General features: G+C 75.3%; 51 protein-coding genes and 1 pseudogene. 48 read left to right on the top strand and 4 right to left on the bottom strand.

Annotation, left to right across the window (positions count from 1 at the left end):
* Positions 1-37 precede the first annotated feature (37 nt).
* The 8 genes from KJP73_RS05530 to KJP73_RS05495 all read left to right on the top strand — a co-directional run bounded on the left by KJP73_RS05530 (position 38) and on the right by KJP73_RS05495 (position 10221).
* A complete protein-coding gene (locus KJP73_RS05530) occupies positions 38-1666 on the top strand; it encodes an ABC transporter permease subunit (protein ID WP_213281793.1) in 1629 nt (542 codons plus the stop codon).
* Positions 1666-2586 carry a sugar ABC transporter permease gene (locus tag KJP73_RS05525; protein ID WP_213281792.1) on the top strand — a complete coding sequence of 307 codons (921 nt, stop codon included), beginning with the start codon at positions 1666-1668 and terminating at the stop codon, positions 2584-2586. The genes KJP73_RS05530 and KJP73_RS05525 overlap by 1 nt, the downstream gene beginning before the upstream one ends.
* Positions 2587-2642: 56 nt before the next feature.
* Positions 2643-4490: a glycoside hydrolase family 13 protein gene (locus KJP73_RS05520; protein ID WP_213281804.1), complete on the top strand. Its 1848-nt coding sequence runs from the start codon at positions 2643-2645 to the stop codon at positions 4488-4490.
* 29 nt (positions 4491-4519) lie between these two features.
* Entirely contained in the window at positions 4520-5800 is a 1281-nt protein-coding gene (locus KJP73_RS05515; RefSeq protein WP_213281803.1) for a deoxyguanosinetriphosphate triphosphohydrolase, read from the top strand.
* Positions 5801-5901: 101 nt separating this feature from the next.
* On the top strand, positions 5902-6471 hold the full coding sequence (locus KJP73_RS05510) for a SigE family RNA polymerase sigma factor (RefSeq protein ID WP_283770217.1): 570 nt from the start codon (positions 5902-5904) through the stop codon (positions 6469-6471).
* Positions 6468-7406 carry a hypothetical protein gene (locus tag KJP73_RS05505; protein ID WP_213281791.1) on the top strand — a complete coding sequence of 313 codons (939 nt, stop codon included), beginning with the start codon at positions 6468-6470 and terminating at the stop codon, positions 7404-7406. Before KJP73_RS05510 ends, KJP73_RS05505 begins: the two co-directional genes overlap by 4 nt.
* Positions 7407-7466: 60 nt before the next feature.
* Complete coding sequence (dnaG, locus tag KJP73_RS05500) at positions 7467-9665, top strand: DNA primase (protein ID WP_213281790.1); 2199 nt, start codon at positions 7467-7469, stop codon at positions 9663-9665.
* A gap of 49 nt (positions 9666-9714) precedes the next feature.
* A complete protein-coding gene (locus KJP73_RS05495) occupies positions 9715-10221 on the top strand; it encodes a phosphoribosyltransferase (RefSeq protein ID WP_213281789.1) in 507 nt (168 codons plus the stop codon).
* Positions 10222-10230: 9 nt separating this feature from the next.
* Here the strand turns inward: KJP73_RS05495 and KJP73_RS05490 are convergent, their stop codons facing one another.
* From KJP73_RS05490 to KJP73_RS05480, 3 genes are all read right to left on the bottom strand, one after another.
* Positions 10231-10884, bottom strand: a complete 654-nt coding sequence (locus tag KJP73_RS05490) for a response regulator transcription factor (protein WP_213281788.1) — start codon at positions 10882-10884, stop codon at positions 10231-10233.
* A complete protein-coding gene (locus KJP73_RS05485) occupies positions 10881-12911 on the bottom strand; it encodes a sensor histidine kinase (RefSeq protein WP_213281787.1) in 2031 nt (676 codons plus the stop codon). The genes KJP73_RS05490 and KJP73_RS05485 overlap by 4 nt, the downstream gene beginning before the upstream one ends.
* Before the next feature lie 62 nt (positions 12912-12973).
* Positions 12974-13753 carry a hypothetical protein gene (locus KJP73_RS05480; RefSeq protein WP_249669124.1) on the bottom strand — a complete coding sequence of 260 codons (780 nt, stop codon included), beginning with the start codon at positions 13751-13753 and terminating at the stop codon, positions 12974-12976.
* Between the two features lie 168 nt (positions 13754-13921).
* Between KJP73_RS05480 and KJP73_RS05475 the strand changes: the two genes are divergently transcribed.
* The 32 genes from KJP73_RS05475 to whiG all read left to right on the top strand — a co-directional run bounded on the left by KJP73_RS05475 (position 13922) and on the right by whiG (position 49451).
* Entirely contained in the window at positions 13922-14392 is a 471-nt protein-coding gene (locus KJP73_RS05475) for a hypothetical protein (RefSeq protein WP_213281786.1), read from the top strand.
* Positions 14393-14697: 305 nt separating this feature from the next.
* On the top strand, positions 14698-18012 hold the full coding sequence (gene ileS / locus KJP73_RS05470; RefSeq protein WP_213281785.1) for an isoleucine--tRNA ligase: 3315 nt from the start codon (positions 14698-14700) through the stop codon (positions 18010-18012).
* Positions 18009-19412 (top strand): bifunctional folylpolyglutamate synthase/dihydrofolate synthase, encoded by a 1404-nt coding sequence (locus KJP73_RS05465; RefSeq protein WP_213281784.1) that lies wholly within the window; start codon positions 18009-18011, stop codon positions 19410-19412. Before ileS ends, KJP73_RS05465 begins: the two co-directional genes overlap by 4 nt.
* Positions 19413-19562: 150 nt before the next feature.
* Positions 19563-20558: a dihydroxyacetone kinase subunit DhaK gene (dhaK, locus tag KJP73_RS05460; RefSeq protein ID WP_213281783.1), complete on the top strand. Its 996-nt coding sequence runs from the start codon at positions 19563-19565 to the stop codon at positions 20556-20558.
* A 60-nt stretch (positions 20559-20618) separates the two neighbouring features.
* Complete coding sequence (gene dhaL, locus KJP73_RS05455) at positions 20619-21269, top strand: dihydroxyacetone kinase subunit DhaL (protein WP_213281782.1); 651 nt, start codon at positions 20619-20621, stop codon at positions 21267-21269.
* Positions 21266-21985 carry a dihydroxyacetone kinase phosphoryl donor subunit DhaM gene (gene dhaM, locus KJP73_RS05450; RefSeq protein WP_213281781.1) on the top strand — a complete coding sequence of 240 codons (720 nt, stop codon included), beginning with the start codon at positions 21266-21268 and terminating at the stop codon, positions 21983-21985. Before dhaL ends, dhaM begins: the two co-directional genes overlap by 4 nt.
* A gap of 73 nt (positions 21986-22058) precedes the next feature.
* On the top strand, positions 22059-22688 hold the full coding sequence (locus KJP73_RS05445; RefSeq protein WP_249669123.1) for a TetR/AcrR family transcriptional regulator: 630 nt from the start codon (positions 22059-22061) through the stop codon (positions 22686-22688).
* A gap of 131 nt (positions 22689-22819) precedes the next feature.
* Positions 22820-24493, top strand: coding sequence for an MDR family MFS transporter (locus tag KJP73_RS05440; RefSeq protein ID WP_213281779.1), 1674 nt, complete (start codon positions 22820-22822; stop codon positions 24491-24493).
* Between the two features lie 15 nt (positions 24494-24508).
* Positions 24509-24970, top strand: coding sequence for a DUF4233 domain-containing protein (locus KJP73_RS05435; RefSeq protein ID WP_213281801.1), 462 nt, complete (start codon positions 24509-24511; stop codon positions 24968-24970).
* 11 nt (positions 24971-24981) lie between these two features.
* A complete protein-coding gene (gene ndk / locus KJP73_RS05430) occupies positions 24982-25413 on the top strand; it encodes a nucleoside-diphosphate kinase (protein ID WP_213281778.1) in 432 nt (143 codons plus the stop codon).
* 48 nt (positions 25414-25461) lie between these two features.
* Complete coding sequence (gene smc, locus KJP73_RS05425) at positions 25462-29058, top strand: chromosome segregation protein SMC (protein ID WP_213281777.1); 3597 nt, start codon at positions 25462-25464, stop codon at positions 29056-29058.
* A gap of 97 nt (positions 29059-29155) precedes the next feature.
* On the top strand, positions 29156-29653 hold the full coding sequence (locus tag KJP73_RS05420) for a hypothetical protein (RefSeq protein ID WP_213281776.1): 498 nt from the start codon (positions 29156-29158) through the stop codon (positions 29651-29653).
* A gap of 12 nt (positions 29654-29665) precedes the next feature.
* The gene (ftsY, locus tag KJP73_RS05415; RefSeq protein ID WP_249669122.1) at positions 29666-30847 is read left to right on the top strand and encodes a signal recognition particle-docking protein FtsY; all 1182 of its coding nucleotides are present in this window, start codon (positions 29666-29668) and stop codon (positions 30845-30847) included.
* Between the two features lie 159 nt (positions 30848-31006).
* Positions 31007-32314: an ammonium transporter gene (locus KJP73_RS05410; protein WP_213281775.1), complete on the top strand. Its 1308-nt coding sequence runs from the start codon at positions 31007-31009 to the stop codon at positions 32312-32314.
* On the top strand, positions 32311-32652 hold the full coding sequence (locus tag KJP73_RS05405; RefSeq protein ID WP_213281774.1) for a P-II family nitrogen regulator: 342 nt from the start codon (positions 32311-32313) through the stop codon (positions 32650-32652). The genes KJP73_RS05410 and KJP73_RS05405 overlap by 4 nt, the downstream gene beginning before the upstream one ends.
* A 20-nt stretch (positions 32653-32672) precedes the next feature.
* On the top strand, positions 32673-34439 hold the full coding sequence (locus tag KJP73_RS05400) for a [protein-PII] uridylyltransferase (protein ID WP_213281773.1): 1767 nt from the start codon (positions 32673-32675) through the stop codon (positions 34437-34439).
* A gap of 27 nt (positions 34440-34466) precedes the next feature.
* Positions 34467-36077 (top strand): signal recognition particle protein, encoded by a 1611-nt coding sequence (ffh, locus tag KJP73_RS05395; RefSeq protein ID WP_213281772.1) that lies wholly within the window; start codon positions 34467-34469, stop codon positions 36075-36077.
* A gap of 7 nt (positions 36078-36084) precedes the next feature.
* Positions 36085-37176 (top strand): amidohydrolase family protein, encoded by a 1092-nt coding sequence (locus KJP73_RS05390; protein WP_213281771.1) that lies wholly within the window; start codon positions 36085-36087, stop codon positions 37174-37176.
* A 46-nt stretch (positions 37177-37222) separates the two neighbouring features.
* The gene (locus KJP73_RS05385; RefSeq protein WP_213281770.1) at positions 37223-38893 is read left to right on the top strand and encodes a DUF222 domain-containing protein; all 1671 of its coding nucleotides are present in this window, start codon (positions 37223-37225) and stop codon (positions 38891-38893) included.
* Between the two features lie 165 nt (positions 38894-39058).
* Positions 39059-39487, top strand: a complete 429-nt coding sequence (gene rpsP, locus KJP73_RS05380) for a 30S ribosomal protein S16 (RefSeq protein WP_213281769.1) — start codon at positions 39059-39061, stop codon at positions 39485-39487.
* Positions 39487-39726 carry an RNA-binding protein gene (locus KJP73_RS05375; RefSeq protein ID WP_213281768.1) on the top strand — a complete coding sequence of 80 codons (240 nt, stop codon included), beginning with the start codon at positions 39487-39489 and terminating at the stop codon, positions 39724-39726. Before rpsP ends, KJP73_RS05375 begins: the two co-directional genes overlap by 1 nt.
* Positions 39727-39878: 152 nt before the next feature.
* Positions 39879-40457 (top strand): ribosome maturation factor RimM, encoded by a 579-nt coding sequence (gene rimM, locus KJP73_RS05370; RefSeq protein WP_213281767.1) that lies wholly within the window; start codon positions 39879-39881, stop codon positions 40455-40457.
* Between the two features lies 1 nt (position 40458).
* Positions 40459-41241 (top strand): tRNA (guanosine(37)-N1)-methyltransferase TrmD, encoded by a 783-nt coding sequence (gene trmD / locus KJP73_RS05365; RefSeq protein ID WP_213281766.1) that lies wholly within the window; start codon positions 40459-40461, stop codon positions 41239-41241.
* A gap of 215 nt (positions 41242-41456) precedes the next feature.
* Positions 41457-41825 (top strand): 50S ribosomal protein L19, encoded by a 369-nt coding sequence (rplS, locus tag KJP73_RS05360; protein ID WP_213281765.1) that lies wholly within the window; start codon positions 41457-41459, stop codon positions 41823-41825.
* Positions 41826-41952: 127 nt separating this feature from the next.
* Positions 41953-42690: a signal peptidase I gene (lepB, locus tag KJP73_RS05355; RefSeq protein ID WP_249669121.1), complete on the top strand. Its 738-nt coding sequence runs from the start codon at positions 41953-41955 to the stop codon at positions 42688-42690.
* Entirely contained in the window at positions 42687-43466 is a 780-nt protein-coding gene (locus tag KJP73_RS05350) for a ribonuclease HII (protein WP_213281763.1), read from the top strand. The genes lepB and KJP73_RS05350 overlap by 4 nt, the downstream gene beginning before the upstream one ends.
* A 30-nt stretch (positions 43467-43496) precedes the next feature.
* On the top strand, positions 43497-43820 hold the full coding sequence (locus tag KJP73_RS05345; protein ID WP_213281762.1) for a DUF2469 domain-containing protein: 324 nt from the start codon (positions 43497-43499) through the stop codon (positions 43818-43820).
* Between the two features lie 113 nt (positions 43821-43933).
* The gene (locus KJP73_RS05340) at positions 43934-44335 is read left to right on the top strand and encodes a YraN family protein (protein ID WP_213281761.1); all 402 of its coding nucleotides are present in this window, start codon (positions 43934-43936) and stop codon (positions 44333-44335) included.
* Positions 44335-45864, top strand: a complete 1530-nt coding sequence (locus tag KJP73_RS05335) for a YifB family Mg chelatase-like AAA ATPase (protein WP_213281760.1) — start codon at positions 44335-44337, stop codon at positions 45862-45864. Before KJP73_RS05340 ends, KJP73_RS05335 begins: the two co-directional genes overlap by 1 nt.
* Entirely contained in the window at positions 45864-47249 is a 1386-nt protein-coding gene (gene dprA, locus KJP73_RS05330; protein ID WP_213281759.1) for a DNA-processing protein DprA, read from the top strand. The genes KJP73_RS05335 and dprA overlap by 1 nt, the downstream gene beginning before the upstream one ends.
* 274 nt (positions 47250-47523) lie before the next feature.
* Entirely contained in the window at positions 47524-48420 is an 897-nt protein-coding gene (locus KJP73_RS05325) for a tyrosine recombinase XerC (protein ID WP_213281799.1), read from the top strand.
* 20 nt (positions 48421-48440) lie between these two features.
* A complete protein-coding gene (whiG, locus tag KJP73_RS05320) occupies positions 48441-49451 on the top strand; it encodes an RNA polymerase sigma factor WhiG (RefSeq protein ID WP_213281758.1) in 1011 nt (336 codons plus the stop codon).
* 57 nt (positions 49452-49508) lie between these two features.
* Here the strand turns inward: whiG and KJP73_RS05315 are convergent.
* Positions 49509-49994: pseudogene (locus KJP73_RS05315) on the bottom strand (M23 family metallopeptidase); the annotation flags it as partial.
* 432 nt (positions 49995-50426) lie between these two features.
* On the opposite strand from KJP73_RS05315, the gene rpsB reads away from it, so the two are divergent.
* The 8 genes from rpsB to dxr all read left to right on the top strand — a co-directional run bounded on the left by rpsB (position 50427) and on the right by dxr (position 57530).
* Positions 50427-51413 (top strand): 30S ribosomal protein S2, encoded by a 987-nt coding sequence (gene rpsB / locus KJP73_RS05310; RefSeq protein WP_213281757.1) that lies wholly within the window; start codon positions 50427-50429, stop codon positions 51411-51413.
* A 46-nt stretch (positions 51414-51459) separates the two neighbouring features.
* Positions 51460-52299 carry a translation elongation factor Ts gene (gene tsf / locus KJP73_RS05305; RefSeq protein ID WP_213281756.1) on the top strand — a complete coding sequence of 280 codons (840 nt, stop codon included), beginning with the start codon at positions 51460-51462 and terminating at the stop codon, positions 52297-52299.
* Positions 52300-52394: 95 nt separating this feature from the next.
* Positions 52395-53117, top strand: a complete 723-nt coding sequence (pyrH, locus tag KJP73_RS05300) for a UMP kinase (RefSeq protein ID WP_249669119.1) — start codon at positions 52395-52397, stop codon at positions 53115-53117.
* Positions 53118-53187: 70 nt separating this feature from the next.
* Positions 53188-53745 carry a ribosome recycling factor gene (gene frr / locus KJP73_RS05295; RefSeq protein ID WP_213281755.1) on the top strand — a complete coding sequence of 186 codons (558 nt, stop codon included), beginning with the start codon at positions 53188-53190 and terminating at the stop codon, positions 53743-53745.
* On the top strand, positions 53745-54599 hold the full coding sequence (locus KJP73_RS05290; protein ID WP_213281754.1) for a phosphatidate cytidylyltransferase: 855 nt from the start codon (positions 53745-53747) through the stop codon (positions 54597-54599). The genes frr and KJP73_RS05290 overlap by 1 nt, the downstream gene beginning before the upstream one ends.
* A gap of 33 nt (positions 54600-54632) precedes the next feature.
* On the top strand, positions 54633-55763 hold the full coding sequence (rlmN, locus tag KJP73_RS05285) for a 23S rRNA (adenine(2503)-C(2))-methyltransferase RlmN (RefSeq protein ID WP_213281753.1): 1131 nt from the start codon (positions 54633-54635) through the stop codon (positions 55761-55763).
* Positions 55760-56320, top strand: coding sequence for a DivIVA domain-containing protein (locus KJP73_RS05280; protein ID WP_249669118.1), 561 nt, complete (start codon positions 55760-55762; stop codon positions 56318-56320). The genes rlmN and KJP73_RS05280 overlap by 4 nt, the downstream gene beginning before the upstream one ends.
* A gap of 25 nt (positions 56321-56345) precedes the next feature.
* Positions 56346-57530 carry a 1-deoxy-D-xylulose-5-phosphate reductoisomerase gene (gene dxr / locus KJP73_RS05275; RefSeq protein ID WP_213281752.1) on the top strand — a complete coding sequence of 395 codons (1185 nt, stop codon included), beginning with the start codon at positions 56346-56348 and terminating at the stop codon, positions 57528-57530.
* The last annotated feature ends 141 nt before the right edge of the window (positions 57531-57671 follow it).

The following is a 57671-nucleotide window of genomic DNA, read 5'->3' as shown; positions in this document are numbered from 1 at the left end:
GCCCGTCTCCCCGCACCACCGTCACCGGAGGCCCTCGATGCCCACGTCCTCGTCCCCGCGCGCGGCCACGCCCGTGCCCGTCCCGCCGTCGGACCCGCCGCCGCGCCGCACCCGTGACAGCTCGCACGCGCGCGACTTCCGGCCCGGCTTCCTGGTGAAGCTCGCGGTCGTCGCCGTGGTCGACGCCCTCGGCGTGCTCGGCGTGCTCGCCGCGTGGGCGCAGGAGTCCTGGGGCATCCTCGCCGCGATGGTGGCGCTGCTCGTCGCCGCGAACGTCGTGTACTTCACGCGCCGCGCCCTGCCGCTGAAGTACATCCTGCCCGGGCTCGCGTTCCTGCTGGTGTTCCAGGTCTACGTGATCGCGTACACCGGCTACGTCGCGTTCACGAACTACGGGGACGGGCACAACTCCACCAAGCAGCACGCCGTCGAGGCGCTGCTCGTGCAGAACGAGCGCCGCGTCGAGGGCACCGAGACCTACCCGCTGACCGTGCTGACGAACGGGACCGACCTCGGGTTCGCGATCGTCGACGAGGACGGCGACGTGCGGGCCGGGTCCGCGGAGCAGCCGCTGGAGGACGCCGACGACGCGTCGGTCGAGGACGGCCGCGCGACCGCCGTGCCCGGCTGGGACGTGCTCGACCGCACCGGCGTCCTCGAGCGCCAGGACGAGGTGACCGCCCTGCGGGTGCCGCTGTCCGACGACCCCGAGGACGGCTCGATCCGCACCCAGGACGCGCGAACCGGCTTCGTCGCCGAGTCGACCCTGGAGTACGACGAGGCCGCCGACACGATGACGGACACGACGACCGGCACCGTGTACACGCCGAACGACGCGGGGCAGTTCGAGGCCGAGGACGGCTCGACCCTCCCCGTCGGCTGGCGGGTCGCCGTGGGGTTCGAGAACTTCACCACCGCGTTCGCCGACAGCCGGTACGCGCAGCCGTTCCTGTCGATCCTGCTGTGGACGTTCGCGTTCGCGGTCCTGTCCGTCGGCAGCACGTTCCTGCTCGGCATGCTGCTGGCCATCGTGTTCAACGACACCCGGCTGCGCGGCCGCAAGGTCTACCGGACGCTGCTGATCCTCCCGTACGCGGTCCCCGGGTTCCTCGCGGCGCTGCTGTGGTCCGGCCTGCTGAACCGCAAGTTCGGCTTCGTGAACTCGGTGCTGCTCGGCGGCGCGGCGATCCCGTGGCTCACCGACCCGTGGCTCGCCAAGCTGTCGGTGCTCGGCGTGAACCTCTGGCTCGGGTTCCCCTACATGTTCCTCATCTGCGTCGGCGCCCTGCAGTCCCTGCCGGGCGACGTGCTGGAGGCCGCGAAGATCGACGGGGCGGGGAAGTGGCGCACGTGGCGCTCCGTGGTGCTGCCGCTGCTGCTGGTATCGACCACGCCGCTGCTCATCTCGAGCTTCGCCTTCAACTTCAACAACTTCACGCTGATCTACATGCTGACCGGCGGCGGTCCCCGGTTCGCCGACGCCTCCGTGCCGCTCGGCCACACGGACATCCTCATCTCGATGGTGTACTCCGTGGCCGGCATCGACGGGAACGCCCCGCGCAACTACGGGCTCGCGAGCGCCCTGTCCATCGTCATCTTCGTGATCGTCGGGACCATCTCGGCGCTCGCGTTCCGTCGCACCCGCCGGCTCGAGGAGCTCTCCTGATGTCCGCCACCTCGCTGGGCACCGAGCCCGGGACCCGCCCCGTCGCCGCCCCCGCCCCGGTCCGCACCCGGATGCCCGCCGGCCGCTGGCTGCGCGAGCTCGGCTGGCGGCACCTCGTCGGCGTGGTCGGCGTCGTGTACGCGGCGTTCCCGCTGGTCTACCTGCTGTCGGCGTCGCTGTCCGAGCGCGGCACGCTCACCGGCTCCAACGACCTGTTCGCCGAGGTCAGCGGCGCCAACTACACCGCCCTGTCCGACACCATGTTCTGGACCTGGGCCGGCAACTCGCTGGTCATCGCGGTGGTCACGGCGACCGGCACGGTGCTCATGGGCGCGGCCGCCGCGTACGCGTTCTCCCGGTTCCGGTTCACGGGCCGCCGCGCCGGGCTCACCGCCCTGCTGATCATCCAGATGTTCCCGCAGATGCTCGCGTTCGTGGCGATCTTCCTGCTGGCGATCAGCCTGGGCGAGGTCGTCCCGGCGCTCGGTCTGAACAGCCGGCTCGCGCTGATCTGCGTGTACCTCGGCGGGGCGCTCGGCGTGAACACGTTCCTCATGTACGGGTTCTTCAACACCGTGCCGAAGGAGCTGGACGAGGCCGCGAAGCTCGACGGCGCGACGCACGCGCAGATCTACTGGACGATCATCCTGCGGCTGGTGGCGCCGATCCTCGCGGTCGTCGCGCTGCTGTCGTTCATCAGCACGTTCGGCGAGTTCATCATCGCCCGGGTGATGCTGCAGTCGGAGTCGAACTGGACCATCGCGGTCGGCCTGTACGGCTGGGTCTCGTCCCAGCTCGACGCCAACTGGGGGCTGTTCGCCGCCGGGGCCGTCATCTCGGCGCTCCCGGTGCTCGCGCTGTTCCTGTTCCTGCAGAAGTACATCGTCGGCGGGCTGACCGCCGGCTCGGTGAAGGGCTGAGGGTGACGGGCACCCCTGCGAGCGGCGGGCGGCACGCCGACCGGAGCCCCCGGCGCGTGACGCCCGGGGCGCACCACGACGGCTCCGCGCTGCACGTCCCCGCGGGGACGCCGGCGCTGGGCGACGTCGTGCCGGTGCGGGTCCGCGTCCCGGCCGGCGGCCCTGCGCCCGAGGTGTGGCTGCGGGTGGTCGAGGACGGCGAGCCGCGGGTCCACCCGGCCCGCGCCGACGGGGGCGACGAGCACGAGCGCTGGTTCACCGCCGACGTCCCGGTGACCAACCCCGTCACCTCCTACCGGTTCCTGCTGGCGGGCGCCGACGGCGAGCAGGTCTGGCTGAACGGCAGCGGCGTGCACGCGCGGGACGTGCCCGACGCGGCCGACTTCCGGCTGAGCGTGCACGCCCCCGGGCCGGACTGGGCGCGGGACGCCGTCGTGTACCAGGTGTTCCCGGACCGGTTCGCGCGCTCGACCGGGCGGCACGAGGGCCCGCCGGACGGCCCGCTGCCCGACTGGGCGCTGCCGGCGGCGTGGTCCGACGAGCCGATCGGGGGCGGCCCCGGGACCGGCACGCAGCTGTACGGCGGCGACCTCGGCGGCATCGAGGCGCGGCTGGACCACCTGCAGCGGCTCGGCGTCGACACGCTGTACCTGACGCCGTTCTTCCCGGGCCGGTCGAACCACCGGTACGACGCGAGCACGTTCGACCACGTCGACCCGCTGCTCGGCGGCGACGAGGCGATGGCGTCGCTGTCCCGGGCGCTGCACGGCCGGGGGATGCGCCTGGTCGGGGACCTCACGACCAACCACACCGGGGACGCCCACGACTGGTTCCGCCGCGCCGTGGCGGACCCGGACGCGCCGGAGCGGTCCTTCTACTACTGGACGGACGAGGAGCCCGGGTACGTCGGGTGGCTCGGGCACGCCTCGCTGCCCAAGCTCAACCACCACGCGCCGGTGCTCGCGGAGCGGCTGATCGAGGGCCCGGGGTCGGTCGCCGGCCGGTACCTCGACGAGCCGTTCGGCATGGACGGCTGGCGGATCGACGTCGCGAACATGACGGGGCGGCAGGGCGCGGACGACCTCACGCACGACGTCGCGCGGCGGCTGCGGCGCGCCGTGGTCGAGCGGCGCCCGGACGCGGTGCTGATCGCCGAGCACTTCCACGACGCCGCGGCGGACCTGCTCGCCGGCGGCTGGCACGGGACCATGAACTACTCCGCGTTCACGCGGCCGGTGTGGACGTGGCTCGCCGACCCGTCCGCCGACGTCCGGTACGTGGAGCTGCCGGTCCGGGTGCCGCGGCGGACGGGCGCTGCCGCCGTGGCCGCCATGCGCGAGTTCGGTGCCGCGGTGCCGTGGTCCGTGACGACCCACCAGTGGAACCTGCTCGGCTCGCACGACACCGCCCGCATCCGGACGCTCACCGGCTCGGCCGACCTGGTCGAGGTCGGCGCCGGCCTGCTGCTGACCTACCCCGGGACGCCCGTCGTGTTCGCGGGGGACGAGGGCGGCGCGGTCGGGACCAACGGCGAGCACGCGCGCGTGCCGATGCCGTGGGACGCGGTCGACGCGGGCGGCGGCCCGGGCTGGCACGCGCGGACGTTCGAGGTCTACCGGGCGCTGATCGCCCTGCGCCGGTCGAGCCGCGCGCTGCGCGAGGGCGGCCTGCGCTGGCTGCTCGCCGAGGACGACGCGGTCGCGTACCTGCGCGAGACGCCGGACGAGCGCGTGCTCGTGCTCGCCGCCCGGGCGCCCTGGCGCGGCGCCGTCCTGCCCGGGCACCTGCTCGCGCCCGGTGCGCGGCCCGAGAACCTGTACGGCGGGGCGGCGCTCCCGGTCGGGCCCGCGGGGCTGGAGCTGCCGGGCGACGGGCCGGGCGTGCAGGTCTGGCGCCTGGCCTGACGGCGGGCGTGCGGGGCCGCGCCGATAGGCTGGGACGCGTGACCAGTGAGCTCCCCGACGGCTACGTCGACGCCGACCGGGACCGCTGGGTGACCGAGGCGCCCAAGTCGCGCGCCCGCACCCCGTTCGAGCGCGACCGCGCGCGCCTCGTGCACTCCTCGGCCCTGCGGCGCCTCGGCGCGAAGACCCAGGTGCTCGGCCCGTCGTCCGACGACTTCGTCCGCACCCGGCTCACGCACACCCTCGAGGTGGCGCAGGTGGGGCGCGAGATCGGCAAGACGCTCGGCTGCGACCCCGACGTCGTCGACACCGCCTGCCTCGCGCACGACCTGGGCCACCCGCCGTTCGGGCACAACGGGGAGCGGGCGCTGGCGCACCTGTCCCGGGACATCGGGGGGTTCGAGGGCAACGCCCAGACGCTCCGGCTGCTGACCCGCCTGGAGCCGAAGGTCGTCGGCCCGGACGGCACCGCCGTGGGCCTCAACCTGACGCGGGCGTCGCTGGACGCCTCGGTCAAGTACCCCTGGGGCGCCGGCGAGGGCCCCCTGTCGGCCACGGGAAGGCCGACCCACAAGTTCGGCGTCTACGTCGACGACCTCCCCGTGTTCACCTGGCTGCGGGACGGCGCGCCCGCCGGGCACAAGTGCCTGGAGGCGCAGGTCATGGACCTCGCCGACGACATCTCCTACTCGGTGCACGACGTCGAGGACGCGGTCGTCGGCGGGCGGTTCGACCTCACCGTGCTCACGGTGCCGGACGAGCGCGCCCGCGTCGTCGAGTCGATCCACACCTGGTACGGCGACGCGATCGACGCCGCGGGCCTCGAGGCGGCCATGGACCGGCTGGTCGCGGCGGACCTGTGGCGGCCCGGGTTCGACGGCTCCCGCGGCGCGCTCGCCACCCTGAAGGACACCACCAGCCAGCTCATCGGCCGGTTCGCCCGTGCCGCCCAGGTCGCCACCCGGGAGGTGTACGGGCCCGGGCCGCTGACCCGGTACGGGGCCGACCTCATCGTCCCGGACACCACGACCGCCGAGATCCTCGTGCTCAAGGGCCTCGCCGTCACGTACGTGATGGCCCCGCGCGAGCTGGAGCCGCTGTACCAGCGGCAGCGGGAGATCCTGGCCGACCTCGTGCACGTGCTCAGCGACCGCGCGCCCCTGGCGCTCGAGCCGCCGTTCGCCGCCGACTGGCGGGCGGCCCCCGACGACGCCGCGCGGCTGCGCGTCGTGATCGACCAGGTGGCGTCGCTCACGGACGTCTCGGCGGCCGCGTGGCACGCCCGCCTGGCGCCGCCGCCGCGGTTCTGACGCAGCCGACGCAACCTTCCGGCCGCCGGCTGCGTGTACAGGGTGTGACAGCGACGACCGCCGGCCCGGACGAGGGCCACGAGACCACGACGGGGGAGCACCTGCTCCTGCCTGTCCGGCCCGTGCCGGGGCGGGCCACCGCCGCCGGGCGTGACGCCGAGTTCGCGGCGTTCATGACGACGGCGGCGCCCGCTCTCGCCCGCACCGCCTGGCTGCTGTGCGGTGACGCGCACCAGGCGGACGAGCTCGTGCAGCAGGCGCTCGTGCGGACGTACCTCGCGTGGCCCCGTGCCCGGGAGCGCGACCCGCTCGCCTACGCCCGGCGGGTGCTCGCCAACCTGCGGATCGACACCTGGCGGCGCCGTCGGCGGGAGGTGCTGGTCGACCCGGTCGACCTGCCGCACGGCGCGGCACCCTCCGGCGCGGACCGTCAGGCCGACCGCGACCAGCTGGTCCGGGCGCTCGCCACCCTGTCGGCCCGGCAGCGACGCGTCGTCGTGCTGCGCCACCTGGAGGGGCTGTCCGAGGCCGAGGTGGCCGACGACCTGGGCGTGTCGGTCGGCACGGTGAAGTCCACCGCCTCCCGCGCTCTCGCCCGCCTGCGCGACTCGCTCGGCGAGCCCGCCGCCACCACCACACCCGCGCCGATCCTCCCGAGGAGCAACCGATGAGCACCGACGACGAGTTCGTGCGGCACCTGCGGGACCGCGCCGACGCGGTCCCGACCGTCCCGGTCGACACCTCCCGCGTGCTGCCCCGGGCCCGGCGGCGTCGCGCGGCGACGCGGACGGCGGGCGCCGGGGCGGTGGCCGTGCTCGTGGTCGCGGGCGTCGTGGTGGGGCAGGCGTGGGCCGGCGCACCCTGGCGGACGGGACCGGCTCAGATCGCACCGGCGGTCACCGCGACGGTGGAGCCGACCCCAGGGCCGACGCCCGCACCGACGCCGACCGGAGCGACGACCACCGGCACGGCCACGACCGGCACCGCGCAGGGGGCGGCGCCGTACTGGTACGTGCTGAGCGTCACCCAGGACGCCGACGGGGAGCACCGGTCCGAGTCCTGGTCGAGCCGCGAGCGTCCCGGCCTCCTGATGTGGGACGGCGACCTCACGAACCTCGCGGCGATGGGCCCGACGAGCGTCGTCGGCCGGTTCCGCATCGACGGCGAGTGGGTCGACATGCTCCGCGACCCGGCCCGGCTGCCGACCGAACCCGCGGCGCTCGAGGCGGTGCTCCGCGACAGCGTCGAACCCGACCGCCGGTCCGGGAGCGACGACGACAAGGTCCACGGGATGACCCACGACCTGCTGCTCCAGGGCGGCACCCTGCCGACCGACCTGCTCGTGGCCGTGTGGCAGGTCGCGAAGGGCCTCCCCGGGTCCACCGTCACCGTCGGCACCGACAGCATCGGCCGCCCCGGCGAGATCCTCGAGTACGCCGCGTCCGAGGGCGGCGTCGAGCGCACGGTCGTCGATCCCGCCACGGGGCTGGTGCTGGAGATGGGCTCGGCCGACCACCCCGCGGTGGTGCACCAGGGCCCGGCCGACAGCGTCCCGGTCGAGCCCACCCTGGAGATGGCCGGCTGCACCGCGTGGGAGACCTGCTGAGGCCCGGCGCCCTGGGGACGGCTGCCGGTCGGGGCCGCCGCGGGACCTAGGATCGTCCCCGTGGCGGGACTGATCCGGCGGGAGGACGTGCAGGCGGTCCGCGAGCGCGCCCGGATCGAGGACGTCGTCGGCGAGCACGTGTCGCTGAAGACCGCGGGCGTCGGCTCGATGAAGGGCCTGTGCCCGTTCCACGACGAGAAGTCGCCGTCGTTCCACGTCCGCCCGCAGGTGGGGCTCTACCACTGCTTCGGGTGCGGCGAGGGCGGCGACGTCATCGACTTCATCCAGAAGATCGACGGCCTCCCGTTCACCGACGCCGTCGAGTACCTGGCCGGGCGCGTGGGCGTGCAGCTGCGGTACGAGGAGGGCGGCGGCCCGCGTCCGGGTCACGAGCCCGGCAAGCGGCAGCGGCTGCTGGAGGCGCACCGCATCGCGGAGGAGTTCTTCGCCGAGCAGCTGCTGACCCCCGGCGCGGCGGCGGCGCGGGCGTTCCTCGCGGAGCGGGGCTTCGACCGGTCGGCGGCGGAGCAGTTCGGCGTCGGCTACGCCCCGCAGGGCTGGGACAGCCTGCTCAAGCACCTGCGCGGCCGGTCGTTCACCGAGGCGGAGCTGACCGCGAGCGGCCTGATGAGCCAGGGCAACCGCGGCAACTACGACCGGTTCCGCGGCCGGCTGGTGTGGCCGATCCGGGAGGTCACGGGCGACGTCGTCGGGTTCGGCGCCCGCAAGCTGTACGAGGACGACCAGGGGCCGAAGTACCTGAACACCCCCGAGACGCCGCTGTACAAGAAGTCGCAGGTGCTCTACGGCATCGACCTGGCCAAGCGGGAGATCGCGAAGAACAAGCAGGTGGTGGTCGTCGAGGGGTACACCGACGTCATGGCGATGCACCTGTCCGGCATCGGCACCGCGGTGGCGACGTGCGGGACGGCGTTCGGCTCCGACCACGCACGGATCGTGCGGCGGCTGATGGGCGCCGGCGGGGCGGGCGGCGGCATCCAGCTCGCGTCGGGGGAGTCCGTCGGCGGCGAGGTGATCTTCACGTTCGACGGCGACTCCGCCGGGCAGAAGGCCGCGATGCGCGCCTTCGGCGAGGACCAGGCGTTCAGCGCCCAGACGTTCGTGGCGGTCGCCGACGGCGGCAGGGACCCGTGCGACCTGCGCCAGGCCCAGGGCCCGGACGCCGTGCGCGCGCTGGTCCGCTCGCGGGCGCCGCTGTTCGAGTTCGTCATCCGCACCACGCTGGAGGGGTTCGACCTGGGCACCGCGGAGGGCCGGGTCGCGGCCCTGCGCGCGGCGGCGCCGGCGATCGGCGGCATCCGCGACACCGCGCTGCGGCCCGAGTACACGCGGATGCTCGCGGGCTGGCTCGGCATGGACCTCGACCCGGTGCAGCGCGCCGTGCAGGCGGCGAGCCGGTCGGCCGGGACGCGCCCGGGCGGGCGGGACGCGGGACGTCCGCCGGCCGGCGGGTTCAGCAACAACGTCCCGCCCGGTCCCTCCGGCGACCGCTGGCAGCGCCGGGACGGCGGCCCCGGCGGGCGGTCGGGCGGCGGCCAGGGGCGCGGCGGCTCCGGCGGGCGCTGGGAGGGTCAGCGCTCCGGCGGGCCCGGCGGCGACCGGTTCGCGGGCCGCGGGGGCGGCGGTCAGGGCCGTGGCGACCGCCGGTGGGACGAGCACCCGCCCGAGCCGTACGACCGCGAGCCCGCGCACGACGGAGCGGGTGACACGATCGCGCTCCCGGCACCGCGCATGGCGCTGCCCGACCCGCGCGACCCCGTCGCCGCGACGGAGCGTCGCGCCCTGGAGGCCGTGCTGCAGCTGCCCGACCTCATCCCGCCGGAGTTCGACGACCTGGAGCCCGACGCGTTCACGGCCCCGGCGTACCGCGCCGTGCACGCGGCCGTCCGCGCCGCCGGGGGAGCCGCCGGTGCGCGGCAGCTCGTCGCCGGTGGTGGCCCGACCGCGACCGTCGCGTGGGTGGAGGCCGTCCGCGAGGAGGCCGCCGGACCGGTCGAGGGGCTGATCACCCAGCTCGCCGTCGCGCCGCTCCCCGAGGACCGGGCGGACCGCCTGCCGTCGTACGCGCGCGGGCTGGTGATGGCGCTCGTCGAGATGGAGATCACCCGCCGGATCGCCGACCTGCGCGGGAAGCTGCAGCGGATGGACGCCCGCGCCGACCCCGAGGGCTACCGCACGCTCGCGGCGCAGCTCTTCGACGAGGAGAACCGGCGCCGCGCGCTGCGCGAGAGTGCCTAGCGCGCTGCGCGAAACCTCCCGCTCACGAACGCCCCCTACGCTGGCGGGCATGACGACTGCGGAGGCCGCCCCCGGCCAGGACCTGCCCGCCGAGCGCGAGATCCTCGGCTGGGACCAGTTCGGCGAGGCCGCGCGGGAGCTCGCGCGGGCGGTGGTGGCGTCGGGGTTCGAGCCGGACGTCGTGGTCGCGGTCGCCCGAGGGGGACTGCTGCCCGCCGGTGCCCTGTCGTACGCGCTGGGCCTGAAGGCGTGCGGCACGCTGAACGTCGAGTTCTACACCGGTGTCGACGCCCGGCTGCCCGACCCGGTGGTCCTGCCCCCGCTGCTCGACACGGCCGCGCTCGTGGGCCGGCGGGCCCTCGTGGTGGACGACGTCGCCGACACGGGGGAGACCCTGGCGCTGGTGCAGCGCCTGGTCGCGGAGCACTGCGAGGAGGCCCGCAGCGCGGTGCTGTACGCCAAGCCGCACTCGATCGTGGCGCCGGACTACGTGTGGCGGCGGACGGACCGCTGGATCACGTTCCCGTGGTCGGCGCTGCCGCCCGTGACCGCCTGACCCCGGGCCTCACGCACCGCCCAGGCCCTCCGCGCGGGCGCGGACGATCGCGGCGGACCGGTCCGGGACCTCCAGCTTGGTCAGCACGTTCGCGACGTGGTTGCGGACGGTCTTCGCGGACAGGCCGAGCCGCCGGGCGATGACGACGTTGTCGTGGCCGGCCGCCACCAGGTCGAGCACCTCCCGCTCGCGGTCCGTGAGGCGCGGGAACGGCACCCGTACCGCGGTGCGCCCGCCCAGCACGTACGCCATCGCGCGCGCCGCGACGCTCGGGCCGAGGATCATCTCGCCGGCGGCGACCGCCCGGACCGCCCGCTCGACCTGCTCGGGCGGCGCGGACTTCACCAGGTAGCCGCGCGCACCGGCGCGGACCGCCGCGACGACCGCGTCGTCGTCCTCGTGCATGCTCATCACCAGCACGGCCACGTCGGGCCGCGCGGCCAGCACGTCCCGCGTGACGTCGATCCCGGAGCCGTCGCCCAGGTCCAGGTCCATGACCACCACGTCCACCGGGTCGCGGACCTCGCCCGCCAGCAGGGCACGCGCCTCGTCCGCGCCCGCCGCGGTGCCCACGACCGCCACGCCGGGCAGCGACCCCAGCAGCGCCGTCATGCCGATCCGGAACACGGGGTGGTCGTCGACGAGCGCCACCCGCAGCGTCACGTCGGCACCGCCACGCCCACAGCCCTCGCGGCAGGGGCCGGACCGCCGGGCAGCGGCGCGCCCGGCACGAGCGGCAGCACCGCGCGCACCCGCGTCCCGGGCTCGCGGGCGCCGACCTCGACGAACCCGCCGAGCTCCTCCGCGCGCTCCTGCATCGACCGCGTGCCGATGCCGGCGACCCCGCCGGGCCCGCGGCCGTCGTCCTCGCACACGAGCTCCAGCGCGCCGGCGCCCCGGTGCACGGTCAGGCGGCAGCCCGGAGCGCCCGAGTGCCGCCGGGCGTTGCGCGCCGCCTCGCTCAGCAGCGCGTACGCGGCGGCCGCGACGACCGGGTCGAGCTCGCCCGGGTCGTCCCCGTCGCGGGTGACGACGAACCCGTCGCGGGCGAGCCGGTCCGCGAGGTCGTCGAGGGCGGGGCCCAGCCCCTGCTCGTCCAGCACGGGCGGCAGCAGGCTGCGCGCGAGGTCGCGGACGTCCTCCACCCGGCGCTCCGCCTCGGCCCCGAGCGCCTGCAGGGCCTCGCGCGCGGCGGCCGCGCCCGCGGGCGTCCCCGTGTCGAGCAGGTTGACCGCGCCCTGCAGGCCCAGCCGGACGCCGCTGAGCCACGGGCCGAGGCCGTCGTGCAGCTCGCGGCGCACGACGCGGCGCTCGCGGAGGCGGGCGCTGGTGGCCGCGTCCCGCGCGCGCTCGAGGTCCCGCGCGCCCGCCGCGAGCGCCAGCCCGGCGGCGACGACGGGCAGCACCTGGCCCAGCGCGGCGCGGGTGCGGGTGTCGAGCCGCTCGCCCGGTGGCGGCGTGACGGCCAGGTCGCCGACCACCCGGCCGGCGTGCTCGACGGGGACGTGCAGGGCCTCGGACGTCGGGGCGCCCCACGCGGCGGTCAGCGGGTCGGCGTCCGTGGTGGCGAGCCGGACCGACTCCAGCCGCAGCGACTCCCCGACGCTGGCGACGAGCCCGTCCAGCAGCTCCGCGGACCCGCCCGGTGCCGTGAGGGTGCGACCGAGGCGCAGCGCCGCGCGGGCCGGGTCGTGGCCGTCGCCGTAGACGAGGTGCCGGACCCGCGCCTGCAGCCACCCGCGGACCGGCTGCAGCAGCAGCACGACCCCGACGGCCGCGGCGACCTGTGCCCCGGCGCTGCTGGCCCCCGCGAGCGCGGAGACGCCCGCGGTGACCGCCGCGTACACGCCGGCCAGGACGAGCGCGAGCAGCGCGGCGACCGTCCCGCGGCTGACCGCGAGGTCGAGGCCCCACAGCCGGTTGCGCAGGACCGTCACGAGCAGCGCGGCGGGGAACAGCGCCTGGCACACCAGGTGGCTGACCGGCACGGCCAGGAAGATGCCGGGCCCGGGGTCCGTGAGCACCAGCGGGATGAACGACAGCGCCATGATCCCGGCGGCGACGGCGAGCACCCCGAGCCCGCGGCGCTCCTGCTCGGGCCCGTGCCGGAACCGCCACCACGTGCCGGCGGACGTGACCAGTCCGGCGACGACGACGAGCGCCAGCGCCCAGCGCGGGTCGGACATGGGTGCGAGCAGCCGGGTGCCGGTCAGCAGCAGGGCGGCGGTGGCGCCGAGGGCGACCCCGGCGCGCGCGGCGGGGCCGAGGCCCCGGTCCCGGGCGAGCCACGGCACGACCGTGAACAGCGAGACGGTGCCGGGCACCCACACCCAGCCGAACATCGCCACCAGCCACTCCGGCGACGGCAGCCCGGGCCGGGTGGCGGCGAGCGCGCCCCAGGCGCCCGCCACGGCGGAGACCCCGCCGGCGACGCCGGTGACGGCGACCAGCCAGCCGACCGGGTGCCGCCGGCGCGACAGGATCACCGCGCCGACGGTCCCGTAGACCGCGGCGACGGTGATGTCGACCGCCGTGAACAGCAGGTCCCCGACGACCATCCCGCCGCCCGCCGCGACGTGCAGCACGGTGGCGGTGCCCGCGAGCAGCCAGGCGACCAGCGCGATCGCGGCGGCGACGACGGGCAGCCCGCCGTCCGCGCGCCCTCGCGCCGCCGACCCCTCGCGGACCATGGCGTCACCGTAGGGGCAAACCACCACAGAACGGGAGGGGTCGGGCAGCGCGGACGGGGTGATCATGCGGCGAGCCGGACGGGGGACGCGGTCACTTCCGGTCGCCGGCCGCGAACCCGATGGCCGCGACGAGCAGCCAGAGCGGACCCACGAACCCGGCCATGTACTGCAGCGGCGAGATGCCGAGCAGCAGCGTCAGGCCCCCGAGCACGGCGCTGACCCAGCCGATCCACCGCGGCGCGGCCCCGTGCCGGATCGCGGCGACGGCGACGGCCAGCCCCGTGAGGCCTGGCACCGACCCACAGCCACGGGATCGTCGCGATCCAGTCGGTGTAGAAGGCGCCGGACTCGGGCACCAGCAGCTCGGGGTCCGCGAACCCGAACATGAACTGGGTGTCGAGCCCCGACCCGAGCAGGCCGGCGACGGCCACCAGCAGCAGGCCGCCGGACGCCACAGCGGGCAGCAGGCTCCCGGCCGGCGCCTGCTGCCCGAGCCGGCGGGACAGCCCCGCGGCGAAGATCACGACGAGCACCGTCGCGACCAGCGTGGCCGTGTGGAACAGGATCATCGTGCCGGTCTTGCCGGCCATCCCGGCGACGATCGCGTCCGCGTCGCCGGCCGTCTGCTCCCAGTCGACCGACAGGCCGAGCGACGCCTGGATCGAGACGATGCCGGCGAGCCCCGCGCCGATCCCGGCGACGGCCCAGCCCCGCGGCTGCGGGCGCACCCGGGACGGCGCAGCGTCGGGCGCCGTCGAGCCCGTGGTGCCGGTGCCGCCCCCTGCGGCGGCGCCGACGCCCCGGGTGCCCGCCCGGCCGGTGGTCGTGTCGTGCGTGGTCATGCGTGCTCCTCGGTCCGGGGGAGGCCCACTGCCTCCGCTGCCGACGACGCTCCCGCCCCCGCCGTCCCGGGCGACAGGGCCCCGCGCCCGACTCCCCGGGCGATCTGCCGGCCGGACCGCCGGGCGGGCCGCGCGGCATGATGGGCGCGGAGCGGGAGGGGGTGCCGCGTGGCGGCAGCGGGGCAGGTGCGGCTGCGGTGCGTCGCGAACCGGGGCGCGTTCCTGCCCGAGGACCGCCGGCCCCGCGGCACGGGGACCCAGTCCGCGTACGCCGTGACGCCCGGCCGCCCGTACGAGGCCGTCGGGGTGCTCGTCCTCGCCGACCACCTGAGCGTTCTCGTGCGCGACGACTGGGGGAGCGCGGCGTTCGTCCCGGCGGAGCTGTTCGACGGCGTGACCGCGGAGGTCCCCGCCGGGTGGCGGTTCGCCCTGGTCGCGGGGGCGCGCGCCGGGGCGCGGAGCCTGTGGGGCGAACCGTGCGTCGCGGTGTGGGGCTACCCGGCCCTGGTGGACGACCCCGCCCACGTGGGCGCGCTGCTCGCGGGCGACCCGGCGGCGGTCGCGGCGTTCGAGGGAGCCCTCGCCGGACCGGTTTCCGACGGGGCCGTCCGGCGGCGGCCCGCGACACCCGCCGGGTAAGCCGGTGCGCCCGCCCGCCGGGCGTCTATACACTCGGGTACCACAGGCACCGATCCGGCCATCACCGGGGAGCCTCCGGAAGAACAGGGCGCCGCTCGCGACGCCCCCAGTAGAACCGGACGGGTAGGCCCGTCACAGCCGTCGCGAGTGGTCGCGCGCCACCGGGTCGCCCCGGGGACGAGCGGCAAGCGGGGTGGTACCGCGGTGGGTACCGGGTCGGTCTGCGACCCGGCGCACGTCGTCCCCGTGGGTCCGCCACGCACCGCGCCCTCGTCGGGCGCCGACCACAGGAGCGCCAGCCCGCCATGGCCTATCCGCTGCACCGCACCCCCACCGGCAAGCACGCCGCGCCCCCGGCCCCGGGATCGTCGTTCGGCCTGCCCGCGTCCCCGGACCTGCCCGCCCTGGAGAAGGACGTCCTGGCGTACTGGGACGCGGACGGCACGTTCCAGGCGTCCATCGACGCCCGCGACGCCGGCGAGGACGGCGCGAACGAGTTCGTGTTCTACGACGGCCCGCCGTTCGCCAACGGCCTGCCGCACTACGGGCACCTGCTGACCGGGTACGCGAAGGACATCGTCGGCCGCTACCAGACGCAGCGCGGCCGCCGCGTCGAGCGCCGGTTCGGCTGGGACACGCACGGCCTGCCGGCGGAGCTCGAGGCGGAGCGGATCCTGGGCATCACCGACAAGTCGCAGATCGAGCAGATGGGCATCAAGGCGTTCAACGACGCCTGCCGGACCTCGGTGCTGCGCTACACCGACGAGTGGCGCGTGTACGTCACCCGCCAGGCCCGGTGGGTGGACTTCGACCACGACTACAAGACGCTCGACCCGACGTTCATGGAGTCGGTCATCTGGGCGTTCAAGCGGCTGTACGACAAGGGCTGGGCGTACGAGGGCTACCGCGTGCTGCCGTACTGCTGGAACGACCAGACCCCGCTGTCGAACCACGAGCTGCGCATGGACGACGACGTCTACAAGGACGTCCAGGACCAGACCGTCACCGTCACGTTCCCGCTGACCGGCGAGCGCACGGCCGAGCTCGGCCTCGACGGCGTGGCCGCCCTCGCCTGGACGACGACGCCGTGGACCCTGCCGACCAACTCGGCGCTCGCGGTCGGCCCCGACGTCACCTACGCGGTGGTCCCTGCCGGCCCGAACGGCACCTCGGCGACGGCCGCGCAGTTCCTGCTCGCCCGGGAGCTGGTGAAGGGCTACGCCAAGGACCTGGGCTACGACTCCGCGGAGGACGCGCTGGCGGCCGTGACCCGTGAGGTGCGCGGCGCGGACCTGGCGGGCGTGCGGTACGAGCGGCTCTTCGACTACCTGGCCGACCAGCCGGGCATGGCCGAGCACGGCTTCCAGATCCTGCTCGCCGACTACGTCACCACCGAGGACGGCACCGGCGTCGTCCACCAGGCGCCCGCCTACGGCGAGGTCGACCAGGAGACCTGCGAGGCCGTCGGCATCCCGACGGTGCTGAGCGTGGACGAGGGCGGGAAGTTCACGAGCCTGGTGCCCGACTTCCAGGGCCAGCAGGTGTTCGAGGCGAACAAGCCGATCACGCAGCGGCTGCGCGCGGACGGCCGGCTGCTGCGCCAGGCCTCGTACGTGCACTCCTACCCGCACTGCTGGCGCTGCCGGAAGCCGCTCATCTACAAGGCCGTGTCGTCCTGGTTCGTGAAGGTCACGGCGTTCCGGGACCGGATGGTCGAGCTCAACCAGGACATCTCCTGGGTCCCCGAGCACATCAAGGACGGGCAGTTCGGCAACTGGCTGGCGAACGCCCGCGACTGGTCCGTCTCCCGCAACCGGTACTGGGGCACGCCGATCCCGGTGTGGGTGAGCGACGACCCGGCGTACCCGCGGATCGACGTGTACGGCTCGTTCGCCGAGCTGGAGGCCGACTTCGGCCGGCTGCCGCTGAACGACGCCGGCGAGCCGGACCTGCACCGCCCGTTCATCGACGAGCTGACCCGCCCGAACCCGGACGACCCGACGGGCGCGAGCACGATGCGCCGCATCCCGGACGTGCTGGACGTGTGGTTCGACTCCGGGTCGATGCCGTACGCCCAGGTGCACTACCCGTTCGAGAACGCCGACTGGTTCGAGCACCACTACCCGGGCGACTTCATCACCGAGTACATCGGCCAGACCCGCGGCTGGTTCTACCTGCTGCACGTGCTGGCCACGGCGCTGTTCGACCGCCCCGCGTTCCGGACGAGCGTCTCGCACGGCATCGTGCTGGGCTCCGACGGCCGCAAGATGAGCAAGTCGCTGCGCAACTACCCGGACGTCAACGAGGTGTTCGACCGGGACGGCTCGGACGCGATGCGCTGGTTCCTCATGGCGTCGCCGATCCTGCGCGGCGGGAACCTGGTGGTCACCGAGGAGGGCATCCGCTCCGAGGTCCGCCAGGTGCTGCTGCCCCTGTGGAGCACCTGGTACTTCTTCGCGCTGTACGCCAACGCGGCGAACGGCGGCGAGGGCCTGACCGCGCGCCGGGTGACGCCCCGGACCCCGCTGAGCACCATGGACCGGTACGTCCTGGCCCGCACCCGGAACCTCGTCGAGCAGGTCACCGCCCAGCTCGACGCGTACGACGTCCCGGGCGCCTGCGAGACCGTCCGCGTGCACCTGGACCTGCTGACCAACTGGTACGTCCGCACGCAGCGGGACCGGTTCTGGGCGGAGGACCAGGCGGCGTTCGACACGCTGTGGACCGCGCTGGAGACCCTGACCCGGGTGATGGCGCCCCTCGCGCCGCTGCTGTCCGAGGAGGTCTGGCGCGGCCTGACCGGCGAGCGGTCGGTGCACCTGTCCGACTGGCCGGACCTCGCGTCCGCGGACAGCGCGGACAGCCTGGCGCTGCCCGCCGACGACGACCTGGTCGCGGCGGTCGACGGCGTCCGCGAGGCGGTGTCCGCCGCCCTGGCGCTGCGCAAGGCGAACGGCCTGCGCGTCCGCCAGCCGCTGCGCGAGCTCCGCGTGGCGACGGCGACCCCGGAGGCGCTGGCGCCGTTCACGGACCTGCTCGCCGCGGAGCTGAACGTCAAGCACGTGGCGCTGTCCACCGTCGAGGAGGCCGCCGCGGGCGGCGTCGCGGTGCGCCGCACCCTCGCGGTGAACGCCCGCGCCGCCGGCCCGCGCCTGGGCCGGGGGGTCCAGGCCGTGATCCGCGCCGCGAAGGCGGGGGACTGGGGCGTCGGCACCGACGGCGCCGTGGTGGTCCGCACCGACGAGGGGGACGTGCCGATGCTCGAGACGGAGTACGAGCTGAGCACCACGGTCGACGTGGCGTCCGGTGACGGCGAGGGCCCGGCGCTCGCCGCGGGCGTCCTGCCGTCGGGCGGGTTCGTCGTGCTCGACCTGGCCCTGGACGACGCGCTGCGCGCCGAGGGCTACGCCCGCGACGTCGTCCGCGCCGTGCAGGACGCGCGCAAGGCGGCCGACCTGGCCGTCAGCGACCGGATCCGGCTGACCCTCGGGGTGCCGGCCGAGCACGAGGAGGCGGTCCGCACGCACCAGGACTTCATCGCCACGGAGACGCTCGCCACCGACGTGGTCGTCGAGCCGGCCGCCGAGCTGGCCGTCGCGGTCGAGCGGGTGCAGGCGTGAGCCCGCAGAAGGGCCCGTCGAAGGGCCGCGGCGGGGCCGACCACCTGAAGGACGAGGCCGCCCAGGCCGCCCGTCGCGCGGCCGACGAGGTCTACGCGGGCATCCTCGAGCGGGCGCCGGAGCACGACATCGACCCGACGCTGGACCGCGTCCGGGCGGTGTGCGAGCTGCTGGGCGACCCGCAGAAGGCGTACCGCGTCGTGCACGTCACCGGGACCAACGGCAAGACGTCCACCGCCCGGATGATCGAGCGGCTGGTGCGCGAGCACGGCCTGCGCACGGGCCGGTTCACCAGCCCGCACCTCACGCGGGTCACCGAGCGCATCGCGATCGACGGGGAGCCGATCTCCGACGAGCGGTTCGTCGAGGTCTGGCAGGACGTTGCCCCGTACGTGCACATGGTCGACGTCCAGGAGCAGGCCGCCGACCGGCCGCGCCTCAGCTTCTTCGAGGTGTTCACGGTCATGGCGTTCGCGGCGTTCGCGGACGCCCCGGTGGACGTCGCGGTGATCGAGGTCGGCATGGGCGGGCGCTGGGACGCCACCAACGTGGCCGACGGCGACGTCGCGGTGATCACCCCGGTCGCGTACGACCACGAGCGCTGGCTCGGGCACACCCTGGTGGAGATCGCCGGCGAGAAGTCGGGGATCATCAAGGACGGCGCGACGCTGGTCCTGTCCCAGCAGCAGGAGGACGCCGAGGGCGTGATCCTGCACGCCGCCGCCGAGCGCGGGGCCCGCGTGGTCCGCGAGGGCGTCGACATCGACGTGGTGGAGCGGCAGGTCGCCGTGGGCGGGCAGCTGCTGACGCTGCGCGGCACCGGTGGGACCTACACGGAGATCTTCCTGCCGCTGCACGGGGAGCACCAGGCGCACAACGCCCTGGCGGCGCTCGCGGCCACGGAGGCGCTCATGGCCGGCGGCGGGGCGCTCGAGGGCGGCATCGTCGAGGTGGCGTTCGCCGACGCGGAGTCGCCCGGCCGCCTGGAGCTGGTCCGGTCCAGCCCGACGGTGCTGGTCGACGCCGCGCACAACCCCGCGGGCGCGGAGGCGCTGGTCGCCGCGGTCGAGGAGGCGTTCCACTTCCAGCGGGTGGTGGGCGTCGTCGGCGTGATGGCGGACAAGGACCCCGAGAACATCCTCGCGGTGCTGGAGCCGGCGCTGGACGAGATCGTCGTCACCCGGGCCTCGAGCCCGCGGGCGATGGACGTCGAGGACCTCGCGGAGATCGCGGTCGACGTGTTCGGCGAGGACCGGGTGCACGTGCGGGAGCGGCTGGACGACGCCGTGACGCTCGCGGCCGACCTGGCCGAGGCGGAGGTGGAGCGCGGCGCGGCCGTGCTGGTCACCGGCTCCGTCGTGCTCGTGGCCGAGGCGCGGGTCTACCTGGGCCGCGGCTGACGGCCGGTCGCGGCGAGGCGCGGGCGGCGGGGTGCACGGACGTGCACCCCCGCCGCACGTTCGCCCCTTGACGCGCGCCACCTGCGCGGCGAGTGTGAGGACTGCAGCGGCGACGGTGCCGCGGCCGGCCGCCGTGAGAGGAACCCCGACGTGAAGAAGCTCATCAACGACCCGCAGACCGTCGTCGCCGAGTCCGTCGAGGGGTTCGGCCTCGCGCACGCCGACGTCGTCGAGGTGCACACCGACCCGCTGTTCGTCGCACGCGCCGGCGGCGCCGTGAGCGGCAAGGTCGGGCTGGTCTCCGGCGGCGGCAGCGGGCACGAGCCGCTGCACGCCGGGTTCGTCGGCGACGGGATGCTCGACGCCGCGGTGCCCGGCGCGATGTTCACGTCGCCCACCCCGGACCAGATCGCCCCCGCGTTCGCCGCGGCGGACGGCGGCGCCGGCGTGCTGGCGATCGTGAAGAACTACACCGGCGACGTGCTGAACTTCGAGACCGCGGCCGAGCTCGCGGACGCCGACGACCTCACCGTCCGCACGGTGGTCGTCAACGACGACGTGGCCGTCGAGGACTCCCTGTACACCGCCGGCCGGCGCGGCGTGGCCGGCACCGTGGCCGTCGAGAAGATCGCGGGGGCCGCCGCGGCGCGCGGGGACGACCTCGACGCGGTGGTGGCGGTGGCGGAGAAGGTGGTCGCCAACGTGCGGTCCATGGGCGTCGCGCTGACCGCCTGCACCGTCCCGCACGCCGGCAAGCCGTCCTTCGACCTGCCGGAGGACGAGATCGAGATCGGCATCGGCATCCACGGCGAGCCGGGCCGGCGGCGGATCCCGCTGGCCGGCGCGGACGAGATCACCGAGATGCTGCTGACGCCGGTGGCGGACGACCTCGGGCTCGCGTCGGGGGAGCAGGTGCTGCTGCTCGTCAACGGCATGGGCGGCACGCCGCTGAGCGAGATCTACGTCGTCTATCGTCAGGCACGCAGGCTGCTCGAGGGCCGCGGGGTCCAGGTGACCCGGTCGCTCGTGGGCAACTATGTGACATCACTGGAGATGCAGGGCGCCTCGGTCACTGTCCTCCGGCTGGACGACGAGCTCACCGCGCTCTGGGACGCGCCGGTGCGCACGGCCGCGCTGCACTGGTAGCCGGCCCGCCGCCCTCCGGCGACGTGGCCGTCGGCTCGACGGCGGAGGTGGGAACGCAGGATGACGGAGACCCTGGGTGCGGCGTGGGCGGAGGCCTGGGTGCGCCGGACCGCGCAGGTCGTGGCGGAGCACCGCGAGGAGCTGATCGAGCTCGACCGGCAGATCGGCGACGGCGACCACGGCGAGAACCTCCACCGGGGGTTCACCGCGGTGGTGGCCAAGCTCGACGCGCAGGACGCCCCGCCCGGTGACGTCGGCTCCGTCCTCAAGCTCGTCGCGACCACGCTGATGTCCACCGTGGGCGGCGCCGCCGGCCCCCTGTACGGGACGGCGTACCTGCGCGCCGCCAAGGTCACCGGCCTGCCGGAGCTCGACAGCGGGGCGGTGGTCGCCATGCTCGAGGCCGGGCTGGAGGGCATCGTCGTGCGCGGCAAGGCCACGACCGGGGAGAAGACGATGGTCGACGCGTGGTCGCCCGCGGTCGAGGCCGCGGTGGCGGCGGCCGACGCGGGCGCGTCCCCGGCGGCGGTGCTGGCCGCAGCGGCGGAGGCGGCGCGCGCGGGGGCCGAGGCGACGATCCCGCTGACCGCCACCAAGGGCCGTGCGTCCTACCTGGGCGAGCGGTCGGTGGGGCACCAGGACCCGGGCGCCACGTCGACCGCGCTCGTCCTCGAGGCGGCGGCGGGCACGGCGGCGGAGGCGACGGCGTGACGGCGCCGGTCTCCCTCGTGCTGGTGTCGCACTCGGCGACGCTGGCCGAGGGCGCCCGCGAGCTCGCCGCGCAGATGGCGCCGGAGGTGCTGATCCTCACCGCCGGCGGCGACGGCGCGGGCGGTCTCGGCACGAGCTTCGACCTGGTCGAGCAGGCGCTGACCGAGGCCACCGCCGACGGCCGGTCCGCGGTGGTGCTGACGGACCTGGGGTCGGCGGTCCTCACCACCGAGTCGGTGCTCGACCTGCTCGACGAGGACGTCGCCGCGCGGGTGCACCTCGCGGACGCGCCGTTCGTCGAGGCGGCGGTCGCCGCGGGGGTGACCGCCGCCGGCGGCGCGCCCGTCGGCGAGGTGCTCGGGGCGGCGGTCGCCGCGGGCGCGGGGTTCCCGCACGCGGTCGGCGCGGGTGAGGTGGAGCCGGCGGTCGAGGGCGTGCCGCACCAGGGCGACCGCACGGGGGTCATCACCGCGCACGTCCTGGTGCGCAACCCGCTCGGGCTGCACGCCCGGCCGGCGGCGGTGCTCGCGCGGATGATGGCCGGGTTCGACGCGGCGGTGCAGGTGGACGGCGTGAACGGCGCGAGCGTGCTGGAGCTCATGCAGCTCGGCGCGACGCAGGGCCGCACGCTGGAGGTCTCGGCGTCCGGGCCGCAGGCGCGCGTGGCGGTCGACGCGTTCGTCGGCGCCGTCGAGGAGGGCTTCGGCGAGGTGTGAGTCGCGCCGTGTGACGGCCGCCGCACCGACGGGTGCCTGACACAACCCTGCAGGGCGTGCAAGAATGCATGCCGTGCAGGATTCTGTCGCTCCGGTGGAGCAGGTCGAGACCGAGGGGCTGCGCGCCCGCAAGAAGCGCGCCCGCCTCGAGGCCCTCGTCGACGCCACCCACCGGCTCGCCGGTGAGCACGGTCTGGACCGCGTGACCGTCGAGGCGATCTGCGCGGAGGTGGGCGTCTCGGTCCGCACGTTCTTCAACTACTTCGAGTCGAAGGACGACGCCGTGCTCGGCATGGCGCACTGGTCCATCGACCCGGCGGCGGCGGAGACGTTCGCGTCCGGCGGCCCCAGCGGCCACCTGCTCACGGACCTCCAGGTCCTGGTGGCCGACGTGCTCGACCACCCGCCGCTCGGCAAGGAGCGCATGGAGCGGGCCTTCGAGGTGGTCAAGGGCCACCCCGAGCTGCTCGTGCGCGCCTACACGCACCTGCAGGGCCTGCACGACGACATCGCGGCCCTGGTCCGGCGCCGGCTCGGCGAGGACACCGACGAGTCGGTGGTCATGCTGGTCGGCTCCCTGCTCATGGTGCTCTCGCACGCGACGTTCATCCGGTGGGACTCCGCCGGCGGTGCGGGCGACGTGCACGAGCACCTGCCGTCGGTCGTGCGCGACCTGGCCGAGATCATGTCCCCGCCCCGCTGACCCGCACGGCCCCCGCGACACCCGCACCACCCGCGACACCCGCACCTCCCGCCGACGACGGCACGCCCCCGGCCGGAGCCGCCGCGGGCGTGCGCCGCGCCGGCCCGAACCGAGAACGGACGAGGTACCCCATGGCGACCACCGCCCCCGCCCCCGACAAGCCGCTGGTGGTGCTGAACCAGCGCACCGTCTGGCTGATCTTCGGCGCCCTGCTCGCGAGCATGCTGCTGTCCTCGCTCGACCAGTCGATCGTCGGCACCGCGATGCCGACCATCGTCGGGGAGCTCGACGGCGTCGAGCACCAGGGCTGGGTCGTGACGATCTACATCCTGGCCATCGCGATCGTCATGCCCCTGTACGGCAAGTTCGGCGACCTGTGGGGCCGCCGCTGGCCGTTCCTCGTCGCGATCGGTCTGTTCACGCTCGCGTCGGCCGGCGCCGGCTTCTCGCAGAGCTTCGTGGAGCTCGTGGTCTGGCGCGGCGTCCAGGGCCTCGGCGGCGGCGGCCTGATCATCCTGTCGCAGGCGATCATCGCCGACATCGTCCCGGCCAAGGACCGCGGCAAGTACATGGGCCCGATGGGCGCGCTGTTCGGCGTGTCCGCCGTGGCCGGCCCGCTGCTCGGCGGCCTGTTCACCGACCACGCCGACTGGCGCTGGTGCTTCTGGATCAACATCCCGTTCGGCATCGCGGCGCTGGTCACCGCCTGGTTCACCCTGAAGCTCCCGACGCACCGGTCCGGGCGCAAGCTCGACGTCGCCGGCATCGTGCTGCTCACGCTCGCGACCTCCGGCCTGGTGCTCGTCACCTCGTGGACCTCGGTCTCGGGCGAGGGCCGGTACGACTGGTCCGACGGCCGCCTGGTCGGCCTGCTGGTCGGCACCGTCGTCGCCGCCGTCGCGTTCGTCCTGGTCGAGCTGCGCGCGCAGGAGCCGATCCTGCCGCTGCGCCTGTTCCGGAACCCGACCTTCACCCTCGCCACCGGCGTGGGCCTCGTCATCGGCATGGGCATGTTCGCCTCGCTCGCGTTCCTGCCGACGTTCCTGCAGATGTCCACCGGCTCCGGCGTCACCGAGTCCGGCCTGCTCATGCTCCCGATGACCGTCGGCGTCATGCTCACCGCGATCGGCTCCGGCATCGCGATCACGAAGACCGGCCGGTACAAGGCGTTCCCGATCACCGGCATGGCGATCGCGACCCTGGGCCTGGCGTGGCTGACCACCATCACCGGCGACATGTCGATGGTGCTGTTCGGCGTGATGATCTTCGTGCTCGGCGCCGGCCTCGGCCTGGTGATGCAGACGATCGTGCTGGCCGTGCAGAACTCGGTCGACCCGCACGAGCTCGGCACCGCCACCAGCGCCAACAACTTCTTCCGGGAGATCGGCGCGGCGGTCGGCACGGCGCTGTTCAGCACGATCTTCACCACGCGCCTGTCCGAGCGGCTCGGCGACGTGTTCGCCGGTGCGCCCGCCGGCGGCGTCGACGCGTCGGCCGGCGCGGAGTCGCTCACCCCGGCGATCGTGCAGCAGCTGCCCGAGCAGCTGCACGACGGCGTCGTGACCGCCTACACCGAGGCCCTCGCGCCCGCGTTCTGGTACCTCGTGCCGCTGCTGGCGATCGGCTTCGTGCTCACGCTGTTCCTGCGCGAGGTGAAGCTCTCCGAGGTCGCCGGGATGGTCGCGCGCGGCGAGGCGACGTCGGGCGAGCCCGCGGCCGCCGACGCGGCACCGGCCGGCGCGGCCGTGCCGGAGCAGCGCGTCGCCGGCGACTCCGCCGACCGTTCTTCAGCCGAGCCCAGGTAGCCTGCGCGCGTGAGCATGCACGCGTCCCGTCCGCCGCGCCCGAAGCGCCCCGCCAAGCCGCAGTTCACCTCGATGATCCTGGTCCTCGAGGGCGTGCTGGTGCTGTTCGCGGCGCTGACGGCGCACGGGCTCGCGGCCGCCGACCCCGAGGGGAGGGCGGCCGCGGGCCCGCGGCTGTGGATCGTCGCCGGGATCATGTTCCTGGTGCTGGTGGTCCTGTCGCGCCTGGTCACGGCCCCGGGGGGCTACGTCGCGGGCTCCGTCGCGCAGCTGCTCGTCATCGCGTGCGGGGTCGTGATCCCGCTGATGTACGTGCTGGGCCTGCTGTTCGCGGTGCTCTGGTTCGTGTCGCTGCGGCTGGGCGCGCGGATCGACCGGGAGCGGGCGGAGTTCGACGCGGCGCACCCCGACCAGACCCCGCAGGGCGGCCTGCCGCCGGCGGCGGAACCGCCCGCGGCCCCCGGCGCTGCCGGTTAGGGTTCGTCGGTATGAGCGACATCCAGCGCACCCTCGTCCTGGTCAAGCCCGACGGCGTCAGCCGCGGACTGTCGGGAGAGGTCCTCCGCCGCATCGAGGCCAAGGGCTACACCCTGGTGGCCGTCGAGCTCCGCACCGCCGACGACGCCCTGCTGCAGCAGCACTACGCCGAGCACGAGGGCAAGCCGTTCTTCCAGCCCCTGGTCGACTTCATGAAGTCCGGCCCGGTGCTCGCCGTGGTCGCCGAGGGGCACCGCGTCATCGAGGGCTTCCGCTCCCTGGCCGGCGCCACGGAGCCGACCACCGCCGCCCCGGGCACCATCCGCGGCGACCTGGGCCGCGACTGGGGCCTGAAGGTCACCCAGAACCTCGTGCACGGCTCGGACTCCCCGGAGTCGGCCGAGCGCGAGATCGCCCTCTGGTTCCCGTCGCTCCAGGCCTGACCCTCCACCTCCCGGGGCACGGGCCGCGGCCCCACTAGGCTGCGGCCCGTGCACCTGAAGACGCTCACCCTGCGCGGGTTCAAGTCGTTCGCCTCGGCGACGACGCTGAACCTGGAGCCCGGGGTGACGTGCGTCGTGGGGCCGAACGGCTCCGGCAAGTCCAACGTCGTCGACGCGCTCGCCTGGGTGATGGGCGAGCAGGGCGCCAAGTCCCTGCGCGGCGGCAAGATGGAGGACGTCATCTTCGCCGGCACGTCCGGGCGCCCGCCGCTGGGGCGCGCCGAGGTGTCCCTCACCATCGACAACACCGACGGCGCCCTCCCCATCGAGTACACCGAGGTCACGATCTCGCGGACGCTGTTCCGCAACGGCGGCTCCGAGTACGCGATCAACGGCCGGCCCTGCCGGCTGCTCGACATCCAGGACCTGCTCTCCGACTCCGGCCTGGGCCGGGAGATGCACGTGATCGTCGGGCAGGGGCAGCTCGACGCGGTGCTGCGCGCGACCCCCGAGGAGCGCCGCGGGTTCATCGAGGAGGCCGCGGGCGTCCTCAAGCACCGCAAGCGCAAGGAGAAGGCGCTCCGCAAGCTCGACGCGATGCAGGCGAACCTCACGCGGCTGACCGACCTGACCGGGGAGCTCCGCCGCCAGCTCGGCCCGCTCGGCCGGCAGGCGGAGGTCGCCCGCCGGGCGCAGACCGTGCAGGCGGACCTGCGCGACGCCCGCGCGCGCCTGCTCGCCGACGACCTCGCGCAGCTCACGGCGACGCTGGAGCAGGAGATCGCCGACGACACGGCCCTGCGCGCGCGCCGGGCGGAGGCCGAGGCGGCCCTGGACTCCGCGCGCGCCCGGCTCGCCGCCCTGGAGCGGGAGGCCGCCGAGGCGGCGCCGGCCCTGGGGGAGGCGTCCGACGTCTGGTACCGGCTGTCGGCCCTGCGGGAGCGGCTGCGCGGCACCGCGTCGCTCGCCGCCGACCGGGCCCGGCTGCTCGGGTCGGCCGCCCCGGAGCGCACCGGGGGCCAGGACCCGGCGGACCTGGAGCGGCAGGCGGAGCGGGTGCGGGCCGCGGAGGCCGAGCTCGCCGCGGAGGTCGACGTCGCGCGCGCGGGGCTGGAGGGCGCCCAGGCGGCGCGCCAGCAGGCGGAGGACGCCTCGGCGGCGGCGGAGAAGGCGCTCGCCACCGTGCTGCGCGGTGCCGCGGACCGGCGCGAGGGGCTGGCCCGCCTGGCCGGTCAGGTCGCGGCGCGGCGGAGCCGGCTGGAGGCCACCGAGGCGGAGATCGGGCGGCTCCGGGACACGCTGACCGAGGCGGAGCGGCGCGGGCACGAGGCGACGGTCGCGTTCACCGCGCTGGAGACGCAGGTCGCGGGCGTCGAGGAGGGCGAGGAGGGCCTCGACGCGGCGCACGAGGCCGCGACGGAGGCGGTCGAGACGGCCACGGCGCGGGTCGAGGAGCTCGCCGCCCAGCTCACCGAGGCCGAGCGGGAGCGCGCGGCGCTGGAGTCCCGCATCGAGACGCTCGAGCTGAGCCTGACCCGCAAGGACGGCGCCGGGGCCCTGCTGGCCTCGGACGGGCTCGCGGGCGTGGTCGGGTCCCTGGCGGCGCTGATCGGGGTCGCGCCGGGCGACGAGGACGCGATCGTCGCAGCGCTCGGCGCGTCGGCGGACGCGGTCGCGGTCGAGTCCGTCGAGGCCGCGGTCGACGCCATCCGGTACCTGCGGGAGCAGGACGCGGGGCGCGCGGGCCTGGTCGTCGCGGCGGGGGGCGACACCGGCGACACCGCCGACACCGGCGAGGCGGGGCAGCCGGGTGCGGCCCCCGAGGGTGCCGCGTGGGCGCTCGACCTCGTCCAGGCGCCGCCCGCCGTGCTGCCCGCGGTGCGCCGGCTGCTGCGGGACGTCGTGGTGGTGGACGACCTCGCCGGTGCCCGGGTCGTCGTGCGGGCCCGGCCCGACCTCGTGGTCGCGACCCGCGGCGGCGACGTGCTGGCCGCGCACCGGGCGTCCGGTGGCTCCGCGACCGCGCCGAGCGCGCTGCACCTGCAGAGCGCCCTGGACGAGGCGCGGCAGGGCGCCGGTTCCGCGGCCGCCCGCGCCGAGCAGGCCCGGTTCGCCCTCGTGGGAGCCCGGGAGGCGGAGGCGACGGCGCGTGCGGCGTACCAGGACACCCTGGAGCGGCTCAACGAGTCCGACGCCGCGCTCGCGGCCGTCGCGGAGCAGCTGGGCCACCTCGGGGCGACCGCCCGGGCCGCGCGCGCCGAGGCCGACCGGGTGCGCGCGTCCCTGGCGACCGCCGAGCAGGCGCTGGCCGAGGGCGCCGCGGAGCTCGCCGGGCTGACCGAGCGGCTGGCGGTGGCCGAGGCCGAGCCGGCCGACAACGACGCCGCCATCGAGGAGCGCACCGCCGCACGCGACGCCCTCGCGGAGGCCGCCTCGGCGGCGCGCGCCCGCGAGACGGAGGCGCGCCTGTCGCTGCGCACGGCCGAGGAGCGGGCCCGGGCGCTCGCCGGCCGCGCGGAGTCGCTGGACCGCGCCGCCCGCACCGAGCGGGCCGCGCGCGAGAGGGCCGCGGAGCGGGAGCGCGCCCGCGCCCGGCACGCGGCCGTCGCCACGGCGGTCGCCCTGGGGGCGACGCAGGCGCTCGGCGCCGTCGAGCGGGCCCTCGCGCAGGCCGCCGACGCCCGGGAGGCCGCCGAGGCGGCGCGGGCGGAGCGCGAGACGGCCCTCGCCGCCGTGCGGACCCACGTCGACGAGCACCAGCGGGAGGTCGCCCGGCTCACGGACGCGGCGCACCGCGACGAGGTGGTCCGCGCCGAGCAGCGGCTCCGCGTCGAGCAGCTGCAGGCCCGGGCGGTCGAGGACCTCGGCATCGACCCGGCCGTCCTGGTCGAGGAGTACGGCCCGCACCGGACCGTGCCGGTCCTGACGCCGCCGTCGCGCGGCGGCGACGACCCCGACGCGCCGCCCGCCGAGGTGCCCTACGTCCGCGCCGAGCAGGAGAAGCGGCTGAAGGCGGCGGAGCGCGCGCTGTCCCAGCTCGGGCGGGTCAACCCGCTGGCGCTCGAGGAGTTCGCGGCGCTGGAGGAACGGCACCGGTTCCTCGTCGAGCAGCTGGCGGACCTGAAGAAGTCGCGCGCCGACCTGCTGGAGATCGTCCGGGAGATCGACGAGCGGGTCGAGCAGGTGTTCGCCGACGCGTACCGCGACACCGCCGCCCAGTTCGACCTGGTGTTCCCGCGGCTGTTCCCGGGCGGCGAGGGCCGGCTGGTGCTGACCGACCCGGACGACATGCTGACCACGGGCATCGAGGTCGAGGCGCGGCCCGCCGGCAAGAAGGTCAAGCGCCTGTCCCTGCTGTCCGGCGGCGAGCGCTCGCTCACGGCGGTGGCGCTGCTCGTGTCGATCTTCAAGGCCCGGCCGAGCCCGTTCTACGTGATGGACGAGGTCGAGGCCGCGCTCGACGACGCGAACCTCGGCCGGCTGCTGGAGATCTTCCGCGAGCTGCAGGAGGACTCCCAGCTCATCGTCGTCACGCACCAGAAGCGGACGATGGAGATCGCCGACGCGCTGTACGGCGTCACGATGCGGGGCGACGGGGTGACCACGGTGATCAGCCAGCGGCTCCGCGACGAGGTGCCCGCCTAGCCCCACCGGCCGCCCGGTGTGAAGATCCGGTGGCTGTTTGCGTGGCTCCCGCGCGGGGCGGCGCCGCGGGGGGCTCGCGGGCCGGAGAATGCTCCCCATGGGCGGGTACTTGTGGGGCATCGGGCTGGCGCTGCTGGCCGCGGTGGGCGTGATCGTGATGGCGAACGCCGTCGGCGACGGCGGCTCCGACCTGCGCGGGTTCTGGCGTGACCTGAGGAACGGCCTGCGGCGGCGCCGGGACGAGGACGCCGTCGCGGACGACGAGGTCGCCGAGCCGGTGGACGTGCCCTTCGAGCAGCTGTTCGCCGAGGCGTCCCAGCCCGACGACGGCTACCTGCAGCTCGACGAGCTCGCCGAGATGCTGGAGCGCACGGGGGAGCGGGCCGGGCGCCTGCTGCCCGGGCAGGCTCGCGAGCACCGTCCGGCGGCGGTCCCGCGGCCCCGTGCGGGGTCCCGGCACCCGCGGGTGCCCGGCGCGGCCCGCACCGCCGCCCGCCGCAGCGGCCACGTGCCCGCGACGACGGCTGCGGGCGGCCCGCCCGCCTCGCCCGCGTCGCCTTCTCAGCCCCAGCCGCCGCAGCCCCGCGACGGCTGACAGACTGTCCCGGTGGACTCCAACAACCTGCTCGACCTGATCCTCGTCGCGGTGCCGGCCCTGGCCATCCTGGGCGGCAGTGCGGCGGTCATCGCCCGGCGCCGCTCGGCGCACCGCTCCGAGGACGAGGCCGGCCCCGCCGCCGGCACGACGACCCTCGAGCGGCCGGCGGACGCGGCCCCGGGCGTCGAGGCCCCGGGCGTCGAGGCGCCCGCGCCGGAGGACGCCGCCGCCCCGCCGGCGCTGGAGGTCCCCGCCCCGGTCGCCGGCCGGCTGTCCCGCCTGCGCGACCGGCTCGCCCGCTCCGGGTCCCCGCTGGGTGCCCGGATGCTCGCCGTGCTGTCCCGCGACCACCTCACCGAGGACGACTGGGACGAGCTGGAGGAGACGCTGCTGCTCGCGGACGTCGGCGCCGGCCCGTCGGCGGACCTGGTCGAGCAGATCCGCACGCAGTCCCGCGTGCAGGGCCTGAAGGACCCCGTCCAGGTCCGGGCCCTCCTGCGCGAGCAGCTCCTGGCGCTGGTGGACCCGTCCCTCGACCGCTCGCTCGCGACCACGCCGGTCACCGGCGAGGACGGCGTGACGGTCCCGTCGGTCGTGCTCGTGGTCGGCGTGAACGGCACCGGCAAGACCACGACGGTCGGCAAGCTGGCCCGCGTGCTGGTCGCCGAGGACAAGACGGTCCTGCTCGGCGCGGCGGACACGTTCCGCGCCGCGGCGGCGGACCAGCTGCAGACGTGGGGCTCGCGCGTCGGCGTGCGCACCGTGCGGTCGGACCGCGACGGCGCCGATCCCGCCTCGGTGGCGTTCGAGGCCGTGCGCGAAGGCGTGGCCGAGGGCGTCGACGTCGTCCTGGTCGACACCGCCGGGCGCCTGCAGAACAAGGCCGGCCTGATGGACGAGCTCGGCAAGATCACGCGCGTCATCACTCGGACCGCCCCGCTGTCCGAGGTCCTGCTCGTCCTGGACGCCACGACCGGCCAGAACGGCATGAACCAGGCGCGGGTGTTCGCGGAGGTCGCCGGCGTCACCGGCATCGTGCTCACGAAGCTCGACGGCACCGCCAAGGGCGGCATCGTCGTGGCCGTGCAGCGGGAGCTCGGCGTGCCCGTCAAGCTCGTCGGCCTCGGCGAGGGCCCGGACGACCTGGCGCCGTTCGACGCCGAGGAGTTCGTCGACGGCATCCTCGGCTGAGCCCGCGGGCTGAGACGATCCGCCCCGGGCAACACGATGTTTACGTCGCCCGGGGCGTCGTCACACCGCCGTAACGCGCCCCGCCACCCGCGGTAACGCCCGTTCAGGACTCTGGACCCCGATCCGGCCGCACGGCCGACGAGGGGAAAGGCGACCTGTATGGACGAGTTCGCGCTCGACACTGGAAATACCGCGTGGATGCTCACGTCCGCGTCCCTGGTGCTCCTGATGACGCCGGGCCTGGCGTTCTTCTACGGCGGCATGGTGCGCGGCAAGAGCGTGCTCAACATGATGATGATGAGCTTCGGCGCGATGGGCGTCGTCGGGCTCATCTGGGTGCTCTACGGCTACTCCGGTGTCTTCGGCACCGACGTCGCGGGCCTGTTCGGCAACCCGTTCGACTGGTTCGGGCTGGCGGGCATGACCGACGCCGACTCCCTGATGGCGGCCACGGGCGTCCCGGCGCTCGTCGCGGTGGGCTACCAGGCGACGTTCGCGATCATCACCGTCGCGCTGATCTCCGGCGCCATCGCGGACCGCACGAAGTTCGGCACCTGGATGGCGTTCGTCGCCGTGTGGGTGACGGTCGTCTACGTCCCGCTCGCGCACATGGTGTGGGGCGGCGGCGCGCTCGGCGCCGACGGCATCACCAGCTTCCTGTCCACCCCGATCGACTTCGCGGGCGGCACGGTCGTGCACATCAACGCCGGTGTCGCGGGCCTCGTGCTCGCCCTGGTGATCGGCAAGCGCAAGGGCTTCGGCCGCGAGCCGATGCGGCCGCACAACCTGCCGTTCGTGATGCTCGGCGCGGCGCTGCTGTGGTTCGGCTGGTTCGGCTTCAACGCCGGCTCCGAGTTCGGCGCCGACGGCGTCTCCGGCCGCGCCTGGCTGAACACCCTGGTCGCCACGGCCGTCGCGATGCTCGGCTGGCTGATCACGGAGAAGTTCCGCGACGGCCACGCCACGTCCCTCGGCGCGGCGTCCGGCGTCGTCGCGGGCCTCGTCGCCATCACCCCGGCCGCTGCCGCGGTGGACACCTACGGGGCCATCGCGATCGGCCTGGTCGCCGGCGTGCTGTGCGCCCTGGCGGTCGGCCTGAAGTACCGGTTCGGCTACGACGACTCGCTCGACGTCGTGGGCGTCCACCTGGTCGGCGGTCTGGTCGGCACCGTGCTGATCGGCCTGTTCGCCACGGACGAGAACTCGACCTGGTACCCGGACGGCGCCCTCAACGGCCTGTTCTACGGTGGCGGTCTGACGCAGCTCGGCACGCAGATCATCGTGGCGCTCGCCGCCGTGGTGTTCTCCGGCCTGGCGACCCTGGTCATCGCACTGATCCTCAAGGCCACCCTCGGCTGGCGGGTCAGCGACGAGGCCGAGGTCGGCGGCATCGACCTGGCCGTGCACGGTGAGACGGCATACGAGACGCTGGGCGGCGCCCGCGTGGTGACGGAGGTGAAGGCATGACGAAGCTCGTGACCGCGGTGATCCAGCCGCACCGGCTCGACGACGTGAAGTCGGCGCTCGAGGCCGCGGGTGTCCGCGGCCTGACGGTGAGCGAGGCCAGCGGCTACGGCCGCCAGCGCGGGCACACCGAGGTCTACCGGGGCGCGGAGTACACCGTCGACCTGGTCCCGAAGGTGAAGATCGACGTGCTCGTCTCCGACGAGGACGCGCCCGGCATCACCGAGGTGATCGTCAAGGCCGCGCAGACCGGCAAGATCGGCGACGGCAAGGTCTGGGTCGTGCCGGTCGAGGACGTCGCGCGCGTCCGCACCGGCGAGCACGGCCCCGAGGCCCTCTGACCCCGGGGTCCGACCGACGCATGGCTGCCCTTCCCGAGGTCCCGCACCCCCACGATCCCGTGGGGGTGCGGGACCTCCGGCGTGAGCGCCTGGAGCTCGCCGTCCGGCTCTCCGGCCCCGACGCCGACGGCCCCGCGCGGCGGCGCGCCATGTCCGACCTCGTGCTGCGCCGCCTGGTCGAGCTCTGGGAGCACGCCACCGACGGCCGCGAGACGCCGGGGATCGGCCTGGGCGCGGTCGGCAGCGTCGGCCGCGGGGACGCGAGCCCGGCGAGCGACCTGGACCTGCTGCTCGTGCACGACGGCCGCGGGCACTCCGCGGCGGAGCTCGCCGCGCTGGCCGACCGCCTCTGGTACCCGGTCTGGGACGCGGGGCTCGACCTGGACCACTCCGTGCGGTCGCTGGCCCAGTGCCGGCAGGTCGCCTCCAAGGACCTGCCCGCGGCGGTCGGGCTGCTCGACCTGCAGCCCGTGGCGGGCGACCCCGGCATCGTGCACCGGGCGCAGTCGGCGCTCCTCGCGGACTGGCGGTCCGCCGCCCGCCGCCGGCTGCCCGAGCTGCTGGCGTCGACCCGGCAGCGCGCGGAGCGGCACGGCGAGCTCGCGTACCTGATCGAGCCCGACCTGAAGGAGGCCCGCGGCGGCATCCGGGACGCCGTCGTCCTGTCCGCGCTCGCCGCGACCTGGCTGACCGACCGGCCGCACGGCGCGGTCGACCGCGCCCACACGCACCTGCTCGACGTGCGCGACGCCGTCCAGACGGTGACCCGCCGCCACACCAACCGGCTGCTGCTCGCCGACCAGGACGAGGTCGCCGCGCTGCTCGGCGTCGGCGACCGGGACGACCTGCTCGCGAGCCTCGCCGAGGCGGGCCGGGTCGTGTCCTACGCGCTCGACACCACGGCCCGCAACGCCCGGCAGGCGCTCGCCCGGCCCGCCCGCCGCCCGGTGCTGGTCCGCGGCCGGCGCACGCCGCCCCGGCTGCGCACCGTGGGGGAGGGCCTCGTCGAGCACGACGGCGAGCTGGTGCTCGCGGCCGACGCCGAGCCCGGCACCGACCCGCTGCTGTCCCTGCGCGCCGCCGCGACCGCCGCCCGCAGCGGGCTCGCGCTGTCGCCCATCACCATCGCCAGCCTGACCCGCACGCCGCCGCTGCCGGCGCCGTGGCCGAAGGCCGCCCGCACGCTGCTCGTGCAGCTCCTGGCGACCGGGCTCGCGCAGGTGCCGGTGTGGGAGGCGCTCGACCTGGCGGGCGTCGTCACCACCTGGATCCCCGAGTGGGCCGGCGTCCGGAACCGGCCGCAGCGCTCGCCGGTCCACCGGCACACCGTCGACCGGCACCTCGTCGAGGCCGCGGCGCGGGCGGCGGGCCTGCGGCGCGGGGTCGAGCGCCCGGACCTGCTGCTGGTCGCGGCGTTGCTGCACGACATCGGCAAGCGCGCCGGTGCGGGGGACCACTCCGTGGAGGGCGCGCGGCTCGTCGGGCCGATCGGGCAGCGGATGGGCTTCGGCGCCCAGGACGTCGCCGACCTGGTGCTGCTGGTGCGGCAGCACCTGACGCTCTCCGAGCTGGCCACCGGCAGCGACCCGGACGACCCCGCCACGGTGACGGCGCTGCTCGCGGCGGTCGACGGCCGGGCGGACCTCCTGGCGCTGCTGCGGGCGCTCACCGAGGCCGACGCGTCGTCCGCCGGGCCGACCGCCTGGACCGCGTGGCGCGCGCAGCTCGTGGACGACCTCGTGGCGCGGGCGACGGCCCGGCTGGCGGGTACGCTGGACCGTCCCTGACCGCCGAGAGAGCGTGAGGATCGCGCGGTGTTCGCCACCCTGTCCGACCGACTGACGTCGACCTTCAAGAACCTGCGCTCCAAGGGGCGGCTGTCCGAGGCGGACATCGACGCCACCGTGCGCGAGATCCGGCGTGCCCTGCTCGACGCGGACGTCGCCGTCCCCGTCGTGCGGCAGTTCACCGGGGCGGTGCGTGAGCGCGCCCTGTCCGTCGAGGTCTCGGGCGCGCTGAACCCGGCGCAGCAGGTCGTCAAGATCGTCAACGACGAGCTCGTGTCGATCCTCGGCGGCGAGACCCGTCCGCTGCACCTGGCCAAGAACCCGCCGAGCGTCATCCTGCTCGCGGGCCTCCAGGGCGCCGGCAAGACCACGCTCGCCGGCAAGCTCGCGCTGCACCTGAAGAACCAGGGCCACACGCCGATGCTGGTCGCCGCGGACCTGCAGCGGCCGAACGCCGTCACCCAGCTCCAGGTCGTCGGCGAGCGCGCGGGCGTCCCCGTGTTCGCGCCGCACCCCGGCAACCAGGGCAGCGAGCTGGACGTCGTCACGGGCGCCGACCCGGTCGCCGTCGCCCGCGAGGGCCTCGCGACCGCCCGGGCGCGCCAGCACGACGTGCTCATCGTCGACACCGCCGGCCGGCTCGGCGTCGACGCCGAGCTCATGCAGCAGGCCGCCGACATCCGCGACGCGGTCGACCCCGACGAGGTCCTGTTCGTCATCGACGCGATGATCGGCCAGGACGCCGTCGCCACCGCGACCGCGTTCCAGGAGGGCGTCGGGTTCACCGGCGTCGTCCTGTCCAAGCTCGACGGTGACGCCCGCGGTGGTGCCGCGCTGTCCGTCGCGTCGGTCACCGGCCGCCCGATCCTGTTCGCCTCCACCGGTGAGAAGCTCACCGACTTCGAGGTGTTCCACCCCGACCGGATGGCGTCGCGCATCCTCGACATGGGTGACGTGCTCACCCTGATCGAGCAGGCCGAGAAGGCGTTCGACGCCGACCAGGCCGAGGAGATGGCGGGCAAGCTCGCCAGTGGCAAGGGCTTCACCCTCGCGGACTTCCTGCAGCAGATGCAGCAGCTGAAGAACATGGGCTCGATGAAGAAGATGCTCGGCATGCTCCCCGGCATGGGGCAGATGCGCGAGGCCATCGAGAACTTCGACGAGCGCGAGGTCGACCGCGTCGAGGCGATCATCCGGTCGATGACCCCGGCCGAGCGGGACAACCCGAAGATCATCAACGGCTCCCGCCGGGCGCGCATCGCCGCGGGCTCCGGCGTGCAGGTGTCGGACGTCAACGGCCTGCTCGAGCGGTTCGCCGCCGCGCAGAAGATGATGCAGCAGATGGCCAAGGGCGGCGGCATGCCGGTGCCCGGCATGGGGAACCTGCCCGGCACGGGCAAGAAGGGCCGCGGCCGCGCCGCCGCGCCCGCCAAGAAGGCCAAGGGGAAGTCCGGCAACCCGGCCAAGCGCGCGCAGCAGGAGAAGGCCGCCGCCGACCGCGCCGCCGGCATCCTGCCCGCCGCGCCGGCCGCCAAGGGCTCGGCCTTCGGGCTGGGCGGGGCGGCCCCGCAGCAGCAGCAGCCGGACGCCTTCGACCCCGCCGACCTCCAGGACCTGCAGAAGTTCCTCGGGCGCTGAGGCCGCGGTGGCGGACGCCCTGCACCTCACCGGCCCGGTCGTCCTCGACGACGACCGGGTGGCCGGCGAGGCGTGGGTCGTCGGCGGGCGGCTGACGTTCGACCGGCCGTCGTCCGGCGACGTCACGACCCTCGACGGGTGGGTGCTCCCGGGCCTGGTGGACGTGCACTGCCACATCGGGCTCGCCGCGGAGGGCGCCGTCGACCGGGCCACCGCGGAGGCGCAGGCCGTCGCCGACCGGGACTCCGGCGTGCTGCTGGTGCGCGACGCCGGGTCGCCCGCGGACACCGGCTGGGTGCACGACCGGCCGGACCTGCCGCGCCTGATCCGGGCCGGCCGGCACCTCGCGCGGCCGAAGCGCTACCTGCGGCACTACGGGCGGGAGCTGGCCTCCACCGCGGAGCTCCCCGACGCTGTCCGCGAGGAGGCCGCGCGCGGCGACGGCTGGGTCAAGCTCGTCGCCGACTGGATCGACCGGGACCTCGGCGCCGACGGGGACCTGCGGCCGCTGTGGCCGGACGACGTCCTCGCGGCGGCGGTCTCCGCCGCGCACGGCGCCGGGGCGCGCGTCACCGCGCACACGTTCGCGGGGGAGGCGCTCGACGGCCTGCTCGACGCCGGCGTCGACTGCCTGGAGCACGCCACGGGCGCCGAGGACCGGCACGTCGACCGGATCGCCGCGGCCGGCATCCCCGTCACCGCGACGCTCCTGCAGGTCGCGCAGTTCGGCGCCATCGCGGATCGCGCCCAGCGGTACCCCGTCTACGCCGCGCGGATGCGCCGCATGCACCACCGCCGGTACGCGCACGTCCGGGACCTGCACGACGCGGGCGTGCCGGTGCTGGTCGGCACCGACGCGGGCGGCACCATCGCGCACGGGCGGATCGCCGACGAGGCGGCCGAGCTGGTCGCGGCCGGGCTGCCGGCGCGCGCGGTCGTGGCGGCAGCTTCGTGGCGCACGCGCGCCTGGCTCGGCGTGCCCGGGCTGGACGAGGGGGAGAGCGCCGACCTCGTCGTGTACGACGCCGACCCGCGCGCGGACGTGCGGGTGCTGGCGGCGCCGCGGGCCGTGGTCCTGCGCGGCGTGCGGGTGGCCTAGGCGGCGGCGCGCGGTGCGTGTCAGTGCTGCGGTCTACGGTGGGGACATGGCATCTGACCTGCATGAACGTACCGAGGGGCTGCCCGACGGCGCGCTCCCGGGTGCGTCGGCGGCAGTGCTGGGCGAGCCCGACTGGTCCACGATCCCGTCCGCGCTGGCGGGTGCCTGGTCCGAGCGGCTTGCCGCGCTGCCGCAGGGATCTCCCGAGTGGCACCTCGCGGCCGGCCGCCGCGAGGTCGAGCTGCTGGCCACCGCCGTGCCGGGTCCCGCGCTGGCGGCGTGGCTCGACGCCGTCGATCCCGAGACCCTGTCCGACGCCGGCGTCGTGGAGGCCACGGCGGCAGCGGCACGCGTCGAGGCGGCCGCGCACGCCCGCACCGCGTCCTGGGCCGCGGCGGTCGCGAGCCTGCCGGGCATGGACCCGAGCTGGAGCGGGTTGGCCGGCCCGCCGCCGTTGCAGCGGTCGGTCGCGGGGGACGAGCTCGCGTTCCGGCTGGGGACGTCCCGCATCGCGGCCAACGGGCTCGTCCGGCAGGGCGTCGCGCTCTCCACCCACATGCTCGCCACGGGCGAGGCGCTCGAGCACGGCGACATCGACGCCGCGAAGACGCGGGTTCTCGTCGACCGGCTCTGGGACCAGCCGCACCAGCTCGCGAACGAGGTCGAGCACCGGGTGCTGCCCACCGCGGCCCGCCGGACGGTCACGGAGCTCCGCCGGGACGTCGAGCAGGCCCTCCTGGAGGCGGACCCCGACGGTGCGCCCGGTCGGGTGGACCGGGCCCGTACCGGTCGCCGGGTCGGTCACCCCCGGGTGCTGCCCGACGGCATGGCGTCGATGTCCGTGGTCCTGCCCGCTCAGGACGCAGCTCGGGTCGACGGGGTGCTGGACCACACCGCCCGCGCCGCACGGGCCTGCGGAGACGCCCGCACGCTCGACCAGCTCCGCGCCGACGGGCTGCGGGACCTCGTCGTCGGGTCCGACGCGGCGCCCGGTGACGGGCCGGCCTGGCAGGTCGACAGGCTGGGCCTCGGCGGCGGCCGCGCGGCGGACCTGTTCCGTCCGGTGCAGGCGGAGCCGGCCGCCGTGCCCGCGGCGCTGGCGGACACGCCCCCGCCCGGCCTGCGCGCCGGCGCCGAGGTCCGGGTCACCGTGGCCGCCTCGACCCTGCTCGGGCTCGACGACCGGCCGGCGGACCTCGACGGCTACGGCCCGGTCGACGCCGTGACCGCCCGTGCGCTCGCCGCGGGCGGGGTCTGGCGGCGGGTCGTGACGGACCCGCTGTCCGGCACCGTCCTCGACGTCGGGCGCAGCCGCTACCGGCCGACCGCCGCGCTCGCCGAGCACGTGCGGGTCCGCGACCGACGCTGCGCTGCTCCGGGCTGCGTCGTGCCCGCCGCCCGCGCGGACCTCGACCACACCCGGCCGTTCCACGCACCACCAGGGGCACCGGCTCCGGCAGGACCGCCCGCTCCACCAGGACCACGCGGTGCGCGGACCGCCCGCGAACCGCTCGGCGCGACGGCCGACCACAACCTCGGGCCGCTGTGCCGACGGCACCACCGCCTCAAGACCGACGGCGGCTACGTGCTGCGCCAGCTCCGGCCAGGCGTGTTCGAGTGGACCACCCCGACCGGGCACCGCTACCTCGTCCGGCCCGAGACGGGGGAGGTGCTCCACCTGGGCACGGCGTCGTCGGGGGAGTCACCGCCGTTCTGAGGCGGTCGCGTGCGGGCCTGCGCGTCTGGCACAATGGCCTGCTGTACTCGGCGCGCGCGGCCCCTCTACCCGCACGCGATCGTGTCCTTCAGGTCGGACCGGGCCGCATGCCCCACGTGCAGCCCGCGACGACCGCCCCGTAGACACCCCAGGAGAGACCACACTGTGGCCACCAAGATCCGCCTGAAGCGCCTCGGCAAGATCCGGGCGCCGTACTACCGCGTCGTCGTCGCGGACTCCCGCACCAAGCGTGACGGCCGCGTCATCGAGGAGATCGGCAAGTACCACCCCACCGAGGAGCCCTCGCTCATCGAGATCTCCTCCGAGCGTGCGCAGTACTGGCTCGGCGTCGGCGCGCAGCCGTCCGAGCAGGTCCTCGCGCTGCTCAAGGTGACCGGCGACTGGCAGAAGTTCAAGGGCCTGCCGGGCGCCGAGGGCACCCTGCGGACGAAGGCCGCCCCGGCCGACGTCAAGGCCGCGGTCGACGCCGTCGCCGCGGACGCCGAGAAGGCCAAGGCCAAGGCGTCCGAGAAGAAGGCCGCCGCCGCCGAGGCCCCCGCCGCTGACGCGTCGGCCGAGGACGAGCAGGCCTGATGCTCGCCGACGCGCTGGAGCACCTGGTCCGGGGCATCGTCGACCACCCGGACGACGTGCAGGTCGACGCCCGCACGCTCCGCCGCGGTGACCTGCTCGAGGTCCGGGTCCACCCCGACGACCTCGGCCGGGTCATCGGCCGCGGCGGCCGGACGGCCCGCGCGCTGCGCACCGTCGTCGGTGCGCTGTCGAGCCAGGGTCCGGTCCGCGTGGACGTGGTGGACGTCGCCCGGCGGTGAGCCGCGCACCCGCGCCGTCCTCGACGGCGCGGTGAGACACCGGAGCAGGCCCGGTCCCCCCGCGGGACCGGGCCTGTCCCGTGCCCGGGGCCGCCCGGGTCGCCGTCCCCCTACGCTGGTCCGGATCCACCGGACGCCCTGAGAGGAACCCCATGCTGCTGACGGTCGCCCGGATCGGGCGCGCCCACGGGCTGCGCGGCGAGGTCGCGCTGGACCTGCGCACCGACGACCCCGAGGAGCGGCTGGCCGTCGGCGCCGTCCTGCCGACCGAGCCGGCCGACCGCGGCCCGCTGACCGTCGAGCGCACGCGGGTGGCGCAGGGCCGCTGGTACGTCACGTTCGCCGAGGCGCACGACCGCACCGCGGCGGAGGCGCTGCGCGGCACCGAGCTGGTGGTGGAGGTCGCCGAGGGGGACGTGGCAGACGCCGCGGCGGACGACGAGGAGGACGCCTGGTACCCGCACGAGCTCGCCGGGCTGCGCGCCGAGCACGTCGACGGGCGCGTCCTCGGCGAGGTCGTCGGCCTCGAGCACCACCCCGCGCACGACGTCCTCGTCCTGCGCGAGCCGGACGGCAGCAGGACGCTCGTCCCGTTCGTCCGGGCGATCGTCCCCGTCGTGGACGTGCCGGGCGGCCGGGTCGTCCTCGACCCGCCGGGCGGCCTGCTCGCCTCGGACGCGGCCAACCTCGTGGTCAGCGAGGAGACGACGGGCCCGGGGGACGACGACTGACGTGCGCATCGACATCGTCTCGATCTTCCCGGACTACCTGACGCCGCTCGACCTGTCGCTCGTCGGCAAGGCGCGCCGGTCCGGGCTCGTCGACCTGCGGGTGCACGACCTGCGCGACTGGGCGACCGACCGGCACCGCACGGTCGACGACACCCCGTTCGGCGGGGGCGCGGGCATGGTCATGCGCCCGGACGTCTGGGGCACGGCGCTGGACGACCTGGTGGTCGAGGGCACGCACCTGCTGCTGCCGACCCCGTCGGGTGCGCCGCTCACGCAGCGGCACGCAGAGCGCTGGGCGTCCGACGAGCACCTGGTCGTCGCGTGCGGCCGGTACGAGGGCATCGACGCCCGCGTCGCGGAGCACTACGCCACCCGGCCGGGGGTCCGGGTCGACGAGTACTCGATCGGCGACTACGTGCTCAACGGCGGCGAGGCGGCCGCGATGGTGCTGGTCGAGGCGGTCGTCCGCCTGCTGCCCGGCGTCGTGGGCAACCCCGCGTCGCTGGTCGAGGAGTCGCACGGCAGCGCCGGCCTCCTGGAGTACCCGGTGTACACGAAGCCGCCGGCCTGGCGCGACATCGAGGTGCCCGAGGTGCTGCTGTCCGGTCACCACGGCCGGGTCGAGCGCTGGCGCCGGGACCAGGCGCTGGCCCGCACGGCGGCCCGGCGCCCGGACCTGCTGACCGTCCTGGACCCCGCCGGCCTCGACGCGGCGGACCGGGCCGTGCTGGCCGAGCTCGGCTGGACGGTCGGCGAGGGTGGCGTGGCACCGGCGGACGGCTGACCTGCGAGCGACGTCACGCAGACGCGTTTCGACCGCGCGCTGCCAGCTGTGGCAGACTGGTCGGTCGGTGCGCGACAGTCGCGTCTCTGCCACAGGGGAGACGACCCACGACCCGCCGAGCGATCGGCCGCACACCTCACTCACTGCCATCCCGGCGCCCCTGGGTGCCGACGACGACGCGCGTGACCTGTGGCACGGCGAGAAAGCGACACACGATGTCCCAGATCCTCGACCAGATCGATGCGGCCTCCCTCCGCACCGACATCCCGGACTTCCGCGCCGGTGACACGCTGAAGGTCAACGTCAAGGTCGTCGAGGGCAACCGCTCCCGCGTCCAGGTCTTCCAGGGCGTCGTCATCGCGCGCCAGGGCGACGGCGTGCGCGAGACCTTCACCGTCCGCAAGGTCTCCTTCGGTGTCGGCGTCGAGCGCACGTTCCCCGTGCACTCCCCGACGCTGGAGTCGATCGAGGTCGTCACGCGCGGTGACGTGCGTCGCGCGAAGCTGTACTACCTGCGCAACCTCCGTGGCAAGAAGGCCAAGATCAAGGAGAAGCGCGACGCGGTCCCGGCCAAGAAGGCCTGAGACCTCGCACGACGCCGACGGGCGGCCACCGGAGCGCCGGGTGGCCGCCCGTCCGGCGTCCGGGGGGCCGCGCCCCGGCGCGGCGCGGGATGTGGGCAGGTGGTCGACGACGTGGGAGAGTGAACCGGTGACGGACCAGGACGCTGCCCCCGCCAGCCAGGAGGCCCGCTCCGGCGCGGCACCACGCGCCCCGCGCCGACGGGGACCGGTCGCGTCGTTCGTCCGCGAGACGGCGATCATCCTCATCAGCGCGATCGTCCTGTCCTGGGTGGTCAAGACGTTCCTCGCGCAGGCGTTCTTCATCCCCAGCGCCTCCATGCACGACACGCTGCTCGAGGGCGACCGCGTGCTCGTCAGCAAGCTCGCGCCGGGCCCGTTCGACCTGCACCGCGGTGACATCGTCGTCTTCGCCGACCCGGGTGGCTGGCTGGACCAGCAGGCGGTGCCCGAGACGAACGCGTTCCAGGACGCCCTGATCGCCATCGGCCTCATGCCGCAGCAGTCCGAGGACCACCTCATCAAGCGGGTCATCGGCCTGCCGGGCGACCGCGTGGCGTCCGCGGGCGACGGATCGCCGCTGACGGTCAACGGCGCCGCGGTCGACGAGTCGGAGTACCTGGCCCCCGGCGCGAGCCCCAGCGAGATCGCCTTCGACGTGATCGTGCCCTCCGGCTCGCTCTGGGTGATGGGCGACAACCGCCAGCACTCCGCCGACTCGCGGTGGCACCTCGGCGACCCGGGCGGCGGCGCCGTGCCGGTGGACGACGTGGTCGGCACCGCCTTCGTCACCCTGTGGCCGGTCGACCGGCTCGGGCTCCTGCGCAACCCGGGCGACGTCTTCGACGAGGTCCCGGACCCGTCATGACCCTGCTCGACGACGCCCCGCAGAGCGCACCGGTCGGACCGGTGCGGGCCCCCGCGCGACCGTCCGCGCCCCGGCCCGTCCCGCACCTGCGGCACGAGCGCGGCCTGCTCCGCGACGGCGCCCTCCTGGTCGCGGGCATGGACGAGGTCGGCCGCGGGTCCCTGGCCGGACCGGTCAGCGTGGGCGTGGTCGTCATCGACGCGCGCACCCGCAGCTGCCCCCGCGGCGTGGCGGACTCCAAGCTGCTGACGCCCGCCGCGCGCGCCGCGCTCGTGCCCGCGCTGAGCCGGTGGGGCGTCGCCCGCGCGGTCGGGCACGCCTCGGCCGAGGAGATCGACGCGGTCGGGATCATCGCCGCGCTCCGGCTCGCCGGCCGGCGCGCCCTGGCCGCCGCCGCGGAGGTCGCCGGGCCGGTCGACGCCGTGGTGCTCGACGGCTCGCACGACTGGCTGTCGCAGCCCGCGCAGGGCGAGCTGTTCGAGGCGGAGCCGGACCCCGCGCTCGCGCTCGCCGGCGAGCCCCGCGTGCACCTGCGGGTCAAGGCCGACCGCAGCTGCGCCACCGTGGCCGCGGCGAGCGTCCTTGCGAAGTGCGAGCGCGACGGCCTCATGGTCGACCTCGCGGCGCAGCACCCGGAGTACCGCTGGGACTCCAACAAGGGCTACGCCTCCGACGAGCACGTGGCGGCCCTGCGCACCCTCGGCCCCAGCCCGTGGCACCGCCGGTCCTGGCGGCTCCCGCTCGGGGCGGAGCCCGCGGTCGGCGCCGAGGCGTGACGCCGCCCCCGCATGGGGGATGATGGTCGGGTGAGCGCGGAAGACCTGGAGAACTACGAGACCGAGATGGAGCTCGCGCTCTATCGCGAGTACCGCGACGCGGTGGGCCTGTTCTCGTACGTCGTGGAGACCGAGCGCCGGTTCTACCTGGCCAACCACGTCGACCTGCAGGTGCGCTCGGCGGCCGGCGAGGTCTACTTCGAGCTGACGCTCGCCGACGCGTGGGTGTGGGACGTCTACCGCTCCGCCCGCTTCGTGAAGTCGGTGCGCGTCGTGACGTTCAAGGACGTCAACGTCGAGGAGCTGGTCAAGGCGGACCTGGACCTCGGCAGCGGGAGCGGCTTCGCCCGCTGAGCGGGCACCGAGCCGTCCACAACGGGCGGCGGCGCGCGTCGTCCCCAGGATCGGCCCCAGCCGGTCGAGCCGCGTGACCTCCCCGGGCAGTGTCGTGCCCGGAGGTGACGCGGATGCGGGCACAGGACGGACGACGGCAGGACGGACGACGGCGCGACGCGCGGCAGCAGGTCGGGCGGCTGGGGGAGGACCTCGCCGCGGCGCACCTGCTCGGCCTCGGCTGGCGGGTGCTGGACCGGAACTGGTACGGCCGGGCCGGTGAGCTCGACGTCGTCGCGCTGGACGTCGGCGTCGACGAGGTGGTGGGCGTCGAGGTCAAGACCCGGCGCAGCGGCGCGTACGGGACGCCCGCGGAGGCCGTGACACCGCCGAAGGTGCGTCGCATGCGCGTGCTGACCGCCCAGTGGCTCGCGGAGCACGACGTGCGCTGCACCGGCGTCCGGCTCGACGTGGTGGCGGTGGAGCTCGTCCCGCACGGGCCCCCGCGCGTCGAGCACCTGGTGGGGGTCGGCTGATGGCGCTCGGACGGACGTTCGCCGTCGGCCTGGTCGGGCTGACGGGCACCGTGGTCGAGGTCGAGGCGCACCTCGCGGCGTCCCTGCCGGCCTTCGTGCTCGTCGGCCTGCCCGACGCGTCGCTGGCCGAGTCGCGGGACCGGGTCCGCGCGGCGATCGGCTCGACCGGCCTGACGTGGCCGAATCGGCGGGTGACCGTGAACCTCTCGCCGGCCGCCCTGCCCAAGTCCGGCCCCGCGTTCGACCTGGCGGTCGCCGTCTCCGTCCTGGCGGCGGCCGAGCTGCTCGACCCCGCGCAGGCCGCCCGGACGGTGCACCTGGGCGAGCTCGGGCTGGACGGTCGCCTGCGGCCCGTCCGGGGGGTCCTGCCCGCCGTGGCGGCCGCCGTGGCCGCCGGCAGGCCGGACGTCGTCGTGCCGACAGCGGACGTCGCCGAGGCCGCGCTGGTGCCGGGCGCCCGGGTCGTCGGGTGCAGCACGCTCGCGGAGGTGGTGCGGCGGCACGGCGGCACCGTCACCGTCCCCGACGTCGCCCCCGTCGCCGTGAGCCGGCACGCGGTCGTCGGCCGGGCACCGGTGGGCGACCTGGCCGACGTCCTCGGGCAGGACGAGGCGCGGGCGGCGGTCGAGGTGGCCGCAGCCGGGGCGCACCACCTGCTGCTCGTCGGGCCGCCCGGCGCGGGCAAGACGATGCTCGCGTCGCGGCTGCCCGGCCTGCTGCCGGACCTCGCCGAGGAGGACGCCGTCGAGGTCACGGCCGTGCACTCGGTCGCCGGCACGTTCGACCCGACAGACGGGCTGCTCCGGCGCCCGCCGTTCGAGGACCCGCACCACACCGCCACGCCGGCGAGCATCGTCGGCGGTGGCAGCGGCACCCCGCGACCCGGCGCGGCGTCACGGGCGCACCGGGGTGTGCTGTTCATGGACGAGGCCCCGGAGTTCTCGACCACCGTGCTGCAGACGCTCCGGCAGCCGCTGGAGCACGGCGAGCTCGTGATCCACCGGTCCGGCGGTGCGGCCCGCTACCCGGCGCGGTTCCAGCTGGTCCTCGCGGCGAACCCGTGCCCGTGCGGGCAGGCCGTCGGCAACGGGCTGGGCTGCCGGTGCACGTCGCTGGACCGCCGCCGGTACTTCGGCAAGATCTCCGGCCCGCTGCTCGACCGGGTGGACGTGCAGGTCGAGGTGCCCGCGGTCCGGAGCGCCGCGCTGGTCGGCGCGGGGGAGTCGACGGCGGTGGTGGCGGCCCGCGTCGCGGCAGCGCGCGCCGCCCAGGCAGCCCGCTGGGCGGGCACGCCGTGGCGCGTGAACGCCGACGTCCCGGGCCGCGTGCTGCGCGAGCGGCTGCGGGCGACGCCGGGGCTCCTGCGGCCGGTCGACGTCGCGGTCGACGAGGGGCGCCTCACGCTCCGCGGTGCCGACCGGGTGCTGCGGCTGGCCTGGACCGTCGCCGACCTCGCCGGGCGCGCGGCGCCGGACGGGAACGACATCGGGACCGGCGTCGCGCTGCGCACCCGCGGGCAGGTGGGGTGATGCCCGGCGCGGCACACCCGTCCGAGGCTGAGCTGCTGGCGCGCGCGGCGTGGAGCATCGTCGCGGAGCCCGGGGACGCGGCGGCCGGGGCGGTCGTGACCGCACTGGGCGCGCCGACCGCGCTCCGGTGGGCGGCGCAGGCGGTCGGCGAGGCTCCGGAGACCGCGTGGCAGCGGCTGCGCGGGCTCGTGCACGCGCGGGGCGCCGGGGAGGCGGGTGCGACGGTACCGACGCCGGTGGGCGCGGCGTCGGGTGGCGCCACGGCGGCGGCGACCGTCCGCGTCCTCTCGCGGGCGCTCCCGCGCTGGGCGCCCCGCCTCGACGGCCTCGACCCCAGGAGGGCGCTGGACGCGCTGGCACGCGAGGGCGGGGTGCTGCTGGTGCCCGGCGGACCGGGCTGGCCCGCGCGGCTCGACGACCTGGGGCCCCTGGCGCCGCTGTGCCTGTGGGTTCGTGGCGGCGCCGCGCTGGACGGGCTGACCCGGCGCTCGGTGGCCGTGGTGGGCGCCCGGGCCTCGACCCCGTACGGCGAGCACGTCGCCGTCGGGCTCGGCGGCGGGCTGGCGTCCCACGGAGTGACCGTCGTGTCCGGCGGGGCCTACGGCATCGACGTGGCCGCGCATCGCGGGGCGCTCGCGGCCGGCGGACCGACGGTCGCCTTGCTTGCCGGCGGCATCGACCGGCCGTCGCCGGCGGGCAACCGCGACCTGCTCGAGCGGGTGGTGGCCGACGGCGGCGCGCTCGTCGCGGAGAGCCCTCCCGGCACCCCGCCGACGCGCTCCCGGTTCCTCCAGCGCAACCGGCTCATCGCGGCCGTATCGGGTGCGACGGTGGTGGTCGAGGCGGCGTGGCGGTCCGGGGCGCTGAGCACGGCCGCCCGCGCCGCCGAGCTGCTCCGGCCCCTCGGCGCGGTGCCCGGTCCCGTCACCTCCATGGCGTCGACCGGCTGCCACCGGCTGCTGAGGGAGGGCGCCGCGGTCTGCGTCACGGACACCGACGAGGTGCTGGACCTGCTCGGGCCCGTCCCCGCCGACCCCGGAGGAGGCTCGCGCGCGGGAACGGGTGCCGCCGGCGGCGCGGGACCAGCGCCAGGGCGGGACGGGTTGGACGGGCGGGACGGACTCGACGGGAGCGGCGGTAGCGGCGCCAGCGGCGCCAGTGCCGTAGCGGGGGTCACCGACCGGGCGGACACCGTCCCCTCGCGGGTGCTCGACGCGCTGCTGCAGCGCCGCGCCCTGGCGGTCGGCGAGGTGGCGCGGCGAGCGGGACTGGCGTCGCGGGAGACGGCGGGGGCGCTCGGCCTGCTGGAGCTCGACGGCGCGGCGCAGCGGGTCGACGGCGGGTGGCGGCGCGCCCCGGAGCGCCGCTCGGCCGGCCACCGGTGAGGCGGCATGGCACACCAGACGCCGCCTCGCACGCCCTGGAAAACGCATTCACACCGACGGGGGACACGGGACCGGACGCGGACCGTCCGAAGGGTGGACGCGGGAACTTCCGGACACGCCTGAAAGGGCATGTAAATCGGACACCGAATCGGACATTTGCCCGTGATTCGTACAGGGGTGGGTGAAACGCACCACAGACCGCTTGTCGCCCGGAGGTGTGACGGGTGACCGTAGTCCCGTGCACACGGGGGCGGCTGCGGGAACGGCACGGGGGATCACCCCCGTGGCCGAGGAGTTCGCGCTCCATCTGCGGGCCCAGCGCGGCCTGTCCGAGAACACCGTGCGCGCCTACCTGGCCGACCTGGCGGACCTCGCGGGCTACGCGCGTCGCCACGGCGTCCCGGACCTCACGGCCGTCGACATCGCCGTCCTGCGCGGCTGGCTGGCCGCGATGGCCGCCTCCCGGCGCAGCCGCGCGACGCTCGCCCGGCGCGGTGCGGCGGCCCGGACGTTCTTCGCCTGGGCGGCACGCACGGGCCGGGTCGCGCAGGACCCGGCGCTGCGCCTCGCGAGCGCCCGTCCCGCCTCGCACCTGCCGACGGTCCTGGACCAGGGCTCGGCGGCGGCGCTGCTCGACACCGCCCGCGTCCGCGCGGACGACGGCGACGCCGTGCACCTGCGGGACTGGGCGGCCCTCGAGCTGCTGTACGCCACCGGTGTGCGGGTCGGCGAGCTGAGCGGCGCGGACGTCGACGACCTGGACCTCGGGTCCCGGACGCTCCGGGTCACCGGCAAGGGCGACAAGCAGCGCGTGGTCCCCGTCGGTGAGCCGGCGGTCGACGCGGCCGAGGCCTGGCTGACCCGCGGGCGCCCCGCGCTGGCGACGCCCACGTCCGGTCCCGCGCTGCTCCTGGGCCGTCGCGGGGCCCGCGCGGACCAGCGGCAGCTGCGGCAGGTCGTGCACGAGATCGCCCGGCTGGCAGAAGTGGACGACGTCGCGCCCCACGCTCTGCGACACTCGGTGGCGACGCACCTGCTGGAGGGTGGCTCCGACCTGCGCAGCGTGCAGGAGGTGCTGGGTCACGCCAGCCTCGCGACCACCCAGCGCTACACCCACGTGACCGCGGACCGCCTCCGCGCGTCGTTCGAGCAAGCACACCCCCGCGCATGACCCCCGAGATGGAGAGCCCCATGTCAGTCACGGCTGAGGACACCGTCCCGCTGGCTGTCGCCACGCAGCGTCGTGGCACGAGCGCGCCGCTGGGGGTCATCCCGCGCCAGCAGGTCGTCGAGGGCGACCTCGACGTCGAGCCGCTGGACTCCGACACGGCGACGGCTCTCGCGGTCGTCGAGGTCGAGGAGGCCGACCTCCTGGGGGTCGTCGTCACGCTCACCGCCGTCGTCGACGACGACCTGGACGAGCTGACCGAGCCGGCCGTAGACCAGGTCGCCCTGGACTGGCAGCTGTTCAAGTCCGGGGGCGACCGCCTGGTCCGGGAGCGGCTGATCCTGCACTACGCGCCGCTGGTCACCGCGGTCGCCGGCCGTGTCGGCATGCGCCTGCCCGCGATGGTCGAGCAGGCGGACCTCGTCTCGTACGGGATGTTCGGCCTGATCGACGCGATCGAGAAGTACGAGCCGGGCCGCTCGGTGAAGTTCGAGACCTACGCCAGCTCGCGCATCCGCGGCGCGATCATCGACGAGCTGCGCGCGATGGACTGGATCCCGCGCTCGGTCCGCACGAAGGCCCGCGCGGTCGACCGCGCCTACGCCGAGCTGGAGAGCGAGCTGCACCGGGTCCCGACCGAGGGCGAGGTCGCGGCGCGGCTGCAGATCGACATCCGGGAGCTCCGTGCCCTGTTCACCCAGCTGTCGACCGTCAACGTCGCCGCGCTCGACGAGCTGCTCGGTGGCGGCGAGGACCGCGGCGACCGGCTGTCGCTGCTGGACACGCTCGGTGACGACCGCACGCCCGACCCGGAGAACTCGTTCGAGGCCCAGGAGACCAAGTTCCTGCTGGCCCGGGCGATCGACCAGCTCGGCGAGCGCGAGAAGCTCGTCCTGGTCCTCTACTACTACGAGGGCATGACGCTCGCCGAGATCGGCCGGGTGCTCGGCGTGACCGAGTCCCGGATCTCGCAGATGCACACCGCGGCGATGCTCCGGCTGCGCGCGCGCCTCACGGAGGCCGACCGCGGCTGACCCGCGGCTGAGCAGCACCACCGGCCCGCCGCGCAGCAGGAGCACCGGGTCGAGGTAGGTCTCGCCGTCGCGCACGCCCCAGTGCAGGCACGTGGGTGTGCAGTGGCTCCGCCCCGGCCCGACGACACCGAGCAGGGCCCCGGCGCCGACGCGGTCACCGGGCCGCACGGCGGCGGTCACGGGCTCCACCGAGCTGCGCAGCCCGTCGTCGTGCAGCACCGTCAGCACGGGACGGTCGACCACCACGCCGGCGAACGTCACCGTCCCGGCACGTGGCGCCCGCACCGGCGTGCCCGCGGGTGCGTCCAGGTCGACCCCGCGGTGCCCGGCGGCCCACCGGGCGGACGGGCCGTCGAAGGCCTGCACCACCGCGACGGGCTCGACGGGGGCCGACCACGGTTCCCGGGACGGCCCGGAGCCTGGCGCGGCGGGTGCGGTGCGCGCCGGCAGGACGGCCGGTGCGAGCGCGGCGAGGGCAGCGACCACGAGCACCAGGACGAGGGTCCGGGGGAAGGTCCGGGGGAGGACGCGGCGGGACGGCATGGGACGACGGTGCCGGGCGCCGGGTGCCAAGCACGGGCCGCGGGGTACGGTCCTGGGGAGGACGCGGGTGCCCGCGGCCTGTGGACGGCTCGGCGACGAGTCGTGGAGCAGCCCGCCCAGCGCGGCGGCACCGCGCGGACCGCGCTGTCCCGGGGGCTCACGGCTGTCCGGTAGACTCCTCCTTGCGACCGGTGCGTGCCGGTCGACATCGCGCGTCATCACCGACGTCCCGCACCCCCACCGTCCGCGGTACGGGTGCGTGCCGGAGGGCCGACGCTGGCAGCGGTCCGGGTTCGCCCGGCGCCAGCGTGGGCGTGACGCCAGGGGTGCCGCCCGACCCGGACGGCGCCGACAACCGGATCAGCGGGTGCGCCCAGGCGGGCCCGCGAACAGTGAGCGCGCCCCCGCTGGGGTGCGCCGGAAGGACGTGCCATGGCCGTCGTGACCATGCGCCAGCTGCTCGAGAGCGGTGTCCACTTCGGGCACCAGACCCGCCGCTGGAACCCCAAGATGAAGCGCTTCATCTTCACCGAGCGCAACGGCATCTACATCGTCGACCTGCAGCAGTCGCTGTCCTACATCGACCGCGCGTACGACTTCGTCAAGGAGACCGTCGCCCACGGCGGCAGCATCCTGTTCGTCGGCACCAAGAAGCAGGCGCAGGAGCCGGTGGCCGAGCAGGCCGCCCGCGTCGGCATGCCGTACGTGAACCAGCGCTGGCTCGGTGGCATGCTCACCAACTTCCAGACGGTGAACAAGCGCCTGCAGCGCCTCAAGGAGCTCGAGCTCATCGACTTCGACGACGTCGCGGGCAGCGCCTTCACCAAGAAGGAGCTCCTGATCATGCGTCGCGAGAAGGACAAGCTCGCGAAGACGCTCGGCGGCATCCGGGACATGACCCGCACGCCGTCCGCCGTGTGGATCGTCGACACGAACAAGGAGCACCTCGCCGTCGACGAGGCGCGCAAGCTCGGCATCCCGATCGTCGCGATCCTCGACACGAACTGCGACCCGGACGTCGTGGACTACCCGATCCCGGGCAACGACGACGCCATCCGCGCCGTGCAGCTGCTGACCCGCGTGATCGCGGACGCCGCCGCCGAGGGCACCATGCAGCGTCACTCCGCCCGCCAGGGTGGCGGCGCCGACTCGGCCCCGGCCGAGGCCGAGCCGCTGGCCGAGTGGGAGCGCGAGCTGCTCGCCGGCGCCGAGGAGTCCCTCGCCTCCGACGCGACCCCCGAGTCCGCCGCCACGGCTGCTGCCGCCGGTGACCCGGTCGCCCCGGTCGGCGAGGCCGGCCCCGCCGAGGGTGCCGCCACCCCGGGCCAGGACGCCGCCCCCGCGGTCGACGCCGCTGCCGCTGGTGCCGCCGAGGAGATCGCCGCCGCCGAGTCCGAGGGCGACGCCGAGTCCAAGTGACCCGGTCCGCCACTCACACGCACTGACGAGAAGGACGGAAGCACAGATGGCAAACCTGGCTGACATCAAGGCGCTGCGCGAGAAGACCGGCGCCGGCATGCTCGACGTCAAGAAGGCCCTGGAGGAGGCGGGTGGCGACGCCGACAAGGCGCTCGAGATCATCCGCGTCAAGGGCCTGAAGGGCGTCAGCAAGCGCGAGGGCCGCTCGGCCTCCGACGGCCTGGTCGCCGCCGAGGTCGTCACCGCCGGCGACGGCGAGGACGAGGTCGGCGTGATCGTCGAGGTCAACTCCGAGACGGACTTCGTCGCGAAGAACGCCACCTTCATCACCCTGGCGGAGAAGGTCCTGCAGACCGCCGTCGCGAGCGGCGCCCGTGACGCGGACGCGCTGCTCTCGGCCGACGCCGAGGGCAAGTCCCTGCAGGAGGTCGTCGACGAGACGGCCGCCGTGCTGGGCGAGAAGGTCGTCGTGCGCCGCGTGGCCCGCGTGGCCGGCGAGAAGGTCACCGTCTACCTGCACAAGGTGAACAAGGACCTCCCCCCGCAGGTCGGCGTGCTCGTCGCGACCGACGCCAAGGGCGCCGAGGTGGCCCGCGACATCGCGACGCACATCGCCGCGTTCTCGCCGTCCTACCTGACGCGTGACGAGGTCCCGGCCGAGACGGTCGAGAACGAGCGTCGCATCGCCGAGGAGACCGCCCGCAACGAGGGCAAGCCCGAGGCCGCGCTCGCGAAGATCGTCGAGGGCCGCCTGACCGGCTACTTCAAGGACGTCGTCCTGCTGGACCAGCCGTTCGCGAAGGACTCGAAGAAGTCGGTCGCCCAGGTGCTGGCCGAGGTCGGTGGCTCCGTCACCGGCTTCGTCCGGTTCCGCGTCGGCGCCTGACCACGCACGACCCGGTGGCCCCGGCCCGACAGGGCCGGGGCCACCGGCGCGAGGTCACCTCGCACCATCCCCGCCGACGACCTGGAGGTTCACCCGTGACGGACGAGACCCAGCCCCGGCGGGTGCTGCTGAAGCTCTCGGGCGAGGCGTTCGGCGGCGGCTCGATCGGCCTGGACCCCGTGGTGGTCCGCCGCGTCGCCGCGGAGATCAGCGCCGCGGTCGCCGACGGCGTGCAGGTCGCGATCGTCTGCGGCGGCGGCAACTTCTTCCGCGGCGCGGAGCTGGCGCAGAACGGCCTGGACCGGGCGCGCGCGGACTACATGGGCATGCTCGGCACCGTGATGAACTGCCTGGCGCTGCAGGACTTCCTGGAGCAGGCCGGCGTGGACACCCGGGTGCAGACCGCCATCACGATGGGGCAGGTCGCCGAGCCGTACATCCCGCTGCGGGCGATCCGCCACCTGGAGAAGGGCCGCGTCGTCATCTTCGGCGCCGGCGCCGGCATGCCGTACTTCTCGACCGACACCGTCTGCGTGCAGCGCGCCCTGGAGACGCACTGCGACGAGGTGCTGATGGGCAAGAACGGCGTGGACGGCGTCTACACCGCGGACCCCCGCACCGACCCGACGGCGACCAAGCTGGACCACCTCACCTACACCGAGGCGATCGTGCAGGAGCTCGGGGTCATGGACTCCACGGCCCTGTCGATGTGCCGCGACAACGGCGTGCGGATGCGCGTGTTCGGGCTCGAGGAGCCCGGCAACGTCACCCGCGTGCTCCGGGGTGAGAAGATCGGGACGCTGGTCACCGAGGACTGACCTCCTCGGCGCGCCTGCCCGCAGCCGCCCACCCGCACACCCCCGCAGGACCATGACTGAAGGAGCCACCGTGATCGACGAGATCCTCCTCGAGGCCGAGGAGAAGATGGACAAGGCCGTCGAGGTCGCCAAGGAGGACTTCGCCGCCATCCGCACGGGTCGTGCCAACGCGGCGATGTTCAACAAGATCACGGTCGACTACTACGGCAGCCCGACGCCGCTGCAGCAGCTCGCGTCGTTCAACGTGACCGAGGCGCGCACCATCCTCATCACGCCGTTCGACAAGTCGTCGATGCAGGGCATCGAGAAGGCGCTGCGGGACTCCGACCTCGGCGTGAACCCGACGAACGACGGCAACGTCATCCGGGTCAGCCTGCCGGCGCTCACCACGGAGCGGCGCAAGGAGTTCGTGAAGCTGGCGAAGACGAAGGCGGAGGACGCGCGCGTCTCCCTGCGCAACGTCCGCCGCCGTGCGAAGGACGAGCTGGACCGCCTGGTGAAGGACGGCGAGGCCGGCGAGGACGAGGTGACCCGGGCGGAGAAGGAGCTCGAGGGGCTGACCAAGCGCCACGTCGACCTCGTCGACGCGCTGCTGTCGTCCAAGGAGAGCGAGCTGCTCGAGGTCTGATGTCCGTCCACCCCGCCGTCGCTCCCGCGCCGGGCACCTCGCGTGCCGGGCGTGACCTGCCCGTCGCCGTCGCCGTCGGGCTGGCGCTGCTGGTCGCGGTCGCCGCGTCCCTGTTCCTCCGCAAGGAGGTCTTCGGCCTCGTCGCGGTCCTCGCGGTGGGGGCGGGGCTGTGGGAGCTCGCGCAGGCGTTCGCGCGCCGGGGCGTGCACATCCCGGTGCTCCCGCTGCTCGTCGGCGACGTCGGCATCCTCGTCTCCGCGTACGTCGCGGGAATGGAGGCGCTGTTCGTCGCGTTCGTCCTGACGGTCGGCGGCATCGTCGTCTGGCGGGTGCTGGACGGCAGCGGGCCGCGGGCCGTGCGGGACGCGACCGCGGGGGTGTTCGCCGCGGCGTACCTCCCGCTGATGGCGGGCTTCGTGATGCTGCTGCTGGCCACGGAGGACGGCGCGTGGCGGGTGGCCCTGTTCATCCTGCTGTGCGTCGCGAACGACACCGGCGGCTACGTGGTCGGTGTGCTGATCGGGCGGCACCCGCTGGCCCCGTCGGTCAGCCCGAAGAAGACCTGGGAGGGTCTGCTCGGCTCGGTGGTGCTGGCCTGCGTGGTCGGCGTGCTGGGCGTGCACCTGATGTTCGGGGGCGATCCCGCGGTGGGGGCGCTGCTGGGCGTCGCGACCGTCGCGGTGGCCACGCTCGGCGACCTGGGCGAGTCGATGATCAAGCGGGACCTCGAGCTCAAGGACATGGGCACGCTGCTCCCGGGGCACGGCGGGGTGCTGGACCGCATCGACTCGATGCTCCTCGCCGCGCCCGTCGTCTACCTGCTGCTCGAAGCGCTGCAGCCGCTCGCTGCCTGACCTGACCGACCACGAACCCCCGAGGAGGACCGCGTGAGCGCCACGCCTGTCGCACTCAACCTGTCGGCCCCGACCCGGGGCGCCCGCGGCAAGCCGCCGAAGCACTTCGTCGACCTCACGCCCGCCGAGCGCGTGGAGGCCGTCACGGCGCTGGGCGAGAAGCCGCTGCGGGCCAAGCAGCTCGCGACGCACTACTTCAGCCACCTGACCGCCGACCCGGCGGCGATGACGGACCTGCCGGCCGCCAGCCGCGACAAGCTCGTCGAGGCCCTGTTCCCGCCGCTGCTCACCGCGGCCCGGACGCTGCAGGCCGACGGCGGGACCACGGTCAAGACGCTGTGGCACCTGTTCGACGGCGCCAAGGTGGAGTCCGTGCTCATGCGGTACGCGCACCGGTCGACGCTGTGCGTCTCGAGCCAGGCCGGCTGCGGCATGGCGTGCCCGTTCTGCGCGACGGGGCAGCTGGGCCTGACCCGCAACCTGTCGACCGCGGAGGTCGTCGAGCAGGTGCGCAGCGCCGCCGCGTCGCTCGCCGCGGGCGAGGTGCCCGGTGGCCCGACCCGCCTGTCGAACGTCGTGTTCATGGGCATGGGCGAGCCGCTCGCGAACTACAAGACCGTCATGGAGACCGTCCGGCGGCTGGTCGCCCCGGTCCCGGAGGGCCTGGGCATGTCGGCCCGGAACATCACGGTCTCGACCGTCGGCCTCGTGCCCGCCATGCGCAAGCTCGCGGGCGAGGGCATCCCCGTCACGCTGGCGCTCTCGCTGCACGCCCCGGACGACGAGCTCCGCAACGAGCTGGTGCCGATCAACACGCGCTGGAGCGTCAAGGAGACGATCGACGTCGCCTACGAGTACTTCCAGGCGACCGGCCGCCGGGTGTCCATCGAGTACGCGCTGATGAAGGACATCAACGACCAGGCGTGGCGCGCGGACCTGCTCGGCACGGAGCTCAACCGGCGCGGCCGTGGCTGGGTGCACTGCAACCCGATCCCGCTGAACCCGACGCCCGGGTCGAAGTGGACGGCCAGCGATCCCGCGGTCGAGCAGGAGTTCGTGGCACGCTTGCGCGCACACGGGATCCCCACGACGGTCCGGGACACCCGTGGCAGCGACATCGACGGGGCGTGCGGCCAGCTGGCGGCGGAGGAGGACGAGGCATGAGCGCGAACGGCGCCATGTTCCGGCGGGTGACGGGCGTGCGGACGGGGTACCACCCCGAGGAGGTCGACGACTTCTTCACGCACGCGCGCACGGTCTACGAGCAGGGGCCGGCCGGGGCGCTGTCCAGCAAGGACGTGCGCACCGTGGCGTTCGACCTCGTCCGGCGCGGCTACTCGACCACCGCCGTCGACGCCGCGCTCGACCGGCTGGAGGCGGCGTTCGTCGCCCGCGCCCGGGCGGACTTCATCGCGGAGCGCGGCCGCCAGGCGTGGCTGGACCAGCTCGCCGAGCAGGCCCGGTCGCTCTACGGCCGGCTCACGCGCCCCGACGGCGAGCGGTTCGCCCCGCCGAAGGGGCGCCAGCCCGGGTACGCCGCCGCCGACGTCGACGCCCTGTGCCGCCGGCTGGTCGACTACTTCGACAAGAACGTCCCGCTCGCCGCGCAGGACGTGCGCTCGGCGGTGTTCGGGCGGGCCAAGGGCGCCCGCGCCTACGCCGAGGGCCCGGTCGACGCGTTCCTCGAGCGTGCCGTGGACGTGCTGCTCGCCGCCGAGTGACGTCCCCTCGGGCAGGATGGGGCGGATGAACCCCCGCTCCGTCGTCCTGCTCGGCTCCACCGGATCGATCGGCACCCAGGCCGTCGACGTCATCACGCGCAACCCCGGGCGGTTCCGGGTCACCGGCCTGAGCGCCGGCGGTGCGGACCCGGCGGCGCTCGCGCGGCAGGCCGTCGCCCTCGGGGCGCAGACGGTCGCCGTCGCCGACCCGGACGCCGCCGGGACGGTGTTCGCCGAGCTCGTCCGCGCGTCCGCCGACGCCGGGCTGCGGCAGATGGGCGTCGAGGTGCTGACCGGCCCGGACGCCGCCACGCAGCTCGCCGCCCGCGGGGCCGACGTCGTGCTGAACGGGATCACCGGGTCGGTCGGCCTGGGCCCCACGCTCGCCGCACTCGGTGCCGGCAGCACCCTGGCGCTGGCGAACAAGGAGTCCCTGGTCGCCGGCGGCCCGCTGGTCCGTGCGGCGGTGCAGCGGCCCGGCCAGGTCGTGCCGGTCGACTCCGAGCACTCCGCGATCGCCCAGTGCCTGCGCGGGGGTGCGCGCAGCGAGGTCCGGCGGCTGGTGCTGACGGCCTCCGGCGGGCCGTTCCGGGGCCGCACCCGCGCCGAGCTGGCGGACGTGACGCCCGAGCAGGCCCTCGCGCACCCCACGTGGGCCATGGGGCCGGTCGTGACGATCAACTCGGCGACGCTGGTGAACAAGGGCCTGGAGCTCATCGAGGCTCACCTGCTGTTCGACGTGCCGGTCGCGGACATCCAGGTGGTCGTGCACCCGCAGTCGGTCGTGCACTCGATGGTCGAGTTCGCAGACGGCTCGACGATCGCGCAGGCCTCCCCGCCGGACATGCGGCTGCCGATCGCCCTGGGGCTGTCGTGGCCGGACCGCGTGCCGGACGCCGCGGCGCCCTGCGACTGGACCCGGGCGGGGTCGTGGACGTTCGAGCCGCTCGACGAGGACACGTTCGGCGCCGTGGCGCTGGCCCGGGCGGCGGTCGCGGCGTCGCCGACGCACCCGGCGGTGTACAACGCGGCGAACGAGGAGGCCGTCGCGGCGTTCCTCGCGGGGCGGATCGGGTTCCTCGACGTCGTGGCCACCGTGGAGGAGGTGCTCGCGGAGCACGCCGGCGGCCCGGTGCGGGAGGTCGGGGACGTGCACGCGGCCGAGGAGTGGGCGCGGGCCCGTGCGGGCGAGCGGATCGCCGCGCGCTGACCCTGACGTCACGCCCGCCGAGGTCGTCACATCGGCGCGAGGTCGTCCCGTGGGAGTGACGACCTCGTGCGGGACTGACGACCTCGCGGGGCAGGGCGGGAGCTGGCTCTTATACACATCCGACGCTGCCGACGAAGGCTT

Source organism: Cellulomonas hominis, assembly GCF_901521055.1.
GTDB lineage: Bacteria > Actinomycetota > Actinomycetes > Actinomycetales > Cellulomonadaceae > Cellulomonas > Cellulomonas endometrii.
This window is presented reverse-complemented; position numbering and strand designations above follow the sequence as displayed.

What these genes read in the sequence shown, in the direction of transcription:
- rimM (WP_213281767.1), top strand. Translation starts at nt 39,879, where the DNA reads ATGCTGCTGACGGTCGCCCGGATCGGGCGCGCCCACGGGCTGCGCGGC.
- rplS (WP_213281765.1), top strand. Translation starts at nt 41,457, where the DNA reads ATGTCCCAGATCCTCGACCAGATCGATGCGGCCTCCCTCCGCACCGAC.
- KJP73_RS05385 (WP_213281770.1), top strand. Translation starts at nt 37,223, where the DNA reads ATGGCATCTGACCTGCATGAACGTACCGAGGGGCTGCCCGACGGCGCG.
- KJP73_RS05290 (WP_213281754.1), top strand. Translation starts at nt 53,745, where the DNA reads ATGTCCGTCCACCCCGCCGTCGCTCCCGCGCCGGGCACCTCGCGTGCC.
- KJP73_RS05505 (WP_213281791.1), top strand. Translation starts at nt 6,468, where the DNA reads ATGAGCACCGACGACGAGTTCGTGCGGCACCTGCGGGACCGCGCCGAC.
- KJP73_RS05435 (WP_213281801.1), top strand. Translation starts at nt 24,509, where the DNA reads ATGCACGCGTCCCGTCCGCCGCGCCCGAAGCGCCCCGCCAAGCCGCAG.
- dhaL (WP_213281782.1), top strand. Translation starts at nt 20,619, where the DNA reads ATGACGGAGACCCTGGGTGCGGCGTGGGCGGAGGCCTGGGTGCGCCGG.
- tsf (WP_213281756.1), top strand. Translation starts at nt 51,460, where the DNA reads ATGGCAAACCTGGCTGACATCAAGGCGCTGCGCGAGAAGACCGGCGCC.
- KJP73_RS05495 (WP_213281789.1), top strand. Translation starts at nt 9,715, where the DNA reads ATGACGACTGCGGAGGCCGCCCCCGGCCAGGACCTGCCCGCCGAGCGC.
- KJP73_RS05530 (WP_213281793.1), top strand. Translation starts at nt 38, where the DNA reads ATGCCCACGTCCTCGTCCCCGCGCGCGGCCACGCCCGTGCCCGTCCCG.
- KJP73_RS05420 (WP_213281776.1), top strand. Translation starts at nt 29,156, where the DNA reads ATGGGCGGGTACTTGTGGGGCATCGGGCTGGCGCTGCTGGCCGCGGTG.
- KJP73_RS05335 (WP_213281760.1), top strand. Translation starts at nt 44,335, where the DNA reads ATGGCGCTCGGACGGACGTTCGCCGTCGGCCTGGTCGGGCTGACGGGC.
- KJP73_RS05375 (WP_213281768.1), top strand. Translation starts at nt 39,487, where the DNA reads ATGCTCGCCGACGCGCTGGAGCACCTGGTCCGGGGCATCGTCGACCAC.
- dprA (WP_213281759.1), top strand. Translation starts at nt 45,864, where the DNA reads ATGCCCGGCGCGGCACACCCGTCCGAGGCTGAGCTGCTGGCGCGCGCG.
- KJP73_RS05440 (WP_213281779.1), top strand. Translation starts at nt 22,820, where the DNA reads ATGGCGACCACCGCCCCCGCCCCCGACAAGCCGCTGGTGGTGCTGAAC.
- KJP73_RS05480 (WP_249669124.1), bottom strand. Translation starts at nt 13,753, where the DNA reads ATGACCACGCACGACACGACCACCGGCCGGGCGGGCACCCGGGGCGTC.
- dxr (WP_213281752.1), top strand. Translation starts at nt 56,346, where the DNA reads ATGAACCCCCGCTCCGTCGTCCTGCTCGGCTCCACCGGATCGATCGGC.
- ndk (WP_213281778.1), top strand. Translation starts at nt 24,982, where the DNA reads ATGAGCGACATCCAGCGCACCCTCGTCCTGGTCAAGCCCGACGGCGTC.
- KJP73_RS05340 (WP_213281761.1), top strand. Translation starts at nt 43,934, where the DNA reads ATGCGGGCACAGGACGGACGACGGCAGGACGGACGACGGCGCGACGCG.
- ileS (WP_213281785.1), top strand. Translation starts at nt 14,698, where the DNA reads ATGGCCTATCCGCTGCACCGCACCCCCACCGGCAAGCACGCCGCGCCC.
- KJP73_RS05405 (WP_213281774.1), top strand. Translation starts at nt 32,311, where the DNA reads ATGACGAAGCTCGTGACCGCGGTGATCCAGCCGCACCGGCTCGACGAC.
- rpsB (WP_213281757.1), top strand. Translation starts at nt 50,427, where the DNA reads ATGGCCGTCGTGACCATGCGCCAGCTGCTCGAGAGCGGTGTCCACTTC.
- KJP73_RS05350 (WP_213281763.1), top strand. Translation starts at nt 42,687, where the DNA reads ATGACCCTGCTCGACGACGCCCCGCAGAGCGCACCGGTCGGACCGGTG.
- KJP73_RS05280 (WP_249669118.1), top strand. Translation starts at nt 55,760, where the DNA reads ATGAGCGCGAACGGCGCCATGTTCCGGCGGGTGACGGGCGTGCGGACG.
- KJP73_RS05400 (WP_213281773.1), top strand. Translation starts at nt 32,673, where the DNA reads ATGGCTGCCCTTCCCGAGGTCCCGCACCCCCACGATCCCGTGGGGGTG.
- whiG (WP_213281758.1), top strand. Translation starts at nt 48,441, where the DNA reads ATGTCAGTCACGGCTGAGGACACCGTCCCGCTGGCTGTCGCCACGCAG.
- KJP73_RS05525 (WP_213281792.1), top strand. Translation starts at nt 1,666, where the DNA reads ATGTCCGCCACCTCGCTGGGCACCGAGCCCGGGACCCGCCCCGTCGCC.
- KJP73_RS05485 (WP_213281787.1), bottom strand. Translation starts at nt 12,911, where the DNA reads ATGGTCCGCGAGGGGTCGGCGGCGCGAGGGCGCGCGGACGGCGGGCTG.
- KJP73_RS05410 (WP_213281775.1), top strand. Translation starts at nt 31,007, where the DNA reads ATGGACGAGTTCGCGCTCGACACTGGAAATACCGCGTGGATGCTCACG.